This is a genomic window from Streptomyces sp. TAA486, assembly GCF_000426165.1.
The window spans coordinates 1-57294 of the sequence record NZ_AUEV01000003.1 but is presented as its reverse complement, the minus strand read 5'-3'; the positions used below and the strand labels follow the sequence as shown (position 1 = coordinate 57294).

Genomic DNA, 57294 nt, shown 5'->3' with positions numbered 1-57294 from the left:
GTCCGGCTCCGAATACCAGCTCTCCAAGGTCGGCCGCTCCTTCATCGCCGGGCTGCTCACCCATGCGGGCGACATCTCCGCCGTCACCAACCAGTGGGTCAACTCCTACAAGCGGATCTGGGGCGGCGCCAACCGCACGGCCGGCGAGGGCGGCGAGTCCCCCTCGTACATCTGCTGGGGGCACAACAACCGCAGCGCGCTGATCCGCGTGCCCATGTACAAGCCGGGGAAGATGGGCTCCACCCGCATCGAGGTGCGCTCCCTCGACTCCGGTGCCAACCCCTACCTCGCCTACGCCACCCTGCTGGCCGCCGGGCTCAAGGGCATCGAGGAGAGCTACGAGCTGCCGCCCGGCGCCGATGACGACGTGTGGGCGCTCTCCGACGCCGAGCGCCGGGCCATGGGCATCGAGCCGCTGCCGCAGAACCTGGGCGAGGCGATCACGCTGATGGAACGCAGTGAGCTCGTAGCGGAGACGCTGGGCGAGCACGTGTACGACTTCTTCCTGCGCAACAAGAAGCAGGAGTGGGAGGAGTACCGCAGCGAGGTCACCGCCTTCGAACTGCGCAAGAGCCTGCCGGTGCTGTAAGTGCAGGTCAACGAACATATCGCTGCTTGGCTGTAGTTGGGGCCGACGGAGTCCAGCCGTCGGCCCCAGCTAGCGCTCAGTTGTTCTGGGCCGTCTCCGGGCCGTCTGACGCTGAATCGACACCCTTGTACATGCTGTCCACAGCCCGTCGAGTCCGTCCCCCGCTGCTCGGCATCAGGTGCGTGTACACGCGGAGCGTGAATCCCGGATCGCTGTGTCCGACGTAGTGACTCAGGACCTTGATGGTCTCGTCGGCGTCGAGCAGAACTGAGGCGTAGAAGTGCCTCAGCGCGTGCATGCCGTGCCCTCGGGCCGACTGGTCCCGCTCACCCGGCTCGGGCTCCGGAATCACTCCGGGCGTCGGGGACGAGAACGACCTTGCCTGTCGTTGCCCGCGTCTCCAGGGCGGCGTGCGCTGCGGCAGCCTGTGACAGGGGGAAGGGCTGGAAGGCGGGCACCAGGCTCCCGTCAGCGGCCTCGGCGAGCGCTCGGGCCTCGTCGGCGGACGCGTCTTGGCCCTCCAACAGCAGGGTCAGCGCGTCGGTGAAGCGCACGCCGAGCTCATTCAGCTCCGCTTCATCGGGGCGGAACTCCTCCCGGGAGGCCGCACCGATGGTGATGTAACGCCCGCTCTCGGCCAGCAGCCCGAAGGCGGCCCGCCCCTTTTCGCCCTCGACACCGTCCAGAACGACCGTGACGCTGCGCCCTCCCAAGGCGTCGCGGACCGTGCCGGGCCAGTCCGGCTGGTTGTAGTCGACTGCCACATCGGCTCCCAGCTCTCGCACGGCGGCGGTCTTGGACGGCCCGCCCGCCGCGCCGATGACCGTGGCCCCGAGGCGGCGGGCGAACTGGAGCACCAGGCGGCCGATACCACCGGCCGCAGACGTGACCAGGACTACGTCGTCGGGGGTGAGCTCTGCGATGTCGAGCAGGCCGATGGTGGTAGTGCCGGTGACGATCATGGTGACGGCGGCCTCGTACCCCAATCCGTCCGGGATCCGGTGCAGGGATGAGACGCCGGCGACGGCGAGCTCGGCGTAGCCCCCTGGCCTGCCGTGTGCGGTCACCACTTTGGCGCCGATCCAGGCCTCGTCCACGTCTGGCCCGACTGAGTCGACGACGCCGGCCACCTCTCCCCCGAAGATCGCCGGAAGTGCGGGAAGCGGCGGGCCGATCTCCAGCCCTTCCCGCATCGCCGTCTCGATCTGGTGTACTCCCGCGGCCCTCACCAAGACACGGACCTCGCCCCGTCCCGGTACCGGATCGGGCAATGTCTCGTAGCGGAGATTCTCAGCGGGTCCGAACTCGTGCAGCACGACGGCGCGCATGACCGTTCCTTCCAATAGGTCCGCAGAAGAACGCCCACTCTGCAACCTCAACTTAACTTCAAGTCAAGTCTGTCACCGCCGGGCAAGCCCAGCAGACCGGCGGAGCGCAGATCGGCGAGCAGCAGCTCTTACAGGGCGTGGCAGATCCGGCCTCGCCCAACCCCAGCACTCCCACCCAGCGCATCAGGCAGGGCCACAGCACCGGCTGACGATCTGTCATTCAAAGGTTCAGCCGCAGCCCATCTTGCTGGCAGTCTCAAGTGTCCTGTCGCAGCGCATCCGTCAGACGACGGGCTTTCGACCTGCGGAGTCGCCATGTCGTCTGAGAACGAGAACGCTGATGGGTCGGGTTCTCAAACGACATGGCATTCGCGGAAATCGCGCTCTGGTCGGCATAGCGGCCGCTCAGGGGACCGGTGTCGTCTGGGCCAGAGCGATGCGCCAGTCGTCGCCCTGGCGGGTCAAGACGTAGGTCATGACACCGACCGAGGGCAGCTCGGACGAGCCCTCCGCCTCGGACCGTTCGTCGTGGACGGTCTTGGTGAGGCTGACGATAGCGACGTCTGGGGTGGTGAACCGGATGTCGTCGACCTCCAGCGAGGTCCGGATGTTCTTGAGCGGGGACGAGAGCGCTTCGGCCATGGCCGAAGCGAAGGCCTCACGCCCGAAGAGGCGCCGCCCAGCCAAGTTGACGATCACCAAGTTTGCGGTGTGCAGCGCAGGCAGCACGTCCGGGTCGGTCTGCGCCTCCTGGGACCGCGCGACCAACTCGCGAATCCTCTGCTCGTCGGCGTCGTTGGCGGGGCGAGTGGAGTTCGTGGTGTCCATGGGGGAAACCTAGGACTTCAACTTAAGTTGAAGTCAACTCCTCTCGCTGGCCTGACAGCTGCCAGGTGTCCTCACGGGTGTCCTGTCGCCTCGCGTCTGTCAGATGGTGAGCCTCTGCTCTGCTGCAGAACCGCTGGTAGAGAGGGTCCTGGGTTCCGAGGCGCACCGAGGAAGTACAGCACGAGACCGGCGGCGGCGAGCGTGCCCAGTACCGGCACGGCGAGCCCGGACAGCAGTCCCAGCGCGCCCGCCGCCAACAGGGCACCCAACGGGCGCATCCAGGACCGAGGTACGGACAACTTGTCCGCCTGGCTCTTGGGGTAATCGTGGCCGACGAAGTTGGCGGCGGCGGCCAAGCCGTTGACGGCCGCGGCGAGGAGGGTGACCACGAGGTAGGTCGCGAACACGAGAGTCTCCTTCTTCGTCGCGAGAACACCGGCTGGATGTTCAGCATTACGACGATGCGGAGCCCCGAGACGTGACATGCCCGGTCACGCAGGCCCGCAGGAAGAGCCCCGGTCAGAAGACTGCCCGAGTCATGGGCGAGTTCACGAGCCCTTGACCTCCCGCCCCGTGCTTCGCAACCGAGGTCGGCAATCGACGAACACATGGTGGGATCGACGGGACTCGCACGGTGTTCGGGCGGGCCCTTATAGCAAACGGTGCATGGCTTTTCTGGATTTCTCCGGCCCTGAGGTGCTCGGGGCTGAAATCCGCCTCAACGTGGGTAGGTTCTGTACTCCGGGCGGACTCGACCATCCGCCCCAGTTCAGCCAAGGGGGGCAGATCGGTTGTGGATCAGGCGGAAGAGGTACGCACCGAGAGCCGGCAGTTGCGCCGTGCGATGGAAGCGTGGTCCGTCATCGACCTGGCGCGGGGCGTGCTCATGGAGTGGTTCGGCTGCACCGCGGAGGCAGCGTGGGTGGCTCTGCGCGTCGTGTCGCACCGCACCGACACCAAGCTACGGATCGTGGCGGAGCAGATCATCGCCCGCACGCAGGGCGAGCCCGTGACGCCGGTGATTCATGCCTCGCTGTGTGAGCAGTTGGGCGCGTACGGCAAGCACGGTCGTCCAGAGGGCCCCTCTTCGCTCACCAACCGCTGACACCAGCAGTGGGGAACGCCCGCGGTTGGCAGGGAACGTCGACGGTCGACTCATCGAGGTCCGAGGCGAGTTGACCGACGCCCGCGACCCCCACGGGCCCAGGTGTCTTGTGGGCTACAGGTGCCCAGCGAACTCGGTGCACCACCGATGGTGAGTTCCACGACGGGGGCTTGCCGGCGTGAGCGACACCCTCGGCGTCGTCGGAGGTCCGTCGTGGGGCGGGAAGCTCCCGCGGGTGCGGGGTGAAAGTCGCAGCGGGCGGCTACGTGTGCCGGCCGGCACACGTAGCGGGCGGCAGGGCCCGGCGGTTCACCCATCGGGGCCGAGTGGCCCTTTCATCACGCTGCTGCTCCTGCAAGTGTCGAAATCAAGGACGTCCTGGGCAGAGCGGTTGCTGCCACGTTCGAGGCTCTGCCCGGGGGCCGGCGACGGTCGAGAGGTGAGTGAGATGGCTCAGGCACGAACGCCCGTCACACCGATCAACGGGGTGGACACGGAACGGCTCAGGGAGACCATTGACGCGATCGGCACGGATGTCGGCTGTGCCGACTTCCAGTTCCGGGCTTCGAACGAGTGGTTGGGCGGAGCTCACAACCGTTCCTCCTTCGGGTCCTTCCGTAGCTCCGGAGCCGAAGACGACACGAGGCAACGGACGTTCACTTTCGACGCGGACGAACCGCTTCCCCTGCTGGGGCACGATGAAGGCGCCAATCCGACGGAGGCGCTCCTGCACGCCCTGGCGGCATGCCTGACCACGTCTCTCGTCTATCACGCGGCCGCGAAGGGCATCACCGTCCACCGCGTGGAGTCCCGGCTCGAAGGCGATCTCGACCTGCGCGGCTTCCTGGGGATGGACGAGAACGTGCGCAATGGGTACGAGCGGATCCGCGTGAGTATGAAGGTCGACTGCGACGGCGACATGGAGCAGGTTCAGCGGCTGGTCGAGACTGCCCAAGAGCGGTCACCGGTGTTCGACATCGTCACCAACAAGGTCCCGGTGTCCGTGACCAGTGCGGCCTGACCCTGCGAGCGCCCTGCGTCCCTGCGGCCCACATGCGATCGGAGCCGGACAGAGGGCCACAGGGAGCCGCGGCGCCCGACGGTGATCATCAGAAGATTCGGCCCCTGACCATGTTGCTGGTCAGGGGCGGTCTCTTCGCAGGTGGCGACACTAGGACTCGAACTTGGGAAGGCTGAGCAGGCAGATCTGCAGTCCGGTCTGCATGCGCGAGGGCGCCGGGCCGTGTGTGGGCCGTCCGAGAGCGGCCAACTGACAGGCTCCGAGAACTGGGCAACGTGTCATCGCAGGTCAGTCGAAGGTATCGACGCGGAGCCGCACGTGGCAGACTCGGCAGATCACTTCCTGCGCAGCAAGAAGCAGAAGTGGGAGGAGTACCGCAGCGAGGTCACCGCCTTCGGACTGCGCAAGAGCCTGCCCGTGCTGTGAGGCCCGGCCGCATCTGGGGGTACCACCCGGGCCGCAAGGCCCAGGGGGAGGCACGAGGTCCGGGCACCAGGAGACTCGGGGAGCGAGACGACGGAGGACGGTCAGGTGCACGGCGGGCGCCGGGACAGCCGGTACGGACAACTCATCAGGCGCGGATTCACCGAACCCGCCGCCGCCGAAGGGCTGCTCGCCACGCCCGGCCTGGAGGAGGTGCGCGGCGACACCGGTCTGCTGGACGCGTTCGCCGCCACCGCGGACCCGGACCTGGCGCTGCGCGGGCTCGTACGGCTCATCGAGGCGCAGGAGGACCCGCAGCCGCTCGTCGACACGCTGCTGGCGAGCAAGCCTCTGCGTGACCGGCTGCTCGGCGTGCTCGGCGTCTCCGAGGCGCTGGGCGAGCATCTGGTCGCCCACCCCGACGACTGGCAGGCTCTCGTGACGTACGAGGCCGCCGCCGATCTGCACCCAGGCGTCGAGGAGTTCGAGGCCCTCGTCGGCCCGGCGAGCGGACCGGACGATCTGCGTCACCGCTACCGGGGCAGCCTGCTGTCCGTCGCGGCCCGCGACGTGTGCGGCACGAGCGATCTGGCCCGTACGGCCGCCGAGTTGGCGGACCTGGCCACCGCGACGCTGCGCGCCGCCCTCACCATCGCGCAGACGGAGGCGCCCGAGGACGCGGCCATGTGCAGGATCGCGGTGATCGGCATGGGCAAGTGCGGGGGCCACGAGCTGAACTACGTCTCGGACGTGGACGTCATCTTCGTCGCGGAGCCCGTCGAAGGCACCGAGGAATCACAGGCGTTGCAAGCCGCGGGACGCCTCGCCGCCCGCATGATGCGCATCTGCTCCGACACCACCACCGAGGGCACGATCTGGCCCGTCGACGCCAACCTCCGCCCCGAGGGCCGCAACGGCCCGCTGGTGCGCACGCTCTACTCCCACCTCGCCTACCTCAACCGGTGGGCGAAGACATGGGAGTTCCAGGCGCTGCTGAAGGCACGTCCGGTCGCCGGCGACACCGCACTCGGCGAGGCGTACGTGGAGGCCGTGGCCCCGATGGTCTGGCAGGCCGCGGAGCGGGAGAACTTCGTCCCCGACGTGCAGCAGATGCGCCGCCGCGTCGTCGCGGCCATCCCCGCCGCCCAGGTCGAGCGTGAGCTGAAGCTGGGGCCCGGCGGGCTCCGGGACGTCGAATTCGCCGTACAGCTCCTGCAGTTGGTGCACGGACGCTCCGACACGACGCTGCGCAGCCCCACCACCCTCGCCGCGCTGGAGGCGCTGGCCGTGGGCGGCTACGTCGGGCGTCAGGACGCGGCGGCGCTGGATTCGGCGTACCGCTTCCTGCGCACCATGGAGCACCACATCCAGCTGCACAGGATGCGCCGTACGCACCTGATGCCGGAGAGCGAGGCGGACCAGCGGCGCCTGGGCCGTTCGCTCGGCTACCGCAGCGAACCCGTCACCGAGCTGCACCGGGCATGGCGGCGGCACGCCGCGGCCGTGCGGCGGCTGCACGAGAAGCTCTTCTACCGTCCGCTTCTGGACGCCGTCGCCCAGCTGGAGGTCGGAGAGGCACGGCTCTCCCCGCGTGCCGCACGGCAGCGGCTGGAGGCACTCGGCTACGCCGACCCGGCCGGGGCGCTGCGGCACCTGGAGGCCCTGGCCAGCGGCGTGAGCCGCAAGTCCGCCATCCAGCGCACTCTTCTTCCGGTGCTGCTGGGCTGGTTCGCCGATTCCTCGGACCCCGACGCGGGGCTGCTGGGCTTCCGCAAGGTCTCCGACGCACTGGGCAACACGCCGTGGTATCTGCGCCTGCTGCGGGACGAGGGAGCGGCGGCGGAGAACCTCGCGAGGGTCCTCTCGGCCGGCCGCTTCGCTCCCGACCTGCTGCTGCGTGCCCCCGAAGCTGTCGCACTGCTCGGCGACGAGCATGGGCTGCTGCCGCGTTCACGTGAGTCGCTCACCCAGGAGGTTCTGGCCGCCGTCGGCCGCGCCGAGGACGCCGAGTCGGGGGTGGCGGCGGCCCGCGGAGTCCGGCGCCGTGAACTGTTCCGTACGGCTGCGGGGGACATCATCGGCGCCTACGGGACGGAGGAGTTGCCCGCGGAGGACCCGGCAGCGGCCGTCGACCGCGTCGGATCGGCGCTGACCGACATCAACTCCGCCACGGTCGCAGGCGCGCTGCGCGCCGCGGTCCGTGGCCAGTGGGGCGACGAACTGCCCACGCGCTTCGCGGTCATCGGCATGGGACGCTTCGGCGGCGCCGAACTGGGCTACGGCTCCGACGCTGACGTCGTCTTCGTGCACGAGGCACGCGAGGGCGTGAGCGAGGAGGAGGCGAACAAGGCCGCGTTCGCGGTGGCCACCGAGTTGCGCAGGCTGCTTCAGCTGCCCACGACCGACCCGCCGCTCGTCGTCGACGCCGATCTGCGTCCGGAGGGCAAGTCCGGGCCGCTGGTGCGCTCGCTCGACTCCTATGCGTCGTACTACCGCCGCTGGTCCTCGGCGTGGGAGAGCCAGGCGCTGCTGCGCGCGGCGCCCGTCGCCGGCGACGAGGAACTGGGCCGCCGCTTCACCGAACTCGTCGACCCCGTGCGGTATCCGGCCGACGGCCTGACCGAGGAGTCGCTGCGCGAGATCCGGCGGCTCAAGGCCCGCATGGAGGCGGAGAGGATGCCGCGCGGTGCGGACTCCACCACGCACGCCAAGATGGGCCGCGGCGGCCTCGCCGACGTGGAGTGGACGGTGCAGCTCTTCCAGCTGCGGCACGGCGCGTCCGTGCCGGGGCTGCGCACGACACGTACGCGTGAGGCGCTGTCAGCGGCCCGCGAGGCGGAGCTGATCGGCGAGGAGGACGCCCGCATCCTCGACGAGGCGTGGCTGATGGCGACGCGCGTACGCAACGCGGTGATGCTCGTGCGGGGCCGTGCGGGCGACACATTCCCTTCTGAGGCAAGGGAGTTGGGCGCCGTCGGACGCTACCTCGGATACGAGTCCGCCGGGCCGGGACCGCGGGCGACGGAGACCGGCAGCAGCGGCGAGATGCTGGACGACTACCGCCGCGTGACGCGGAGGGCGCGGGCCGTGGCCGAACGGCTCTTCTACGAGGGCTGAGGCGGCGGGCTTTCGGGGGCTGCGGCGTGTCCGGAACATCCCGTCCGGACGGGGCCTGGCACGCACGCTCTCCCTCGCTTCGCGGGAGGTGCCGCCAGCGTTCTCGGGTCGGTGCGGTCCGCTGCGCTCTCTCCCCCTGCCCCTGGTGGCCCGGGAGGTGCCCCCACCCTCCGCCTTCCGATCGCACGCACCAGGTCCCGCGGTCCCCGCCCCGCTGGGTCCCGGGCCGAAGGTCCAGGGGGAGGGCGACGCTACTTTCCCGACACGCCCTGGGCGCGGGCGGGTACCGCGGCCAGCCTCGGCAGCCGGTAGGCCATGCGCCCGTACCAGCCCCAGGAGAGCGCGAAGCCGAACGCCAGGCAGATGACGCCGCCCACCGCGTCCAGCCAGAAGTGGTTGGCCGTGCAGACGATGACCGTGAGAGTGACCAGAGGGTAGAGCGCGCCCAGCACACGCGCCCAAAGCGGCTTCGCGAGCACGGCGATGGTGACGCCGCACCACACCGACCAGCCGATGTGCATCGAGGGCATCGCCGCGTACTGGTTCGACATGTCGGCGAGGTTGCCGGACGCCATCGAGCCCCAAGTCTGGTGCACCTGGACGGTGTCGATGAATTCGTCGCCGCGCATCAGACGGGGCGGTGCGAGCGGGAAGAGGTAGTACCCCAGGAGGGCGGTGCCCGTGGTGGCGAAGACGACGAGCCGCGTGGCGGCGTAGCGGCCCGGGTGCGCGAGGTACAGCCAGACCAGCACGACGACGGTGACGACGAAGTGCAGCGTCGCGTAGTAGTAGTTCATCGTGAGGATGAGCCAGGTGACGCTGTCGGCCGCGTGGTTGATGGAGTCCTCGACGGCGATGCCGAGCAGGTGCTCCGTCTTCCACACCCAGTCGGCGTTGTTGAGGGCCTGGACGCGCTGCTCGGGCACGGCGTTGCGGATGGCGGAGTAGACCGCGTAGAACAGCAGGACGAGGACGATCTCGAACCAGATGCTGGGCCTCCGCGCGGCACGTGCCCGCGTGGCCTCGGCAGCTCTGTCACTCTCCTCGGCGCCCTCGGTTCTTCCGGCCCCGCGATCTTCGGTCTGTGGCCCCGCGGTGGCTGTCCCGTTTGTCCGTTCGGTCCTCGTTGTGGATGCCCCCATGAGGGGACAGTCTGCCAGAAGGGGACACCGCTCCGATCATCCTGCGGTCGGGTATCCGGCCCCTTCCGTCCTCCCTGCGACCGAGGGGACAGAGGCAGTTGAGCCGCGTACGACCAGTTCAGGAAGGAAGACGAATTCGCTGTGGGGAGCGGGCGTGCCGCCGATCTCCTCGAGCAGCGCGCGGACGGCCGCGTGCCCCATGGCCGGCACGGGCTGACGGATCGTCGTCAGCGGGGGATCGGTGAAGGCGATCAGCGGGGAGTCGTCGAAGCCGATCACCGAGACGTCGTCAGGGACTTCCAGCCGACGCTGCCGGGCCGCCCGGATCGCGCCGAGCGCCATCATGTCGCTTGCGCACACCACGGCCGTGCAGTCGCGGTCCAACAGCTCGCTCGCGGCGGCCTGTCCGCCCTCCAGCGTGAAGAGGGAGTGCTGTACGAAGCTCCGTGCCTGACCGGCCGTCAGGTCCAGCTGCTCCTGCACGGCCCGGAGAAAGCCTTCGATCTTCCGTTGCACGGGCACGAAGCGCTCGGGTCCGACGGCCAGACCGATGCGCCGGTGGCCGAGTGCGGCGAGGTGTGTGACGGCCAGTCGCATTGCCGCGCGGTCGTCGGGGGAGACGAACGGGGCGCGGACCTTGTCCGAGTAGCCGTTGATGAGGACGAAGGGCACGCCCTGCCCGCGCAGGCGCTCGTAGCGCTGCATGTCGGCGGTCGTGTCGGCGTGGAGGCCGGAGACGAAGACGATCCCGGCGACGCCGCGGTCGACGAGCATCTCCGTCAGTTCGTCCTCCGTCGATCCGCCGGGGGTCTGCGTGGCCAGCACCGGCGTGTATCCCTGCCGGGTGAGGCCTTGGGCGATCACCTGGGCGAAGGCCGGGAAGATCGGGTTCTCCAGCTCGGGGGTGATCAGCCCGACCAGGCCCGCGCTGCGGTGCCGCAGCTTCAGCGGACGCTCGTACCCGAGCACGTCGAGGGCGGCGAGGACGGATTCACGGGTGGCCGCGGCGACGCCCTGCTTGCCGTTGAGGACACGGCTGACCGTCGCTTCGCTGACCCCCGCCTGTGCTGCGATGTCAGCTAGCCGTGCGGTCACAGGGCTGGACTGTACCGGGCGCGGCAATCACTGCACACCGCGCATGGGTGGCGGAGCCCGAAACGAGCTTGCTGAAACTTGCTGCAAGTACTTGCGCAAACTCATTCGGCCCCGTTACGTTCCTCGGCAGTCCGGCGCCGCCCAGGCGCAGGGGGCGGTCCATGGGAGGGGAATGACATGCGGCGTGGCACAGCAGTCACCGCGGCGATAGCGGTGCTCGCACTGACGGCGACGGCATGCGGCGGGGACGGCGGGAGCAGCGACAGCGCCGGCAAGGGCGAGATCGCCGGCACCGTCACGTACTGGGACACCTCGAACGACGCCGAGAAGGGCACGTACAAGAAGATCGCGGAGGACTTCGAGAAGAAGCACCCCAAGGTCGATGTGAAGTACGTGCACGTCAACTTCGGTGACGCCAACCAGAAGTTCAAGAACGCCGCGGGCGGCAACTCCGGCGCCCCCGACGTGATGCGCACCGAGGTCGCCTGGGTCGCCGACTTCGCCAACCTCGGCTACCTCGCCCCGCTGGACGGCACACCGGCGCTCGACGACACCGGCGACTACATCAAGACGGCCGCGGGCAGCACCCGCTTCAAGGGGAAGACCTACGCCGTGCCGCAGGTCACCGACACCCTCGGCCTCTTCTACAACAAGAAGATGCTCAAGAAGGCGGGCGTCGGCGTTCCCGAGTCCTTCGACGAGCTGAAGAAGTCCGCGAAGAAGATCAAGAGCAAAACCGGCGGGACCGGGCTCTACCTGCGCGGCGACGACCCCTACTGGTTCCTGCCCTACCTCTACGGGGAGGGCGGCGACCTGGTGGACGCCTCGGAGAAGAAGATCACCGTCGACGACGCGCCCGGCGCCAAGGCCTTCGCGAGGATGAAGGACCTCGTCGACTCCAAGGCGGCCGTCACCGACAGCAGCGACGGCCAGGAGAACGGCCTCAAGGCCTTCCAGGACGGCGACGTCGCCATGATCATCGACGGCCCTTGGGACATCGCCGGAGCCCAGCAGGGCAAGCAGTTCAAGGACGACAAGGACAACCTCGGCGTCGCGCCCGTACCCGCGGGGAGCAAGGGCAGCGGTTCGCCGCAGGGCGGATGGAACCTCTCGGTCTACGCGGGCACCAAGAACATGCGGACCGCGCAGGAGTTCGCCAAGTACATGAGCTCCGCCGAGGTGCAGCAGCGCACCACCGAGGAACTGAGCCTGCTGCCCACGCGAAGCTCCGTCTACGACAAGCCCTCGGTCAGCGGGAACGCCATGGTCGAGTTCTTCAGGCCCGCGGTCGAGAAGGCCGTGCAAAGGCCGTGGATCGCCGAGGGCAACTCCCTCTTCGAGCCGATCCGGGGCCAGATGGATGCCGTGCTCGCAGGCGACCGCAGCCCCGAGGAGGCAGCGGACAAGACCGGTGAGGGCTTCCGCAAGCTCCTCAAGGACTACAAGTAGGCCCGCGAGCAAGAGGGGACGGCCCAGGGGACATGGCTGTGGAGACCACCAGCCGGCCGGCCCGCGTGGACGCGGACGCCGAAGGCGGCGCCCGCGTCCACCGGCGCGGGACCGGGAAGAAGAGCGGGGAGACCGGACGGCTGCGCAGGTCGGCAGCCCATCACTGGTACGCGTGGGCGATGGTCGCCCCCGTCGTCGTGGTGATCGGCGTCATCATCGGCTACCCGCTGGTGCGCGGCGTCTATCTGTCGCTCACCGACGCCGACGAGGCGAACGTCGAGCGCACGATCGGCGTCAACCACCTGCCGGCGACGTACCGGTTCACGGGCCTCGACAACTACATGGCGATCCTCGGCGACAGCGTCTTCTGGGACCGCCTCGGATGGACGGTGGTGTGGACCGCCGGCTGTGTCGGCGTCACATTCGCCCTCGGCCTGACGCTGGCCGTGATGCTCAACAGGCAGGTGCGCGGCCGTTCCTTCTACCGCATCGGGATGATCGTGCCGTGGGGCATCCCGGCCTTCGTCTCCGTCTTCGCCTGGAAGATGCTCTTCAACGAGAAGAACGGCCTGCTCAACAAGGTGCTCGACGGGGGCGGCATCGACGCGGTGCCGTGGCTGGGCGATCCGCTGTGGGCCAAGATCGCCGTCATAGCCGTCAATGTCTGGCTCGGCGTCCCCTTCATGATCGTCGCGATGCTCGGCGCGCTGCAGGGCATACCCGGTGAGCTGTACGAGGCTGCCGAGATGGACGGAGCCGGGCCCTGGCAGCGCTTCCGCAACATCACGCTGCCCGGCGTGCGCGGGGTCAGCAGCACCGTCGTGCTGCTCAGCACCATCTGGACGTTCAACATGTTCCCCGTGATCTACCTGCTCACCAGGGGCGGGCCCGAGGACTCCACGGAGATCCTCGTGACGTACGCCTTCCGGCTGTCCTTCATCAACAGCCCGCGGGACTTCGCCACTTCGGCCGCCTGGGGTGTGCTGATACTGGTGCTGCTCTCGCTCTTCACGGTCGTCTACAGGCGAGCGCTGCGCCGCCAGGGAGAGGTGTGGTGACGGTGACCGCCACGAGGACGATCCCCGTTCCGGGAGGGCGGGGCCGGCGAGGCCCGCTCGCCGCGTTCGGACTGCACGCGGGGCTGCTCGCGGCGACGGCCGTCGCGCTCTTCCCGCCGCTGTGGCTGCTGGTGACGTCCTTCAAGCCGAAGAGTGAGTCGTTCTCCAGCGCCCTGGTGAACGACTTCACGCTCGACAACTACACGCACGTCGTCGCCGACACCTACTTCCTGACGTGGCTGGGCAATTCGCTGGTCGTCGTCGTGGGCACGACCCTGATCGGCGTCTTCATCGCCGCGACGACCGGCTACGCCATCAGCCGGTTCCGCTTCCCCGGGATGCGGCCGCTGATGTGGGTGCTGCTGGTCACGCAGATGTTCCCCATGGCGGTGCTCATCGTGCCGCTGTACAACACCATGGCGAGCCTCGGCCTGCTCAACCAGCCCGTCGGCCTGATCATCACCTATCTGACGGTGGCCGTGCCGTTCTGCGCGTGGATGATGAAGGGCTTCTTCGACACCGTCCCCGTCGACATAGACGAGTCGGGGCGCGTCGACGGGCTCACTCCCTTCGGGACCTTCTGGCGGCTCGTGCTGCCGCTGGCGAGACCCGGCCTGGCCGTCACCGGGTTCTACACCTTCGTGACCGCGTGGGCCGAAGTCGCCTACGCCACGGCCTTCATGACGGGGGAGGAGAACCTGACTCTCGCGGGCGGGCTGCAGACCTTCGTCAACCGGTACGGCTCGGACTGGGGCTCGATGACCGCCGCGGCCGTCATCGTCGCCGTCCCCGCGGCGGTCGTCTTCGGGTTCGCGCAGCGCCATCTCGTCGCCGGACTCACCGCCGGTGCCACGAAGTCGTGAGCCACGACGTTCTGAGACACGCCACATCCCCGGCCGGACCGGCCGGGGGACCGCACCACACCTCTACCTCTCAGGGATGACATGACCCAGCATCTCGGACACGCCGGCAGCGCGGCTCCGGTCGGCGAGCAGGGACCCCGACCGGAGCACACGGGATGGTGGCGTGACGCGGTCATCTACCAGGTCTATCCGCGCTCCTTCGCCGACGCCGACGGCGACGGCATGGGCGACCTCGCGGGCGTACGGTCCCGGCTGCCGTACCTCGCGGATCTCGGCGTGGACGCTGTGTGGCTCAGCCCCTTCTACGCCTCGCCGCAGGCCGACGGCGGCTACGACGTGACCGACTACCGCTCCGTCGACCCGCGCTTCGGTGACCTGGCGGACGCCGCCGCGCTGATCAAGGACGCGCACGCGCTGGGGCTGCGCGTCATCGTCGACGTCGTGCCCAACCACTCCTCCGACCGGCACGTGTGGTTCCAGCAGGCCCTCGAGGAGGGCCCGGGCTCACCGGCCCGCGCGCGCTACCACTTCCGGCCCGGCAAGGGAGAGGACGGCCAACTGCCGCCGAACGACTGGGAGTCGGTCTTCGGAGGCCCGGCCTGGACGCGTGTGAAGGAAAGCGACGGCGCCCCGGGTGAATGGTATCTGCACCTCTTCGCGCCCGAGCAGCCCGACTTCGACTGGGAACACCCCGCCGTGCACGACGAGTTCCGCACCGTGCTGCGCTTCTGGCTCGACCTCGGCGTCGACGGATTCCGCATCGACGTCGCCCACGGCCTCGTCAAGGCAGAGGGCCTCCCCGACACCGGGCAGACCGCCCAGCTGCGGCTGCTGGGCAACGCGCGGCTGCCCTTCTTCGACCAGGACGGCGTGCACGAGATCTACCGCGACTGGCGGCGCGTCCTGGAGGAGTACCCCGGCGAGCGCATCGGCGTCGCCGAGGCCTGGACTCCGAACTCGCAGCGCACCGCCCTCTACGTGCGCGAGGACGAGCTGCATCAGGCGTTCAACTTCCACTATCTGCAGACCGGTTGGGACGCGGAAGCGCTGCGCGCCGTCGTCACCGAGTCCCTGGAGGCCATGCGGCCCGTCGCCGCTCCCGCGACGTGGGTGCTCTCCAACCACGACGTCGTACGCCACCGCACCCGCCTCGGCGGAGGCCTGCCCCGCGCACGGGCCGCCGCGCTGCTGATGCTGGCGCTGCCGGGCTCCGCGTACGTCTACCAGGGCGAGGAGCTGGGCCTGCCCGAGGTCACCGAACTCCCCGACGAGGCCCGCCAGGACCCCTCCTTCTTCCGCGACAACGGGCAGGACGGGCTGCGCGACGGCTGCCGCGTGCCCCTGCCGTGGGACCGGGCCGGCAGCTCCTTCGGCTTCGGCCGCGGCGGGAGCTGGCTGCCGCAGCCCGAGGACTGGGGCGAGATGTCGGTGGCGGCACAGGCCGGCGACCCCGGCTCGACGCTGGAGCTGTACCGCAAGGCGTTGCGGCTGCGCCACGAGCACCCCGGCCTCGGCGCGGGGGAGTCGGTCCAGTGGCTGCCCGCACCGGAGGGGGTGCTCGCCTTCCGCCGCGGCGACTTCGTCTGCACCGCCAACACCGGCGACGGGCCCGCCGAACTCCATGGAATCCCGGGCGAGTTGATCCTCGCCAGCGGCCCGTACGAAGGCGGTGGCCGTTTGCCGGCCGACACCACCGCATGGTGGAGTGCCGTGCCGGCGGCCGAAGCCGCCGCTGCGGACGGCGCGGACGCCACCGTCGGGCAGGGGGGCGCATGACGGCTCCGGCCTCGGCGCTCCCCGCCACACGCCTCGCCGACATCGCCGGGCAGGCGCGCGTCAGCGAAGCGACCGTCAGCCGCGTACTCAACGGCAAGGCGGGCGTGGCCGATTCGACGAGGCAGCGCGTGCTGGCCGCGCTCGACGTGCTCGGGTACGAGCGGCCCGTACGTCTGCGGCCGCGCAGCGCGGGACTCGTCGGCCTCGTCATCCCCGAGCTGACCAACCCGATCTTCCCGGCGTTCGCCCAGGTCATCGAGCAGTCCCTCAGTGGCTACGGCTACACGCCCGTGCTCGGCACGCAGATGCCCGGCGGGGCCACCGAGGACGAACTGGTCGCCCAGCTCGTCGACCGTGCCGTCACCGGCGTCATCTTCCTCTCCGGGCTGCACGCCGATCTGACGGCCGATCCCGCTCGCTATGCGCGGCTCGCGGCCCGAGGCGTGCCGTACGTCCTCGTCAACGGCTACAACGAGCGGATCGCCGCGCCCTTCGTCTCACCGGACGACCGGGCGGCTGCCCGCATCGCGGTACGGCACCTGCGGGACCTGGGCCACGAGCGGATCGGACTCGCCGTCGGCCCGGACCGGTTCGTGCCGGTGCGCCGCAAGGCTCAGGGCTTCGCGGAGGAGCTCGCCGAGGACGGGCCGGGGAAGGCGTCCGGCCTCGTGCGGCACACCCTGTTCACGGTGGAGGGCGGCCACGCCGCGGCGGGCGGTCTCCTGGACGAGGGCTGCACCGGCATCGTCTGCGGCGGCGACCTGATGGCCCTCGGCGCCATTCGCGCCGCACGCCAGCGCGGACTCGACGTGCCCCGCGACGTCTCGGTCGTCGGCTACGACGACTCGGAGCTGAACGCCTTCACCGACCCGCCGCTGACGACCGTCCGGCAGCCGGTGCGCGCCATGGCGAACGCCGCGGTGACCACGCTGCTGGAGGAGATCCGCGGAAACCCCGTGCCCCACAGCGAGTTCGTCTTCCAGCCGGAGCTCGTCGTACGAGGCTCCACGGGTCAGGCACCCCCGCACGCGGGGGACACGTCCCGGGCACGGAGCGGATGACCGTCCCGGCGGCACTCTCATCCGGGCGCCGCCCTCGCTCCGCGCCCGGTCCCACTCTCCGGTCCGGCCGGCCGGCGGCCCGCCACCGCGGTCCGCACGCGCCCGGCCGGTCGGGCCGGTCCTCGCCCCACGCCCGACCACCGATGGGCGGGAGGCATCCGGGCACTCGCACGCCCGCCCGCCCCGACGCCTCAGCGCCTGAGGCTCATCTTCTCGCCGTTGGTCAGCCGAGCGCTGATCCTCGCCTTGGCGCCCTTCTTCGCGGGCAGAGCCAGCTTCCGGTCCAGTGAAGTGCCGCTCGGGCCGCCCGACTTGCCCTTGACCCGGATGCTGCTCACCTTCTTGCTGCCCGCGGCGAGCACGTACCAGTTGCCGGCATCGCTCTTCCACAGCCCGCCGCTCACGGCGTGCGGCCTGCGCGGGCCGCACGCAGGGGTGTCCACCACGCGCGAGGTGAACATCGCCTGCTCGCCCTGCTCCAGGCCGGAACGCCGGAAACTGGTGAAGATCCGGGCGCCCTTGCCCCGCCACGTCTCAGCACGGGTGCACAGCCAGGTCGCCGAACTCACCCCGCCCGGCAGCAACTGCGTCGCGAACTTCCAGGTGTTGACCGAGCGCACACCGCCCCCGAGCATCGAGCGGAACCCGCAGGCCGTGTGCTCCAGACGCCCACGGGCCTTCGCACCCGTCGCGTCGCGCATCTTCTTCTTGGGGTTCCCGGACGTGACCCGTGCCGGCGTCAACTCCCCCAGATCGGTGTAGAGATGACGTGTCGATTGGTCGCGCGTGGACAGCAGCAGCCCCGGCCAGTGGTTGCACTGGCGCGGGTCGGGGCCGGGGCCGGTCAGCGACATGAGCACCCCGTCGTCCTCGCGGTTGAGCTGCCGGCCCTCGTCGTCGGAGTGCAGCAGGTCCACCTCGGCCGCCTTGGAGATCCAGGGAGCGGTGAGATAGCGGACGTTGGAGTCGCTGCGGGAGACGACCAGCGCACCGGAACCCGCCGTGTCAGCACCGTCCGTACGCGCGATGTCCAGGACCGCTCCGCCGCTGTCCGCGCCCTCGGGTTCGGCGTAACGCGCCGCTCGCAGCCCGTCGTGCAGCAGGACGACCTTCGCTCCGTCCACCCGCCCCGCGTACAGCAGTTGGGGCGGCCCGGAGGGTGGTCCGGCGGATGTGCCCTGCGTCAGCGAGAGCCGCACCTTTCCACCGGGGCGCGCCCAGACGGCGAGCGCCCGGCGCAGCAGTCCCTCGTCGTTGGTGAGGTCGCCGCGTGCCGGCCAGGCGGAGAAGTCCGTGCGTGACGCCTGCTTCCAGGCTCCGGCCGGTACGCGGATCAACGAGCCCGGTTCCAGGGCCTGTTCGGCCGCCGGGTTGCGGGCGTAGAGCGGCGCCGCCGCGCCGTCCGGGCCCCAGGAGTCGCCGGGAAGCCCCAGAAGACCACCGCACACGACGACCGCCGCCACAGCCGCGAGAGCCGCGCGCAGATGCTGACGGCGGCGCAGCAGATCGGTGGGCCGTGCCTGCAGCGAGCACGGGTCGAACTCCGAAGGACCCAGCACCGGCCGGTCCTTGCCGGCCGCGGGCAGACGGATCCCGGATGCCGCCGCGAGCGCCGCGGCGGGCTCCTCCACCCCGGCCGCTCCGAGCACGCGGCACACCTCTTCGTCAGGCATGTCCTCCCAGCCGCGCAGCGCGCAGGCCGCCCGTGCCGCGCCGGAGACCTCCGACAGCGCCTTCTCCAGGGCGAGTTCGTATGCGCCGCCGGAACGCGGGAAGAGCCGGAGCCCGAGGACGAGCGGGAGGAAACCCGGCCGCACGGGCAGCGGACGCAGCCGCCACGGGCCCAGCCGCCGCCGGCGCTCACCGGCGAGCGCCGACCGCAGCACGCACGTCGTCAGATAGTCGTAGACGTCTGAGCGCGTCGCGCCGGCGGCGACGCCTCCGGGCCGGTGCTCACCGCCGCGCCTCTGCGTCGGCAGCGGCCTGACCTCCGCGCTGCCGCGGCCGCGGGGGAGCGCGCGCTGTACGAGCGAATGCGCCGTCAGCACCCGCCGGTGCCGGGCGAGGGAGGGCGGCAGTACGAGATAGGCCAGCCGTACCAGCCTCGGGTAGTGCTCGACGAGCGCCGCCTGGGCCTGCTCCACGTCGACGGAGCCGGACGGTGTGCGTGAATGCTGCGAAGTCGTTTCCGAAAGGGCCACGCCCACGAGAACGAACGACCGTTGGCTTGGTCACCTGGCCCCCCGGTGCGACGAGGTATCCGGCGCATCCGGGGGGAGCAGGCCCGTCGAGGTCAGCGCACTTCCCAGTCCTGGAATTCCACAGTGCCGCGGGTCCCGGTGCCGCCGTTCGTCGCCGACATGAACATCCCCACGTCCTGCTGCGAGAGCACACCCGGCACGGTGACGGTGCCGACGGAGCGCCAGTTCGCGCCCTCGTCCGTGGACAGCTCACCCTGGAAGGTGCGGCCGTCGCGGGTGAGGCGCAGCGTGACGGGGGTGGCGACGCCGGTGACGCGTTCGTAGCGGTCGAGGGTGCCGTCGCTGTCGGAGTCGTAGGAGAGCACCACACCGTTGCCCGGTGTCACCGACAGGTTCACGAAGCCCTGCGAGCCCGCGCCGGGCAGCTCGTTGCGGGCGACGATTCCGGCACGGGCCCACGGTCCCGTCTCCTCCTGCGAGGTGACGCGCACTGTGACCGAGACCCCGTCACGCAGGGCTCCCTCGCGGTAGATGGCGCCGAAGTGCGAGGTGCCCTTCCACATGTCGTCGCCGCCGCCTTCGATCGCGAAGCGCTTGCCGAGCTGGCCGAAGACGGCGTCGTTGGTGCTGACGGTGGACAGCTCCTGGTCGAGCGGCCCCGCGACGTAGAGCTTGCCGGGCTGCGGCATCCGCACGCGGCGCTCGCCCTCGGGCCCGTACTCCACGACCAGTTCGTAGTCGAGCGGCTTGAGCGGGTCCTTGAGCTCGTCCTTCGGCGCCCGCACGCGCCAGGTCACGCCGGCGCTGCTGCCCTGCTCGACGCGGAGGACGGAGGTGGAGCCCTGCGGCTCGGCGTCCTGCAGGCCGGTCAGGGAGAAGTCGACGGTGCCGGTGGCGCGCAGCCCGCTCTCGTTGCGGAAGACGGCCTCGAACTCGCCGGAGGCACCGGGGGTCAGCGTGACCGGGTCGGACTTGGCGGTCAGGCTGCCCTGGAACGGCGCCTTGGACAGGGCGGCGTGCACGCGCTTCGCGGTGCGGTAGGCGTCACCGGAGGGACGCTGCGGATACGACTTCTTCTCCCGCGTCCAGGCCGCCTCCAGCTCGTACCAGTCGAAGATCTTGGGGGTCCGGTCCTCGGCGAGGGCGTCCTCGAGCTCCTCCAGATAGGCGCGCCACTGGGGCTGGTGGAAGTCGCCGAGGAGGCCCTGCCAGTCACGGTTGGCGTAGTTGGCGAGCATGCCCTTGTCGGCGGCGGGGCGGTCCGCCCACGCGGTGAGAAGCGTGCGCGCGGTGAGTTCGAGTTTGTCCTTTTCCGACGCGTCGCCGGCCAGTTCCCGCGCGTCGGCCAGCCACGGGCCGAGCAGGAAGGACTGGTGGGTGCCGGCGATCTCGTCGCTCAGTTTCATCAGCGAGAGCCACAGATTGCTGAGCTTGCGGAAGGCCGCGGAGTCCTCCTGCTGGTACGCGGACTTCAGCCGGCCGATCAGCATCCATGATCGGTTGGCGAGGGCCTGGCGCGTGATGTCGGTGAGGTCGTAGCGGTAGGCGTCGCTGCCGCGCAGCGATTCGCGGACGCCGAGCAGGGCCGTCAGCGCCGCGTCGAAGTCGGCGAGGTCGAAAGCCGGGGTGTGCGTGGCGTAGTGAGCGCCGGAGCGGGCGTCGAGGCTGGGCCGTGCCGAGAAGATGCTGTCGTGCGGACGGCCGTCGGTGCTGCTGATCTCGTACGCGGTGCCGCGCAGGGCCGCGAGCGCGGCGCGGGCCTTCTCGTCGTCGCCGCCGTAGCGCAGTCGCGCGTAGTTGGCGAACCACTGCTCGCGCTCGACCGCCTCCTCACGCCAGGCGAGTTCGCTGAAGAGTTCGAAGGCGAGGGGGTCGCGGTGTGTGGACTCCGGCATGTAGGCGGTGCCTGCCAGCTTGCTGCCGGATTTGTCACGCCACTTGGTGAAACGCTCCGACCACATCTGGGTCTTGGCGCCGATCGTCGTGCGGCCGCCGAAGTTGGGGATCGTGCCGAACGCGTAGGGGACGTCGCCCCAGTCCGACTCGCGGCTGGTGATTCTCTCCAGGTCGGAGAGTCCGTCGACGACGAGCGCGCGGTTCTTGTGCTTCAGGGCATCCAGCAGCGCGCGGCGCGGGTTCTTCTGCCAGCCGAGAATCATCCAGGTCGCGCCGGGCAGCGCCGTCTGAAGTGCCTTCTCGACGGCCTGCGCCGCGTCCGCGACGGGCACGTCGCCGGCCTTGCCGCCTTCGTGCAGCAGATCCATCTTGACGTGGCGGATCTCTCCGAAGATGTCCTTCTGGTGCTTGTAGAACGAGGCGGCGACCGTGCGGAAGACGGACGTGCGCGGGTCGAGCCACGCGGGCCTGGTCAGGCCGTTCCAGTCACCCTGGGGCACGGTCCTTCCGCCAGGGTTACGGTCTGAGAAATCGTCGGGAACCGTGCCGAAGTAGCCGGGCAGCACGGCGTGCATGCCCAGTTCGCGCAGCCGGGTCACGATGCGTCGGCCCAGGTCCTCACGCTTCTTCAGCAGGCCGGAGGAGATGGGCCCGCCGTACTCGGACAGGTTCTGCAGCAGCCACCACGGCTGGTGCGAGGGTGCGGGAATCCACTCGCGGGCCTCGTCGTCGGAGTAGCCGAAGTCCATCAGCAGACGGTGGTAGACGGCCTCGGAACCGGTCGTCACCAGCACCTCGTTGCAGCCGTGCAGCGCCATCACGTCGATGAAGCGCTCCCAGTGCGCCCAGTCTGCGTACGGGGCGGTGTAGCCGTCGTGCGTGTCGTTGAGCATGAAGCGGTGCGGCACGGTGGCGCTGCGCTCGTACGGGCTGCCCGGCGCGGGGAGCTGCTTGGGCAGATCCGTCTGGCTTCCCGCCCAGGAGATGTGGGACGCGCAGGTGTATTTCAGATACCAGTGCAGTCCGGTGAGGGCCACGGCCGGTGAGGTCCCGGCGATCTCGATGGCGCCCGCGCGTCCCGAGACCTTGAACCGCTCCTTGCCGCCCGTGAGCACGGTGAAGGAGATCTGGTCGTCGTGGTCGGGGAGCAGACGCTGGACGGCGGCCTCTGCGTGCTTCATGTCCGCGGCCGTGTGGATGCCGGGCGCGGCCGGCGTCTGGGCCGCTGCCGGGTTCGTGCTGGGCCCCAGCGCGACACCCGCGCCGAGCGCTCCCGCCGTACCCAGAAGCTTGCGTCTGTTGATGTCCTCCACGGCGTGCTCCACTTCTCGCAACATCCGGTCACCGCTGACACATGTGGTGCGCACGCTAATGGAGTGTTATGTGATTGTACGAGAGGGCGCGGCAAAGATTGCGCTGGTCAGCCCCGGTCGGACCCGTCCAAATAAGCCAGCACGGCGAGCACGCGACGGTTGTCGTCGTCCGAGGGCGGAAGCCCCAACTTCCCGAAAATATTTGACGTGTGCTTCGCGACGGCCCGCTCCGTGACGACGAGCTGAGTGGCGATCGCGGTGTTGGAACGACCCTGCGCCATGAGTTCCATCACTTCCCGCTCCCGGGCTGTGAGTTTCGCCATGGGCGCCTCCCGAGAACGCCGGGAGAGCAGCTGCTGGATCACCTGGGGATCCATCGCCGTACCGCCCGCGGCGACGCGTCGCACCGCGTCCACGAACTGCTCAGCGTCGAAGACCCGGTCCTTGAGCAGATAGCCGGTGCCTCCCGTGCCGTCCGCGAGCAGTTCGCGTGCGTACAGCTGCTCGACGTGCTGGGAGAGGACCAGGACCGGCAGCCCGGGGCGTCTGCGCCGCGCCTCCAGCGCGCACTGCAGACCCTCGTCGCTGAACGAAGGCGGCAGGCGCACATCGACGACGGCGACATCGGGTTCCAGCTCCTTCAGCGCCTTGCTCAGCTCCGGCCCGTTGTCGACGGCCGCCGCGATCTCGAAACCGAACGCCTCCAGCAGGCGCACGAGGCCGTCACGCAGCAGGAACAGGTCTTCGGCGATGACGACTCGCACAACGTCTCCACGGTGGCCGGGAAGCTGGGTCGCTCACCGAATCTACCGGCTTGGGAGCACCGCCCAGGCGAAGTCCGGGAAAGGGCAGTTGCAGGCAAACGTCCGGGAATTGTCCGAGATGACCGTGATGTGCATCGGGAGTGCGTCCGTGACAGCGGCAGGGCGCGAGCGGGATCACCCCATCCGCGCCCGTCCCGTGCCGCTGCCGCGCTTCCCGCGTCCTGCCGCGTCTTTCCCGGTGTGCGTCGGCGTTCTCCGTTCGCCGCTACGGCTGGAGAGCGGCCTCCGCGCTCGAGAGGATCTCCGTGACCCGCTGCGCGAAACGGACATCACAGGCGTGGGTCTGCCCCGTACGTGCTGCCTCGGCGAGCGCGTCGACGGCCCGTGCGAAGGCGTCCACCGGCGCCTCCTCCCGCTGCGGCAGGGTGACCGCACCGGCGGAACCCCTGACCTCGGCGGTGACCCCGGCTGCAGCGGGCGGGACGGAATGGCTGAGCGTGCAGGTGCTGGAGGCCCCGTCCGCGTGCCGGAGGATCATGTGTACGGTGTCGCCGACGCCGCGCCCCGCCCGTACGGAACCGAGGTCGGTCACATCGCCGAGCACCGGCAGCAGTACGGACAGCGCGTGCGGCCCGACATCCCACAGGGCGCCCCTCTCCCTGCGCCACGGCGAGGCCGTGTACGGGGAGTCGGCGCCGCCGAAAACGGGGGAGAGCCAGTCCGCACGGCCCGTCAGCCATCCCTCCGTGGCGGCCTGTTCGCCGATCCATGTGGCGGTCGGCTCGCTGAAGCGCAGCGTGAAGAAGACGACGGACGCGACGCCCGCCGCGGCCACCGCTTCGGTGACCTGCCGAGCCGAATCGGGCGTCGTGGCGACGGGCTTGTCCAGCAGCAGATGGCAGCCGGCCTCGGCGGCCCGCACGGCCAGCGGCGCCTGCACGTCGGGGGGAAGCGCGACGGCGACGGCGTCGCAGTCGGTCAGCAGTGCGTCGACGTCGTCGTAGGCGCGCGTGTCCAGTTGGCCGGCGAGTTCTCTGGCCGCCTCGGAGCGGCGGCCCCACACGCCCGTCAGCTCCACGTCCTTGTGCGCCGCGAGAGCGGGCCCGTGCGTGTTGAGCGCCCAAGGCCCGGTGCCGAGCAGTCCGAATTTCATATGTGGTCCTCTTCCGTGTGACTTGCGAAGCTGCCGCGGGAGAGGTCGCAGACGTCCACGGAGGTGTGCAGGGTGACGCCCGGAGTCGGCTTGACGTGGTCCCGGGCGAGTCCGAGGACGGCACGGGAGAGCTCGGCCTTCGCCTCGGGAGTGCGGCCGGACAGCAGTGCCACCTCGACGTGGAGCATCGCGACCTCGTCCACGCCGTCCGCGATCACGCACTCGTCGATCTGCCGGAACCTGGTCTTGCAGCCCGTCACGGAACCCACCACGGTGCGGGCGAGCAGCGGATGCAGGGCCAGCCCGAAGCCACGGCGGTCGAACGTCTCGGCGAGGGCATCGGAGTAGTCGACAGTGATGTGCGGCATGGGGGCAGCGTACGGGCTGTGGCGGCGGCCCACGAGAGAAGCTCGCCGATCAGGCCAGGTGCGGTGGCGCCCCCGCAGGTATACCGCCATGCCCGCTCTGACCTGCGGGAACGATGCTGTCTGCGGGGGCGTGCCCCGTCGTCGGCGGTCGTCGGCGGTCGTCGGCGGTCGTCGGGCAGGAACTCGCCCCTGCCCCGCGGGCGTGCGCCGCGGGGCAGGGGCGAGTTCGACGACTCGGGCCCGGCCCTGTCAGCGGGAGCGCGCGGCCGGCGCAGGATCGGCGGACCCGGCAGCGACGGGCGCTGCGTACGCGGGACCAGCGGTGCCGGGCGCGGTCGCGGCCTCCTCGGGGTCCCCGTGCGGCGGCAGCCCGCGCAGCATGCGCGGCAGGTACCAGTTGCGCTCGCCGAGCAGCATCATCACCGCGGGCAGCAGCACCATCCGTACGAGCGTCGCGTCCAGCAGCACTGCCACCGCGAGTCCGATGCCCATCTGCTGCATGTCCTGCATCGACAATGTGCCGAAGACCGCGAAGACCGCCACCATGATCACTGCGGCGCCGGTCACCGCACCTGCCGTGGCGCGCACGCCCTCCCGGATCGCTTCCCGGGTGTCCGCGCCGCGCTCGTGGGCCTCGCGGATACGGGAGACCACGAAGACGTGGTAGTCCATCGAGAGGCCGAAGAGCACCACCAGCACGAACAGCGGCATCCACGACTCGATCGCCCCGACCGCCTCCGTGCCGAGCATTTCCGCTCCCCAGCCGTGCTGGAAGACGGCCGTCATGACGCCGTACGCGGCCCCGACGGACAGCAGATTGAGGACCACGGACGCGAGCGCGACGGGCAGCGAGCGGAAGCTGACCAGCATCAGCAGGAACGTGACGCCCGTGATGAAGACGAGGACCGGCACGATGCCCCGGCTCAGCTGGTCGTTGAAGTCCATCGAACTCGCCAGCTCGCCGCTCACGTAGGCCTGGCCGCCTCGCGCCACGGGTGTCAGCGTCTGCGGGACGAGCGTGTCGCGCAGCCGTTCGACCGCGGCCTTCGAGGTGTCGTCGGTGCCGTTGCCCGCCAGGGGGACGTCGATCTCGGCCACGTCCGCGGCGCGGTGCACCGTCGTCTCGGCTCCCTTGCCGAAGTGCTTGTCGGCGCGGGCCCGTTGGGCGAAGTCGGCGAGGGCGGCCCGCACCCGGGGCGAGTCGACGTCCTCCGCCTTGATGACGACGTGGGCCGGTGCGGGTCCGCCGGGGAAGGTCTCGTTGATCGCTTCCGAGCTGACCCTCAGCGGCGAGCCGGAGGGCATCTGCTTGTCCAGCGTGAGCTGTTCCGTCTTCATCCCGAGCATCGGTGCGGACAGCGCGAGCATCGCGACGGTCGCCAGCACGGCGAAAACGCCCGGCGCCGCCAGTACGGGACGCAGCACACCGGCGGAGATGCGGCCGCTCCCGCGGTGCCCGCCCTTCCGGTGCGCCTGGCCGCGTGCTTCGCCCCGCCGGCGCCACCGGGGAAGCCTGCCCCGCTCGACGCGGTCGCCCAGCCACGAGAGCAGCGCGGGCAGGATCGTCACGGAGCCCAGCATCGCGATGAGGACGACCAGGATCGTGGCCACGGCGAAGCCCTTGAACATCAGCAGGCCCGACAGGAAGAGGCCCGCCATCGCCACCATGACGGTCAGCCCCGACACCAGCACGGCACGGCCGCTGGTGGCGGCGGCCACCCGCAGCGCGGTCTGCGCGTCGCGGCCGGCGGCGCGCTCGTCGCGTTCCCGCCGCAGATAGAAGAGGCAGTAGTCGATGCCGACCGCGAGGCCCATCAGCAGCATCACCGAACTGGTGGTGTCGAAGATGTGCAACTGGTGGCTCGCGACGGCGAGCAGCCCGTTCGCCGCGACGAACGCGGTGACGGCCAGCGCCACCGGCAGCAGCGCGGCGACCAGCGCTCCGAAGGCCACCAGCAGGATGCCCAGCGCCAGCGGAACGGCTGTCCACTCGGCCTTCGCGAAGTCGTCGCTGAGCATCTCGCCCAGCCACTTGTCGGCGCTGGCCTCCCCGTACTGGTGGACGGTGACGCCCTCACCCTTGTGGGCCGCGCGCACCTTCTCCACGGCGTCGATGACCGGCTGCACCCGGTCGCCGGAGGTCTCCGCGTCGCCGTGCATGCGGAACTGCAGCAGACCCGCCCTGCCGTCCTCCGACGGGACCGGGCCGCGCAGGTGCCTGGCCTCGCCCGTGCCTTCCACGGCGCCGGTGACCTCTCGGGCGACCTGCCGCCAGCCGTCCGGGCTCGAAGCACTCACCATGATCATCTCGCTCGCCGGCGCCTCGATCCCGGCGTCCTCCAGGATGTGCTCGGCGCGGGCGGAGTCGCCCGACATGCCCTCCGACTCGCTGACCTCGGCCACACCGGTGACGCCGCCGAGGCAGGCCGCGAGCACGACGAAGAGGAGCCAGCCGAAGACCGCCGTCCTGCGGTGCCGTGTGCTCCAGCCGCCGAGCCGGGCGGCGAGGCCGGGACCGCGCCGTCTCCGGCCACCGTTCCGACCCGGGTCGGCATAAGGATCCCCGTACGGATCGTCGAACGCATCCCTGTGAGGCACTGGCTGCCCCGGTGCATCGCGCATGGGTGAACTCCCCCTCGTCATGGACCCCCTGAGGAGCTCAGGGGAGGTGTGATCCGGTCGACTCGAACGCTAGAAAGCGGCGCCCGGCCTCCCCAGCCGCCGAAGCCCCCTGTTCATGGAGGGGGAGGTGCCAGTGCGGGGGTGGTGCCAGCTACACCGTCGTGAGGGAGCCGGTCCCCCTGCCCGTGAGGCCGGGCGCGGCGCAGACTGGAGCGGTATCCGGCGCACGGAGCGCCGCGGCACCCCGGTGGGGGAGCGGCTGTGGGGACCAGGCAGAAGGGGCGGCAGCGGTGAATCAAAGAGCAGCGGCGGAGGGGATCGTCCCGGGGGCCCCTCCGGCGACGCCGCGGGAACCGGCACTGCGCGGCAGGGTCCGGGACTCGCTGACGGCGGCGGCACGGGGACTGGCGCTGTGCATGCTCTCGCTCGGCGTCTCGCTGGCGCTGTTCATCGCGAGCGTCCTGTCCATCGCCTTCATCGTGCTCGGCGTCGGCCTCTTCACGACGCCCGCCGTGATGCACCTGGTGCGCATGCACGCCAACCAGCGGCGCCAACTCGCCCGCGACTGGGCGGACATCACCGTCCTGCCGCCCTACCGTCCGCTCCCGCCGGCCAACGGCGTCGGCGGCACCGTCGCACGCTGCATGCGGCTGCTTCGTGACCCCGCCACCTGGCGGGACCTGGGCTGGCTGCTCACGGACGCCGTGTTCGGCTTCGTCACCGCGCTCTTTCCCGCCGCGTTCATCGCGTACGGCATCGAGGGCTTCGTCATCTTCGCGGGGGTCTGGCGGGCAGTGCAGCACAACTACTGGTACGCCTTCATCCCCGTCGAGGGCTTCGGTACGGCCACCCTGTGCGCGGGTCTCGGCGCCCTGCTGATCGTGCTCGCGACGAGTGTGAACCCGTACTTCATCAAGGGCCACTTCCTCATCGTCAAGGGCATGATCTCGCCCAGCCGGGGCGCGCAGCTCGAGCAGCGCGTCGAGCGGCTCTACGAGTCGCGGCACGACGCCGTCGACTCCTCGGCCGCCGAACTGCGCCGCATCGAACGCGACTTGCACGACGGTGCGCAGGCACGCCTCGTCTCCATGGGCATGAGCCTCGGCGCGATCGAAGCACTCATCGAGACGGACCCGGCACAGGCGAAGAAGCTCCTCGCACAGGCACGTGAGAACTCCGCGGAGGCGTTGACCGAACTGCGCGACCTGGTACGCGGAATCCACCCGCCTGTCCTCGCCGAACGGGGCCTCGGCGACGCCGCACGGGCACTGGCGCTGCGCATGCAGGTCCCCGTCGAAGCGGAAGTCGAACTGGAGGGACGCTTCGCCGAACCGGTCGAGTCCGCCGCGTACTTCGCGATCAGCGAGGTCCTCACCAACGCCGCCAAGCACGCACAGGCCGAACGCGTGTGGCTGGACATCCACTACAGCCGGGCGGCCGCCACGGGTGAGGGCATGCTGTGCATCGCCGTCACCGACGACGGGCGCGGCGGCGCCGACCCGCGAAAGGGCTCCGGAATGGCGGGAATCGAGCGTCGGCTGGGCCAGTTCGACGGGATCCTCGCGGTCAGCAGCCCGTCCGGCGGCCCGACGATGGTCACGATGGAGATCCCCTGCGAGATGACCGACCGGTGACGGACCGCCCTGCCGTGCCGCCGGTGCGACTCCGGGTGCGGGCGCCGCTGTGCGACGCCGAACTCAACACGCTGTTCGCCGCGTCCTGGCCGGCGCACGAACACACCGACTTCGGCGCCCTCCTGGAGCGCAGCCTGCTGTGGGTCGCGGCCTTCCGGGACGACGAACTCGTCGGCTACGTCAACGTCGTGGGGGACGGCGGCGTGCATGCCTTCGTGCTGGACACAACCGTGCACCCGTGCGTGCGGAGACAGGGCGTGGGAGCGCGGCTCGTACGGCGAGCCGCGGACGAGGCGCGGCTGGCCGGAGCGCGGTGGCTGCACGTCGACTACGAGCAGCACCTGACGGGGTTCTACACCCGGTGCGGATTCGGTCCGACGGCGGCCGGACTGCGGTGGCTGGGCTGAGCCGGCTGGGGGTGGCCCGGCCGGCCAGAGGCAATCGGTGCAGGGGCGGGCGGGCAGCGGGGCTGTGCGAGCGGGGCCCCGTTGTCAGTGGTGCGCCATAGATTGAGCGCATGACCTGGACCACTCCCGAAGTGCAGCGTCCCGAGCGCGTGTACGCAGGCGATGAGAGAACGGTGCTGGAGTCCGCTCTGGAACACGCGCGCGCGACGTTCCTGTACAAGTGCGGCGGCCTGACCGGCGAGCAGCTCACGCTGCGGCCCGTCGGCCGCTCCACGCTGTCCCTGCTGGGCCTTGCCCGGCATCTCGCCGGCTGCGAACGCTGGTGGTTCCGCAACCACCTCGCCGGCGAGACCGGTCTGCCATGGGTCTTCTTCACGGAGGACAACATGGAGGGGGACTTCGAGGACGGCACGCCCGAGAGCGCCCCCGGCGACTTCGAGATCTACCACCAGGAGGTCGCGGCGGCCCGCGCGGCCGCCGCCGAACGCTCGCTCGACGACTCCTTCCGCCGACCGAAGGGCCATCTCATGGATCTGCGCGGCCTGTTGATCTACATGACGGAGGAGTACGCCCGGCACAACGGCCACGCCGACCTCCTCCGCGAGCACATCGACGGCCGCACCGGAGACTGAGCCGGCTGGCGGGCAGGCGACCGCGTCCGGCAGTCGCCCCTGCCCCTATCAGCGTGGCGCGGCTCCCGTGAGGGAACGACCGTGCGGAGCAGCTCAGTTCAGCGCCGCCACCCGCTCGCGGTACCCCCGCACGGGCGCCGCGTCCCGGTAGGGCTCCAGCCGCCGCTCGAAGTCGCGCACGTACTCGTGAGCGCGCACCGACCGCATCTCCGCCGCCTGCTGCGCCGCCTCGGCGGCCAGCACACACGCCTGCTCGACCTCACCGAGCCCCAGCCGCGCCGTCGCCAGCACCACCCGGCAGAAGAGACGGCTGCGTGCGAAGCCCGTGCCGCGCAGCTGAAGCGAGCGCTCCGCGTGCTGCGCCGCCGCCCGGTACTGCTGAAGGTCGCGGTGGCAGTGCCCGCTCTCGTCGGCCAGTTGCGCCTCGTCGAAGAAGCGCGCCCACGGCGGCACCTCCTCGCCCGACTTCGCCGCCTCCAGGGCCCGTTCGGCCCGCGCCAGCGAGGACGTGCAGGCACGCACCTCGCCCAGCACGCCGTGCCCTCGGGCCTCCGCCGCGTGCAGCAGCGCCTGCACCAGCGGCGGGGCGGCGCTGCCCACGCCCTGCTGCGCCACCCTGGCCAGCTGCACCGCCTCGCGGCCGTGCCCCAGATACACCGCCTGCCTGCTCATCGTCACCAGCACATAGCTGCCGTAGGCGCGGTCGCCCGCCGCCTGCGCCAGGCGCAGCGCCTGCACGAAGTAGCGCTGTGCCAGCCCGTGCGCTGCGATGTCGTACGACGTCCAGCCCGCGAGCCGCGTCAGGTCGGCGGCGGCACCGAAGAGCCGCCGCCCGAGTTGCTCCCCGTACACGCCGCGGAGCATCGGCTCCGCCTCGTGCTCCAGGTACCGCACCAGCGCCTGCCGGGCGTGGCCGCCGCCGTAAGCGTGGTCGAGCGCGCGGAAGAGTTCGCCCACGGAGCGCAGGGCGTTGACGTCGCCCGCGGAGACGCGCTGGCCCGGGCCGCGCTCCGTGCGGTCGGGCCGCTCGGCCCGGATCGCACCGGGGACGCCGGCCGCTCCACGGGCCAGCGTGCCCGCGGCCGCGGCAGCACCGGCGGCAGTGCGGGCCCCGGCCGGGACGGGCGTCGTCCCGCGTGCCTGCGTGGGCACTCGTGCACCGCCGAGGCCCTGCCGAGCGCCCACTCCCGCGGCATGGGGGCGGCCGAGCAGACCCCCGGATCCGTCCGCTCCCGGACCGGCGTCCGGGTCGACGCCCCGGGCCACCCGCTCGTCGGGACGCCCGATCAGCCAGTCACGGCTGGGGACGACGAGCCCCGCCGGGGTGAAGGCGATCTTGCGCAGCTCCGCGTGGCTTCCCGAGTCCTTGCGCCACAGCCCGCTGACGATGTCCACGGCTTCGGACGGCGTCGCGGCGAACTCCAGCCCCGCGTAGACGGGCGCGCAGGCGTCCAGACCCAGATCCTGTGCGCTCAGCCGCCTGCCGAGCCGGCGTGTGAAGACCTCCGCGATCAGCGCGGGCGTCGTACCGCGTGGCTGCTGGCCGCGCAGCCACCGCGTCACCGACGTCTTGTCGTAGCGCAGATCGAGACCGTGCTCCAGGCCCAACTGGTCCACGCGCCGGGCCAGTCCGGCGTTGGAGAAGCCCGCCTCCGCGATGAGCGCGGCGAGCTGACGGTTGGGGACGCGCTGCGCCGAGGACTGCCCGGGCGACGACGCCGAAGGAGACGGTGACGAAGGGGAGGATGCGGCGGAGGGAGAGGAGGAGGACTCGGCCGAGGAATCCCCGGAACGTTCGATGGTCATCAGCTTTACGGGCTCCTGAGCTACGGCTTGCTGCAGGCGCCGTGGCACCCTGCGGAACGGCGCGAACTTAGCCGCCCCACCGGGGCTGCTTGCCCCCTTCGCTGTCCTTTTCATCCATACGTGTGAGGAGGTGCCCGGCTGCCGGAGAGGGCCGCCGCGGCCGTACAGTTTTCTTCGGGGCCGGGCTTCACGGCCCGCCCCGGCCGGAGCCGGCCGACCCGGCACGGGCCGGTTCGACATTGGAGGAGCCGTGAGCGAGCTGCGCTTTGTCCGTCTGGGGTTCGGCGCCGAAGCCGTGGACTACGAAGAGGCATGGCAGGAGCAGCGCCGAGTGCACGCGGCGCGGCTGGCGGACGAGATCCCCGACACCTGCCTGCTGCTCGAGCACACCCCGGTCTTCACGGCGGGACGCCGCACGGATCCCAGCGAGCGCCCCGTCGACGGCACTCCCGTCGTCGACGTCGACCGCGGCGGGAAGATCACCTGGCACGGCCCGGGGCAGCTCGTCGGCTACCCCATCCTGAAGCTGCCCCGCCCGGTCGACGTGATCGCGCACGTGCGCAGGCTGGAAGAGGCCATGATCCGCACCTGCGCCGACTTCGGTCTGGAGACCACACGGATCGAGGGGCGCAGCGGCGCGTGGGTGCTCGGGGACTCCGCGGACCCGGCCGGCCGCCCGGGGAAGGATCTCGGCGGTCTCTCCCTCGACTTCGAGCCGCACGCTGATGACGACGACGAGTACGACCCGCGGCTGCGCGGCCCCGAGTACGCGCCCTCCAACGCGGGTCAGCGAGGCGAGGACCGCAAGATCGGCGCGATCGGCGTCCGCGTCGCGAAGGGCGTGACCATGCACGGCTTCGCGCTCAACTGCGACCCGGACAACACCTGGTTCGACCGCATCGTCCCCTGCGGTATCCGCGACGCGGGCGTGACGTCGCTCTCGAACGAACTGGGTCACGACGTTCCGGTGACCGACGTGCTGCCCGTCATGGAGAAGCACCTGAGCGAGGTCCTGGAGTCGTCGGAGCCGCTGCCCCGCGCCGTGTGAGGCCTGCCGCACCGGCTCTGCCCGCTGCCGCGACGCTGCTGTGACCGCGGCCTGCGTCTGTGAGGCCACCGGCGGTGGGAGACACCGGAGCGATGGGCGTACCCTGAAGTTCGCCGAGGAATCGAAAGTACGTAGGGAGCCGGACGTGTCCGCTGTCGCACCCGACGGTCGCAAAATGCTCCGCCTTGAAGTCCGCAACAGCCAGACCCCCATCGAGCGCAAGCCCGAGTGGATCAAGACCCGGGCGAAGATGGGGCCCGAGTACAACGCTCTGCAGGACCTGGTCAAGCGCGAGGGTCTGCACACGGTGTGCCAGGAGGCCGGCTGCCCCAACATCTTCGAATGCTGGGAGGACCGGGAGGCCACCTTCCTCATCGGCGGCGAACAGTGCACCCGCCGCTGCGACTTCTGCCAGATCGACACGGGCAGGCCGGCCGAGCTCGACCGGGACGAGCCGCGCCGCGTCGCGGAGTCCGTCCAGCAGATGGAGCTGCGCTACGCGACGATCACCGGCGTCGCCCGTGACGACCTTGACGACGGCGGTGCCTGGCTCTACGCCGAAACGGTGCGCCAGATCCACGAGTTGATGCCCGACACCGGGGTCGAACTGCTCATCCCCGACTTCAACGCCGTACCGGAGCAGCTCGCGGAGGTCTTCTCCTCGCGTCCCGAGGTCCTCGCCCACAACGTCGAGACGGTGCCCCGCATCTTCAAGCGCATCCGTCCCGCGTTCCGCTACGAGCGCTCCCTCGAGGTGATCACCCGGGCCCGCGAGGACGGACTGGTCACCAAGTCCAACCTCATCCTCGGCATGGGCGAGACGCGCGAGGAGGTCAGCGAGGCGCTGCGCGACCTGCATGGAGCCGGCTGCGAACTCATAACGATCACCCAGTACTTGAGGCCTTCCGCACGCCATCACCCCGTCGAGCGCTGGGTGAAGCCGCAGGAGTTCGTCGAACTCCAGCAGGAGGCCGAGGAGATCGGCTTCGCGGGCGTCATGTCCGGCCCGCTGGTGCGCTCTTCGTACCGCGCGGGACGTCTGTACAAGCAGGCGGTCGAGGCACGCGACGCCCGGGCGGCATGACGGGGGACACTCCCCGCATGCACGACGGCGTGACGTTGGCCGCATCGGCGTTCGCAGCCTTTGACCCGCTGGTCATCCGCTGGTAACACCTAACGGTGACGATGGATGTACATACCGTTCATGGCAGCTATGTGAGATCACGGAGGGGAACCGCCTTGCGGACCACACTGCGCGCGCTCGAGAGCTTCGAGAACCTGCTGATGCGCAGGGGCCACGAAACAGCACGCCGAAACGCCTGGACAGCGGTGCTGGAGGACCGCCGCCGGGCGGTCGCGCGTACCGAGGCCCAGCGGGTACTGGAGGCCGCGGCCGACCGGAGGCCGGCCGCCACGTAAACTTCCCCGCATGGCGAGGAAGGAAGACTCCGAGAGCAACCCGGGGCGGCTCAAGCAGATCGCTCTGACGTACAAGATGACCCGGCGTGCCGACCGGAAGATCGGCCTGATCCTGGCCGGCGTGGGGCTTGTCACCTTCGGTGTACTCCTCGCCATCGGCTTCCTGATCGGACACCCGATCTACGCGGGCATTCTGGGCGTGATGCTGGCCCTGCTCGCGATGGCGATCATCTTCGGCCGCCGGGCCGAGCGGGCAGCCTTCGGCCAGATGGAAGGACAGCCCGGCGCCGCGGCGGCCGTACTGGAGAACATCGGCAAGGGCTGGACGATCACTCCTGCCGTGGCGATGAACCGCAGCCAGGACGTCGTCCACCGTGCCGTGGGCCGTGCGGGCATCGTCCTGGTGGCCGAGGGCAATCCGAACCGGCTGCGTTCGCTGCTGGCGTCCGAGAAGAAGCGCATGGCCCGGGTCGTCTCGGACGTTCCCGTGCACGACTTCGTCGTCGGCGAGGACGAGGGCCAGGTGGAGCTGAAGAAGCTGCGCACCAGGCTGCTGAAGCTGCCGAGAGTCCTCACGGGCCCCCAGACCACGCAGGTCAACGACCGGCTGCGCGCGATGGGAGACCTGATGAGCAACATGCCCATCCCGAAGGGGCCGATGCCGAAGGGCATGCGGATGCCGCGGGGTCAGAGCGGTCGCTGAGCGGCCGCGCCGCACAGCCGTCTGCGGCTGTGCAACGCATACGTACAGGTCCGGCCCGGGATTCGAAGTCCCGGGCCGGACCTCTTGATGTCTGCCTGCCGAACATTGTCGTCCGCGTGCCGACCGGGTGCCGAAGCGGGCCTCTGGGCGACGAAGCAGGTGCCCGGGCGTCGGGGGTGGCCGCGTACCGGCCGCCGGCTCAGATCCGTACCTGGACCGCGCCGGAGAGCCTGTCGTGCAGTCCGCGCCCGTCGCGGTCCCAGACCAGCGCCGGGATGGCCAGGCCCAGCAGGACGGTACGCACCGCCACTCGCCACAGCGCCAGCCGTCCCAGCCCCTCCACGGCCACCACGCGCATCCCGAGAAGCCGCTTGCCGGGGGTGCTGCCGACGGTGCCGACCGTCAGCAGGCTCAGTACGAGGAAGACGCCCAGCGCCCAATTGTTCGCACTGCGCAGGTCACCGCCCGCGAACAGCCCGTACGCGATCAGCGCGGAGATCGCCCAGTCGATGAACAGGGCGCCCAGCCGGCGTCCGACCGGCGCGATCGAACGCGGCCCGTCGGCGGGCAGGCCCAGCCGCTCACCGCGGTGCCCGAAGTCCGCGCCCATGCCCTCGGCCGCGGCACGTGGGCCCGACAGCCATGACCCGATCGCATCCCTGTTGTTCACACGGCAACCGTATCGCGGGTGAAAATGACCTTGTCCGCAGGTCATCGGGTATGGGCGGGACAGTGGTTAACATCAGCGAAACAGGTGGGTCACGCTTGAGAAATCGCGCCTGCCTATGGTCGCCACAGCGCGCGCCACCGCACTGGCCTGCGTACCAGCAATTCCCGTCCCTCCGCGGCGGGACTAGGAGGATGGATGTTCCAGAACGCCGCCGAGGCCAAGAAATACATCGCGGACAACGACGTGAAGTTCATCGACGTCCGGTTCTGCGACCTGCCGGGCATCATGCAGCACTTCACGGTCCCGGCCGAATCCTTCGACCCGGACGAGAACCTGATGTTCGACGGTTCCTCGATCCGCGGCTTCCAGGCCATCCACGAGTCGGACATGGCCCTCGTCCCCGACCTGAGCACGGCCCGGGTGGACCCCTTCCGTGAGCAGAAGCACGTCAACATCAACTTCTTCATCCACGACCCGATCACCGGCGAGCAGTACAGCCGTGACCCGCGGAACGTGGCGAAGAAGGCCGAGGCATACCTGGCATCCTCCGGTATCGCCGACACCGCCTTCTTCGGCCCCGAGGCGGAGTTCTACGTCTTCGACGAGGTCCGCTTCGAGACCAAGGCCAACGCCGGCTACTACCACATCGACTCCGAAGCGGGCGCCTGGAACACCGGCACCATCGAGGACGGTGGCAACCGCGGCTACAAGGTCCGCTACAAGGGCGGCTACTTCCCGGCCCCGCCCGTCGACCACTTCGCCGACCTGCGTGCCGAGATCACCTCGGAGCTGAACAGCGCCGGCCTTCAGGTCGAGCGCCAGCACCACGAGGTGGGCACCGCCGGACAGGCCGAGATCAACTACAAGTTCAACACGCTGCTCGCCGCCGCCGACGACCTGATGCTCTTCAAGTACATCGTGAAGAACACCGCCTGGCGAAACGGCAAGACCGCCACGTTCATGCCCAAGCCGATCTTCGGTGACAACGGTTCCGGCATGCACGTGCACCAGTCGCTGTGGAACGACGGTTCGCCGCTCTTCTACGACGAGCAGGGCTACGCGGGCCTGTCCGACACCGCCCGCTACTACATCGGCGGCATCCTCAAGCACGCCCCGTCCCTGCTGGCGTTCACCAACCCGACGGTGAACTCCTACCACCGCCTGGTCCCGGGCTTCGAGGCGCCGGTCAACCTGGTCTACTCGCAGCGCAACCGCTCCGCCGCGATGCGCATCCCGATTACGGGCTCCAACCCGAAGGCCAAGCGCGTCGAGTTCCGCGCGCCGGACCCGTCCTCCAACCCGTACCTGGCCTTCTCGGCACTGCTGATGGCGGGCCTCGACGGCGTGAAGAACAAGATCGAGCCGGCCGAGCCGATCGACAAGGACCTCTACGAGCTCGCCCCCGAGGAGCACGCGGGCGTCCCGCAGGTCCCCACCTCCCTCCCCGCGGTCCTCGACGCCCTGGAGGCGGACAACGAGTACCTGCAGGCGGGCGGCGTCTTCACGGCCGACCTGATCGACACGTGGATCGAGTACAAGCGCGAGAACGAGATCGCCCCGATGCAACTGCGTCCGCACCCGCACGAGTTCGAGCTGTACTTCGACATCTAAATCCCGGGTCGGTTGACCTGGCCTTCGACAGTGCTTGACCACGGTGACCTGCGGAAACGCCTTCCGGCGTGTTCCGCGGGTCACCGTCTGTTTCCACCCTCATGTGCACCGGATGTGCACCGGACGCCAGATTGGTTGACGGGTAGTCAGGTGTGGCCTTGCGTGGTGCTGAGCTCCCCTACAGGAAGACGAGATCGGAACTGGCCTCGGCTGCAAGCCGCATGTCGGGACTCGAACCGACGTGCCCCTCAGGCACTAGCTTTCCCTGCGAGCCCCCGCCCGATCTGGCACGCGAGTGGCACGCGGTCTTGCCCTGGAGTGCTGGCCGGTTGTGAGTGTGGGGTTGGCGGCTTCCGCGTGGGGAATCGTGATGCGAGCGTGTGTTGCGATGAACGCCTATGTCGATGTTCTGCGGAGCGCGACAGCACGCAGACTTGTCGCTGCCACCGGCACGGGCAAGTTCGGCTTCGCCGCCTTTCCTCTGGCCACCGTGTTGTTGGCTCACGGTGAGTCAGGCTCATTCGTGGACGCCGGGTTGGCCGCTGGGGCTTGGGGTATCGGTGGCATGCTGACGGCGCCGATCCGGGGGTTTTTCGTCGACCGTTACGGGCCGGGTATCCCCTTGACTGTGCTCACGTCGGTCACCTTCCTCGCTGTCGCGGGGCTGGCCACGGCGTCGGATACGACGGCACTGATGGTCTTCGGGGCGCTTGCCGGTGCGACTGCGCCTCCGATCGTTGCGAGCATTCGACCGCTCTGGAAGCACGCTGTGCGCGGAGGTCTTGTGAGGACCGCGTATGCCGTTGATGCGATCCTCACGGAAGCTGCCAAGATCTGCGGGCCGCTCATTGCCGCAGGTGCAGCTGCTTGGTCGCCGCAGATCGGTGTGGTCGCTGCCGGCACTCTGTTGATCACGGCCTCTGCGCTGCTCGTCGTGGGGCCCCTCGCCGTGCCTGATCCCGGGCTCCCAGGCGTCGCCAACACGCGGACCGCTGCGCGACTCCGCCCTGCACTTCGGCTGCTTCTTCTGGCCAATGTCGCACTCGGGTTGTGCCTCGGTGCGTTGACCGTTGGGCTGCCCGCCCGTGCTGCTGAGCACGGGTCCGCAACAGACTCCGGCTGGCTCCTCACCGGCCTCGGCCTCGGCAGCGTTCTGTCAGGCATCTGGTTCGGTAGCCAGCGTCAGGGTACGACTTTTCGGGGATACATCGCCGGCTTTGCGTGGCTGGGTCTTGCGCTCGCTGTAGCAGCGGCCTTGCCTGTGGGACTTCCGCTGGCGGGTGTCCTCTTCATCGCCGGTGGAGCCTTCGCTCCGATCACTATCTGCTTGTTCGAGCTCTTGGACCAACATGCTCCAAGGGGCACGGAGGTCTCGTCGTTGATGTGGATGGTCTCGAGCGAAGAACTCGGCATCGCTCTCGGGGCGATGCTGGCCGGAGTACAGGCGCAAGGTGTTGGCGCAGGCCTCGTGTTGATCACTGCTGCTGTCAGCGCTGGAGCGGGAGCTGCAGTCCTCGCTGGCGGCAGGCGCGTCCTCACCTGGCGCTGAAGTACATCACTATCAGGTCGAACACGCGGGGTTGTGAACCTCGGTCAACTTGCTTCGGACCTTGATGAGTCGTCCGTCGGCATCGGCATCCCTGCTGACCGTCGGTCTATGGAGCGTGTGAGGCTGCCCCTATTGCTGTCTGCGTCGAGGGAGTGCAGATGTCTCAGTACCCCACCGAAGCTGTCGACGTCGCTCAGTACGCGGAGAGGATCCGCAAGGCCAACCAGGATGGGCGGTGCTTCATTTGCGAGATCGTAGACGGTCGCCATAAGCCGGGAGAGCGCATCGTCTATCGCGACGATGTATGTGTGGTCTTCCTGCCCCGTACCCCAACGTCTTTACGGCTACATGCTGCTGGCTCCCGTCGAACACCACACGCGTGTCATCGACGACTTCCCAGAAGAGCACTACCTCGAGCTTCAACGGCGCGTCCACCGGTTTGGCCGGGCCCTTGGCCGGCTGGTGCCTACTGAACGCCTCTACGTCTTCAGCTTCGGCAGTAACCAAGGTGTCGCCCACGTCCACTGGCATCTGGCACCACTGCCACCGGGTGTGCCCTTTGAACAGCAGCAGTTCGCTGCCGTGACCCGGGCGGAACACCTCATCATCCCTGCAGAGGAACATGCCGTGCTCGCAGAGTCGATCAATCAGGCGATGCGCCCGTAGGTCAGAGCGGTGAGTGGAGGCTGCAAATCTGCTGGCTCAGCCTTCGACCCTTTGATCCGTAGCTTCGGGCAGGCAATCTCGGTGCGCACCTTGAGGTCACAGGACTACGAGCGACAGTGAGTTGACGGCTGTGCTCGTGTGGTGCCGTTGCTGCCAGTGGGCTCAAGAATCGAGCACGGCGGCGACGGCCTCGATCTCGACGAGTTGGTTCTGGTAGCCGAGCACGGTGACGCCCATCAAGGTGCTGGGGACGTCATGGTCAGCGAACGAGTCCCGGACTACCTCCCAGGCAGCCACCAGGTCCTCCTGCCGGGCCGATGCGACGAGGACCCTGGTACTGATGACGTCCTGGAGCGACGCACCCGAGGCAGCGAGAGCAGCCTGCATGTTCTCGATGGCCTTCATCGCCTGACCCGCGTAGTCCCCGACGGCCGCAGTGGAGCCGTCATCGTTCAACGGACACGCCCCGGCAAGGAAGATCAGGCGTGACTCGGCTGGCGCCGTGGACGCGTAGGCATACTCGGCGACGTCGGACAGGGAGGCGGAGCGGATCAATGTGATGGCACGAGGCATCGTCGTCGGGTCCTCTCCCGTCGGGTGTTGAGCAGGACGAACATCCTGCCAACGCCTCGTTCGGCCCTGCCTTCCATTTTCCCCGCTCCCACGGCAGCGCCATACACATCACGAGTCGAGTGATCACCGGCCGACTCCGGAACCGGTCGACAAACGCCGGCACCCGCGGTGCCTGCGTGGACGATTCGTGAAGCGGCTGCGCAGCCGCGGCCTCCTGGCGTGAAGCACGGAAACCAGAAAACGTGACCAGCATCACTATGTAAATTGACGGAGCGTTAAGTCGGCGGGATTGCGACCAGTTGAGTTCCTGATGGCCTCACAACTCTGCCTGTGCGGTGCTTGATCGGGCTGCTCAGGACCTGAGCGGCCCGCAGCCCTCAGTAGACTCCCACGCAAGCAGAAAGAGCCCCGCCCGGCACGGTTTCTCAGGCCACATGCCGGGAGGGCTCTCTGCGGTGATGCCCTGAACGAGTTTCGGACGAACGGAGCACCCCAACGTGCATGCTAATCCAGTGTCACCCGGCCGGGGACACCATCCTGCCTCTAAGCCCTCAGCCTCGCCTCGCCGTCGGCCACAGCTACGGGAGCGACTGACCCGCCTTAGCATGCCCCTGGCCAGGCGCTTCATTCTCGGAGTCGCCTACGGCGCAGGAACTGGCGCCGGGGGCCTCGCGATTTGGTGGATTCGGTCCCGGTAACGCGCCGAGAGCCTGGAGGACACGGGGCCAGCCCATCCCGGGCCCCGTGTCACGCCCGGCACGGACGGGGCAACCCGCTGGATACCCCCCGGACGTCCGAGCTAGGAGTCTGGGGCCGATCCAGTGTGATCGTTTGCCAACCAATCCTAGTCGACGCAGGTCAGCGCACGGCGAACGACTAAATTCCCCGTCAAAGGACAGCGGAGTCGACCCAACGGTGGGCCTATTGGGGCTGATAGGTCCGGGTGGCACAACCTTTGGTTCTCGGGGCTGGAGAACAGCGGCGAAACGCGCGAGAGTACCTTCCTTCCCGTGTTGACACATCAGGACGAGACCAGGGCGGCCTACGACGGGGTCGTCGACCTGTATGCCTCGATGTTCACCAGTCAGTTGGAGACGCGGCCCTTCGCGCGGAACATGATCGGCATCTTCGCCGAGCTCGTGCGTGCCACGGTGAACCTGCGGGTAGCCGACGTCGGGTGCGGCCCCGGTCACCTGACGGCCATGCTGCACGACTTGGGGCTGGACGCCTTCGGGCTCGACCTCTCCCCGGCCATGGTCGACCACGCTCGGCGGGCTCATCCGGCTCTGCGGTTCGACGAAGCGCGAATGGAGGCCCTGCCGATCGAGGACCGTGCACTCGGCGGAGTGCTGGCCCACTACTCGATCATCCATACCCCACCCGAGGAATTGCCCGCGCTACTCGCCGAGCAGATGCGTGTCCTGGCACCAGGGGGCCTGCTCCTGGTGTCCTTCTTCGGGACCGAGGGACCGGAGCCGGTCCGCTTCGACCACAAGGTGACGCCCGCCTACAGCTGGCCGGCGGACCGGTTCGCTGAACTGCTGGCCGCGGCCGGGCTCGTCACGTTCGCCCGGCTGCTCCACGACCCAGCGTCCGAGCGAGGCTTCCTCGACACCCACTTGCTGGCCCGCCGCCCGTAAGACGTGGCCTGCGGCCTGGGCGGGGTGGTGTAGATCATCCGCGTGTATGAAGCCGTTCTGTAGCCCCGCGTTCCGGCCGATCGGTTTCGATCGGTGCCGGCACCGAAGTAGTGCGAGGAACGATCTCCCGGAAGCCTCGGCGACTGGCGTCCGGTTCGGCGGGGATTGTTGCATCTTCTACTGACACTGGGAGGGACGCCTGTTGCGGGGTGCAGCGGTCCAAGTCGCAGTGCCAGAGCCGTTGTTGTGAGGCTCAGTCGCCTCACGCGTGGAGCGAACCCCGCCGGCTGGACTTCTCAACCGACGAGGTCTGGCCTGCCGCCTCCCGGTCACGAAGGCTTCGACCTCGCCTGCCCGATGTCACTATTTACACATTGCGCGCTTAGCTATAGTTGCTCGCAGCATCCTTCTGGGCTGAGATGACCTCGCACTTGATCTTTGTTTCGGTGAGCTGGTCCTTGCTGCCGATCGCATCCTCTTCGCCGTCACCGTTGGTGCCAGTGTCGATGATCTGCCCCGGTCGGACATCCTCGGCGCCACCGCTCAGTGTTTCGATCCGGTCGCCCTTGCCGTCCAACACCTCGATCTCGTACTCGAAGTGCATGGGCTCCTTAGCACCCTTGGGGTTCTTGATCGACACGTCCGCCACCGCCGTGTGGTCGCCCAGGTCGAACGGGTCTCGGACCGTGCAGCTCTTCAGCTTCACGTCGTCCTTGGCGTCGTACATGCCGAACTCGTCGGGTCCGCTGGCGGCTCCCGGGTTCTCGGTCACGTCCCATATGGACCCGCCCCCGTCGATCACATCGTTGACAGAGTCCATGGCGGCGTTTGCAGCTTCTTCATCCTCGGAGATGGCCAGAAGCTCATCCTCAATGAAGGCCGCAACCTCTCGGTCCGTGAAGCCCTTGCAGGCACTCTTGGCCGTGGCATCGTCGGAGCCTTCGGCGGTGCCGTCGACCATGATCGGGACCAGAGCTTTGATCTCTGCCTTGCATTCTTTGTCGTGGCCTTGCGGCTGCGCCTCGGCGGCCGGGCGGCCCGAGGAAGTCTCGGCGCTCGCGCTACAGGCGGCGAGAGGGGAGCACAGTGCCGCGACTATGGTAGCGGTGGCGAGAGTTCTGCGTATCTTCACCATTTGTCCTCCATGGGCGTATTGATGAAGTAGTAGACCTACAGGGGGAGTTGTCGGTTGTACACCCCGACTGGCTAATTTGGTCAAGAGGCCTAAGAGTCCCGCAATCGCCGTGGCAGGAACGGTCCACGGGTGGGCTGGGCACCTCGTCGCCCGCGCCGAGGCCCGCTTCGAACGCGGCCATCTCGTTGAACGGCCGCGACGACCGTGGCGTGAACAGGATGGCGGTCCTGCCTCGAAGTTCGAGAACATCCGGTCATGTCGAGTGGCGCATCAGGACAGGACCTTCCGATCGGCTTCAGTTTCCGGCCGTATCACGGCGACGAGGACCACGGCCCCCTGGCCGACCGTGCTCGCGCACTACTGGGCCTCCCGCTGGAAGCAGTGTGGGAGAAGGGATGAGTCCTTGCCGGCGCGGCGCCACCGTTTGCGATCTGGCGTGGTCTGTGTGGCTCGGTCAGGACGTCGCGGCGATGCGTGTGAGAAGGGCTGGCACCCAGTGCTTGCCGTAGCGGGCACACAGCTCGGGCAGCTGCCAATCGCTGCCGGTAATGGTCTCCCGACACGTCAGGGAGCCGCAGACACAGTTCATTGCGTACGCGGGATCCCAGGTGCTGGTGGCGTAGTCGCTGGTCAGCTCCTCGTTCGTGCTGATGTCGCGGCGAGCCACGAGCGTGTAGGGGCCGTCCCACCACAGATTCGGATCGCAGCTGTGGTTGCTGTAGCCGATGGACTGCTCGCTGCGGGGCGGGAGGAGCAGGTTCGTGGTTTCGGTGACGGCGATAGTGTCGATGTAGGGGCCGTCGGGTCGGAGTGCTGCTCCGGTGAGCAGATCCTGCAACTCGTGGTGTGAAAGAAGGCGCCCACCGACTCGGGCCACGACCGTTCCGGCTGCTAGCGGGGCTCGGGCGAACAGTCCCGTACCCGCGATGGAGGACGAGCGGATCTCGGCGTGCAAGTGCAGCCAGCACCGCGGGGCAGGTGTGGGCGCCATCGGCCTATCGTGCCGCGTCATGGATGCTGCACGTCAGTGATCGCGCTTACCCCTCAAAGGCATGACCAGTACGTCCCAAAGCAATCCGAGCACCTGCTGCGAGCTAGACGAAGGCCCCGGTCACCAGGCTCTCCAGTCGGTGAGCATCCGCGGCAATTCGCCGAAGTACGCAACTACCGTACTTCTCCGCACCGCGTCGGGCACGGAGAAAGCCTGTCGTCAGACAGGACGGTGAGTCGTAGGGTGCCTCGCGGTGCAGGGACGGTCACCGGGGAATGCGCGCGATCCTCGCTGTCGCTCCATTCTGGTCGGCCCCGCGAGGGAGAGGGACGATTAACGATGAAGGCATCAGACCGTCCGCGTGCCGTGGCCGCGGGTGTCTCCACGGCCACCGGGCTTGACCTGAAGGTTGATGACGCGGTTGTTCTTCACGACTCGAACGAGCTCACTCTGCGTCTGCTGCCTTGTGACGTCCTGGCCCGGGTGGCACCTGCAGCGCATCAGATCGCGCAGTTCGAAATCGAGCTGGCACAACGGCTCGCCGAAGCAGATAGCCCGGTGGCTGCTCTCGAGCCTCGAGTGCAGCCACGCGTCTACGAGCGTGACGGATTCGATGTCACGCTGTGGACCTACTACGAACCCGCGACACCTGCAGAGGTCTCACCAGTCGAATACGCCGAAGCGCTCGCGCGGTTGCATGCTGGAATGCGTCAACTCGGCGTCTCAACGCCTCACTTCACGGATCGAGTCGAGCAGGCTCAACAACTCTTGGAAAGCCGTGGCCGCACTCCGGCACTCGCCGACGCGGACCGGGAGCTGCTCGACAACACGTTGCGAAGGCTGAGACGAGTGATCGGAGAGCGCGCCGGTGCCGGCCAGCTACTGCACGGCGAACCGCATCCAGGCAACGTGCTCACCACGAAGAACGGGCTGCTGTTCGTAGACCTGGAGACGTGCTGCCGTGGGCCTGTCGAATTCGACCTCGCCCATGCGCCCGAAGAAGTCAGCGAGCACTATCCGGGTGTCGATCAAGACTTGCTGGGCGACTGTCGGGTGCTCGTGCTTGCGATGATCACAACGTGGCGCTGGGATCGAGGCGACCAACTCCCGAACGGGCGCCAACTGGGCACCGAGTGGCTCAGCCAGATCCGGGCAGCACTCGATCGATAAGGAAGAGGCCCACGATGGGCTGTTTCTCACCTCACGTTGACGCGAAGTGAAGGGCGAGGACGGCCTTGACGACGTCAATGATCCGGTTGGCGCTGCAGGCGCCATCCCTTGAGCGTGGTCACTGCCTGTTCACCGGCGGAGCGGCTCTTTGCGTGGGCGATTTTGACCGTGCGCTTGCCGGTGGACAGGTTCCGATGCCTGCCGCTGAACGGGACGATCGCCGTGCCTCCCGCGCCCTGATAGCCCTTGTCGGCACAGCACTTGACGACGATCTCGGCAAGCGCGTCGATGACCTGGTGGGTGCGGGCGGCGGTGATCCTGTCGATCGCAAGCAGCGTGACATCGAGGATGACGAACGCCGTCGCCGAGGCAGTGGCCGCAGCCTGCTCCAAGGGGGTTGAGGCCGGCCAGGACCACGACGGCCTCGCGGATGTAGCGGTAGACGGTGCCGATGCCGATGTCGAAGCCGGCAGCCAGTCGGACATGGGTGTCCCCGGGGCGCTGGTCCACTACGCCCGTATCGCGCTCAAGTTGAAAGAGGCTTAGTGTCGTGCGAATTTCGAATCGAGCAACGATTCATATAGGGGGCGAAATTCAGTCAATGCGGTACTGGCTGGCGCATTGTCGTGTTTGTCGTCTGGTGCTTCCGGCGGTGCGTCGTTGAGGATGCCCGCCTACTCGTGTTCGGGGGTTGCATGGGGATCGGGCGGGGCTTGCGTGCTCGGGAGTGGGAACGAGGGATGGTTGACGGGCCGGCAGTGCCGGTCCAGAGCAGCCCGTCGAGCATTGGTACTGGTGGCTCGGACGAGGTGAATCCCACCTCGTCCGAGGTGACAAAGCTGCTATGTCAGGCGGTCTATGCGCGTCCCGACCGTGTGCGCGCTGTCAAGGCGTGGTGGCGCGGGTTCCGCGGCCGGGAGGGGGAGCCCAGCAGGCCGCGGCGCAGTACACGCAGGCGTGTCCTCTTGGAGGGCAGCGACGACTGCCCGCCCCTGGGTGAGCGTGCGGCGCAGTGGGTCGTGGACCACGTGCTGCGCGGACCCCGGCTACCCGTTCCGTCGTACGGATTCGATCTCGTACCCGTCCTGGCTCACAGTCTGCGTGCGCGACGACGCAAGTGGGCACGGCGCGCGTGGATACTGCTGCTCTCGGCGTTCGCGGCGTACCTGGCGAACTGGGCAGCTGTCGTGTGGGGTGGCGCTATTCTACTGGCCTTGACGATGCGTTGGCTTGGCTTTCGGGCCCTGCGCAAGGGCAAGAGGCGACGGCTGGCGCCATCGCCCCGTCTGGCCTATCTCTTGCTGTGTTTCCCGTGGTTGCTTGCACTCCTGCCTTTCGAGCCGTTCGGCGGTGCGGGTGCTGAATTTCGGCCCGCATTAGTCTTGCTGCCGGGCATGGTTGTGCTGGCCGCAGCGTTGGTGTGCGCGGGGGACCGACTCGCGGCGCGCGCGGCGCTGGCCCGGCTCGTAGGGGATGGCGTGGCGGCCGACCGGCTGCCCTGGGTGAGCCCGAAGGCCGGACGCCGTATAGATCTCATCGGCAAAGGACAGACGCATCTGGCGCTGCCATACGACTCTTCGGAATGCTTCGTTGGAGCTGGGCGGGACGTGTGGGGCGCCGCCGACATCGACATCCCGTTGAAGCCGAAGGACCCGGAGGAGTCGGTCAGGCAGTTCGGGGAGGTGGAGCTGCTGCGTCGTGTGGGCGTGGCCCTGAGAGAACTGGGCCGCGGGGCCAGGGAGATGACCGATCCATTGCCTGGCTTCTCTGTCACTGAGGTCCAAGGGCTGCCGTCGCCGCTGTGGCTGCAGCGAATTCGCGAGTCGAAGCTGGATGTTCCGGACCTGAGTGGCCGGGGTCGTCGCTCGCCGTCCAGCGTGCCGGACCGGCTCTATCTGCGGGCACAGTGTGTCAGTTGGAGCGGTGAGGTCGTAGTTGGTGTGTTCGCGCACGCGGCACTGGAGGCAGGCGAACTGCGGTTGACCGTGCGGCCACATGTGACCACCCCCTTGTACAACGAACTCCGCGGAACCGCCGCACCTGTCTCTAAGACCGGAATCCGCCTTCTCGGCTGGCTCGGTGCGCAATCGCTCCTGGATGCTGCTGCTGGTCCCTTCGCCCTTTGGCGGTTCGTCGCTCGACTCGGACTAGGTGAGAAAGGCAAGGACGGCCGCGTGGAAGAAAAGGACCCTGTGAGCCTGCGCGATCGGTACTCCGCTGAGGAGGTAACCGACATGCACCAGAGCGACGACGCCAAGCGGCACGTTGTGCTGATGCAGTCCTGCGTGTTCCGGACTGTCGCAAGGTATCTCGACGAACGGGGAGTCGACACCGCTGCGTACGAACGGCAAGTGGCCGCAGTCATCACCAACATCCAGGTCTACGGAGACAACAACGCCCCCATCCAGAACGTCGCCGGCAGCGACATCCGCGGTGTGGGCCAGAACAACGGCAGCCAAGGAGGCAAGTGATGGCAGTGGGACGACGCCGCCCCGAACCGGAGCCAGGGCACGGCTCGGGCGTCAGCATCGGCGGAAATAACAATGCCCCTGTCCAGAACACCGTGGGGCAGAACATCTCCCACGTGTACCAGTCCGCATCGGTTGCGGGCGCTGTCGATGTCGAGTCGGTCCGGGACCTGCTCACTTCCTTCCGCGCCGACTTGGAGCGGAACGAGGCGAGCCTGCAGCATGCGGCGGCGCTGCGTGCCATGGCGGACACCGTCGACACTTCGCTCACAGCTCCCGACGCAGAGGCCGGCACGCTGCGTGGCGTTGCCCAGGCGCTGCCAGCCCTGGTCACGGGAACCGTCGTCCAGCAGGGAGGCGAAGCTCTCGCCAACGCCCTTACCTCACTGCTGAGTTAATTGGCCGGGTGGTGCACACGATTCCGCAAGGTCGACCGGACACTGGCGGCGGAGGGGCAGAAGCCGGATGCCCACGCTGTGCACCCGATGTGCACCGACCCAACGAACGCCCTGCGTCTGTGCAGGTCAGAGCTCCTTCGTAGCTGTACTTCGACATCTGAGCCGGGGGCCGGGTGGTCCGGCCTTCGACGGTGCGTCACTTCGGTGGCCTGCGGAAACGCCTTTCGGTATCTTCCGCAGGTCACCGTCTGTTTCCACCCTCGTGCGCACCGGATGTGCACCGGGCGTCGGAAGGGCTGAGAGATGGTCAGGTGGGGCCCGTCCGAGGTTTCTGGCCTGAGGGCTGCACCCCTTGGTAAATCAGGTCGGAATCAGCCGATCCACCTGCATTCACGGCACTCAGGTCGCGTCGCGCGTTCCGCGCCCGGTCATATGTCGCGCAGCCCCCGGAGGAACGCCCCACAGCGCTCGTAGTCCGGCAGCAGACCACTTCGCCTGGCGGACGCGAGAGTCGGTGCCTTTTCGTCCTTCGGCGACATCAGAAAGGGAATGTCGTCGGGCCATTCGATAGCGAGATCCGGATCCAAAGGGTGGATACCGTGTTCGTGGTCAGGGTTGTAGCTCTCGGAGCACAGATAGACCACGGTGGTGTTGTCGGTCAGGGCGAGAAAGGCGTGTCCAAGGCCCTCGGACAGATAGACGGCGTGGTGGGCCTGATCGTCAAGGCGTACGCCCTCCCACTGGCCGAAGGTCGGTGAACCGACGCGGATGTCGACGATGACGTCCAGCACCGCGCCCCGGACGCAGGCTACGTATTTTGCCTGGCCCGGTGGCACGTCCGCGAAGTGGATGCCGCGCAGGGTGCCGCGCCGGGAGATGGAGCAGTTGGCCTGGGCAAGCTTGAGATTTTGGCCCAGGGCTCCACGCAGTGTGCGGCCCTGGAACAGCTCATGGACGCTCCCCCGCTCATCGGGGAAGACTTTGGGCTCGTGAATCCACGAGCCCTCGATGGAGAGTGGTCGCATGGGTATGGGGCACCTCGGTAGGGCGGTGGCGGCAAGGGCGACAAGTGCGCGGCAAGCTCCAGTCAGGACGAGCGGGGTGAGGAACCGGCAGGTCCCGACCGCACCGAGCGCCGTGGGCCGGTCGCTTCGGCGCGGCACATGCTCGGCCATGCCCTGGCCACTGCGTCCCGCCAGTGGCTCATCGGGTCGATACCGGCCTGTCGCCAGCGGTCGTGCCCCAGCACGCTGTACGTCGGCCGCGCCGCGGGTCGCACGAACGTGTCACTGGAGACGGGGCGTACCCGTGAGGTATCAGCGCCGAGCAGGGTGAAGACCTCTGCGGCGAGCGCGAACCACGTGGCGTCCCCGGCGCAGGTGCCGTGATAGATCCCGGGCGGGGCGTTCCTCGTGAGCGCGGCACGCCCCAGGAGGACCAGACGGTCGGCGAGATCTCCCGTCCAGGTGGGCTGACCCCGTTGATCGTCGACGACTTCGACAGGGCCAGTTCCGCACGCCAGCCCCATCATCGTTCGCACGAAACTGTGCCCGTGCTCCCCGAACAGCCACGCTGTGCGGACCACATAGCCGGTGTGGGGGAGTGCCCTCAGGACGGCCCGCTCCCCTGCCAGCTTGCTTCGGCCGTAGGCAGTCCGCGGAGCGGTCGGCGCGTCCTCGGAGTACGGTCGTGTGGCGCTGCCGTCGAAGACGTAGTCCGTCGAGACCTGCAGCAGTACGGCTCGCAGAGCACCGCATTCCTCCGCGAGGAGGCGGGGGCCTGTCCCGTTGACGGCGTGGGCCTCGGCCTCCCGCTCCTCCGCCTCGTCCACTGCGGTCCACGCCGCGCAGTTGACCACCAGGGCCGGACGGTGGGCCCGCAGGATCCTCCGCACCGCGTTGGGATCGGTGATGTCGAGGCCGGAGCGGCCGACCCCCACCGCGGAGATTCCGGCCTGCTCCAGCCGGGCCAGGAGATCGCGGGCCAGCATCCCGTCGGCTCCGGTCACGAGCCAGACCGGCTCATCGGCGGTTGTCACAGTGCGGCCCGCTCCAGCAGCGGCTCCCACCACACACGCTGATCGCGGTACCACTGCACGGTCTCGCGCAGGCCCTGCTCGAGCTTCACCAGGGGTTCGTAACCGAGCTCTTCGCGGATCTTGGTCCAGTCGACGGAGTACCGCCGGTCGTGGCCCTTGCGGTCCTCCACATACATCACGCTGGTATCCCATCGAGCCCCGCACGCGTCGAGGATCAGGGCGGTGAGATCCTTGTTGGCGAGCTCGGTTCCACCCCCGATGTTGTAGACCTCGCCCGCGCGACCACGCGTGCGTACGAGTTCGACGGCTCGGACGTGGTCGTCAACATTGAGCCAGTCCCGGACGTTGCCGCCGTCGCCGTACAAGGGCACCTTCTTGCCGTCCAGCAGATTGGTGATGAACAGCGGGATCAGCTTTTCGGGGAAGTGATGGTGACCGTAATTATTGGAACAGCGGGTCACGCGTACATCCAGTCCGTGTGTGCGATGGTAGGACAGCGCGATCAGGTCACTGGATGCCTTCGAGGACGAGTAAGGGGAATTGGGCCGCAGCGGTTCGTTCTCGGTCCATGAACCTTCTATCGAGCCGTACACCTCGTCGGTCGAAATGTGCACGAAGGTCTCGATGCCGGCCGCATGGGCGGCATCGACCAGCGTGTGCGTGCCCAGCACATTGGTCCGGACGAACTCCGCGCCGCCGTCGATGGAGCGGTCCACATGGGACTCGGCCGCGAAATGCACGACCTGGTCGTGGTCGCTCATCAACCGCGCGACGAGGTCCGAGTCGCAGATGTCGCCCCTCACGAAGCCGAATGCCTCATGCTCGCGCACCGCCTCCAGACTGGCCGTGTTCCCGGCGTAGGTGAGCTTGTCCAGCACGGTCACCGAAACGTCCCGGGGCCCCTGCGGACCCAGCAGGGTACGGACGTAGTGGGACCCGATGAAACCGGCACCGCCGGTCACCAGAATGCGCGTTGTCATGACGGGACCTGCACCTCGCTGTGGTCACCGAGCACCAGCCGATGGGCGGAAGAATTGCGTGGGGCGGTCAGGACGCGCACGCCCCGGCCGATGAGCGAGGCATCGACGCGACGAACGCCCATGAGCGCGGAGTCGCGGAGCACGATGGAGTACTCGATCTCGCTGTCCTCGATATGGCAGCTCTCCGCAATGGAGGTGAACGGGCCGATGTAGGAGTCGCGGACCATGGTGGAGGCTCCGATGATCGCGGGACCCACGATGCGGCTGCTACTGATCCGAGCACCCTTCTCGATCCGGACCCGGCCGATGATCTCGGTGCTGTCGTCGACCATTCCCTCTACGCCGGGCTCGATGCCCTCCAGCACCGAACGGTTGACCTCCAGCATGTCGGTGACGTTGCCGGTGTCCTTCCAATACCCCGAGATGGTGGTGGACCGGACGTCCCGCCGCTGGTCGATCAGCCACTGGACGGCATGCGTGATCTCGAGCTCGCCACGCTGTGACGGCGTGATGGCTCGTACCGCGTCGTGGATGGCCGGGGTGAACAGATAGACGCCGACCAGCGCGAGGTCGCTCTTGGGAAACTCCGGTTTCTCCGTCAACGAGACGACCCGGCCGCCGGAGTCGAGCTCCGCCACCCCGAACGACCGCGGGTCGGGCACCCGCGTCAACAGGATGCTCGCGTCGGGACGGCCGGACTGGAAGGCGGCCACAAGGCCGGTGATCCCGCCGACGATGAAGTTGTCGCCGAGATACATCACGAAGTCGTCGTCACCGAGGAAGTCCCGGGCGATGAGCACGGCGTGCGCGAGTCCGAGCGGCGCACCCTGCGGAATGTACGTCACGTCGATGCCGAACCGGGAACCGTCGCCGACGGCGCTGCGGATCTCCTCCGCGGTGTCCCCGACGATGACGCCGACCTCGGTGATGCCGGACTCCGCGATCGCCTCGAGGCCGTAGAAGAGAACGGGTTTGTTGGCCACCGGCACCAGTTGTTTGGCGGAGGTGTGGGTGATGGGTCGCAGACGGGTGCCAGTCCCGCCTGCCAAGACGAGCGCCTTCATACGGCTCCTTCGCAGATGCGTCGCAAGCGGCCGGTGGGGATGGCTCGGTGGCCCGGCCACCCATGGGCGAGGGCCTTCAGCGTGGCCACCACCTCGGCGGGAACGGGCTGTGCCGCGATCTCCGTGGGGATCGCGCGGGCCTTGGCCAGGCAGGACGAGTGCGGGATCTCCTCGGTGGCAGCGCGTAGCCCGGCCGGGGTTTGTCGGTCTTCCGGCAGGGTGATGGCCGCGCCGACCGCGCTGCCTACGCTCACCCCGGGCCGGCCCGGATCCACGGCGCCGAGACCCAGCCCGCTGTTGGCCAGGGCCTCGCGCGTACACATAACGGCGAACCTGGGCGCCCCGTCCATCCGGTGGCTCTCGCTGTGGCTCAGCCCGTGCGCCCCCAGATCGAGGTCGATCTCCGCCGCTGCTCGCGAAGGGAAGGCGTCCGAGTCGAAGACGATCCTCCCGCGGAGATCATCGATCGTCATGGGATTCCCCTCCAGTTCATGCGGGTCGGCCCCGACTCTGCTCGGTGGGGCTAAAGATCTGCTTGAGTCCCGGCGGAAGGAGCGGCAATTGATGGCCGTTGCCCTCGCGAGACGACGAGCCGACGTGCTCTTCGCGAAGCTCCGCGACGGCACCTTCTACGACCCCAAGCCCGCCCCCACGGGTTGACGAAACCCATAGGGCCCCCCGCACGCTCACCCTCGCTGGTCGGTTCCGGACCCTTCGCCGGCGGGCGGCGTGCCCTCCCCGGGAACAGTGCGGCCCGTCGCTTCCCTCGATGCCGCTACAGCGGCAGGGAGAGCGCCACCGCGTTGTACGGGAGGTCCGGCTCCGGAGGCTGCGGGAAGCGGGAGTTGGGCAGGTAGATGCGGTTGCCGTGAATGGCGGCCGCACAGGGGGTCTCGAAGCGCGGGTCGGTGACCGTGCGGACCAGGCGGGCGTTGTGGCCGGTCGGGTCGAGGCGCAGGACCGCGAGGTCGTTGATGCGGGGCGCGTACAGGGTGCGGCCGTGCACCAGTATCCCGTTGGTGGTGGGCAGTGTGACCCCGCCCAGGTCGATTCGGCGGGCGTCGCCGGTTGCCGGGGCGACCCGGAACAGGCTGCCGCCGTGGGCGTGAATGTTGACAACGACGAGCGCGGAACCGTCCGGGGTGGCCGCGACGCCCGTCGCAGTGAGCCCGTCCGACGGGCCCTGGGTCCATTCGCCGCCCAGCTTCAGGGCCACCACCTGGTCGCGTGTCGGGAGCGCTCCGCGCGGCCCGAGCGGCAGGCCGAACAGCTTCCCGTTGAAGGAGTCGGTGAACCAGGCGGCGCGCGGCGTAAGGACCACGTGGTCGACGAAGGTGTCGGCGTTGCCGACCTCGTACGTCTGGATGACCTTCCCAGTGATTCCGTCCATCACGGTGATCAGCCGTCCCCAGCCGCCGGCGACGAACACCCGTTGCCGCTCGTCCACCTGCAGTCCGACGGCGTAGTAGCCCTCGCCCAGGCCCGGATTGATCACCTTGCCCTTGCCGGTGAGCAGTGAGGCCCGGTAGACCGCTCCGCCGAGCAGCGAGCCGAAGTAGGCGTACGGTGCCGGGCCGATGCCGATGCCGGCCGGGTGGAAGCCGTTGGGCAGGTTCAGGACATCCGGGTATCCGGTCCGGCGGCGGTCCCGTTCGGCGGCGACCGCCGTGCCGCCTCCGCTTGCGGTGCCGAACAGTACGGCGCTGCCCGCTGCCGCGCCGAAACCGAGGAACCGTCGTCGTGTCGTGTGCGTGGCGTGCATCGCGCCCCCTGTCGTAACGTCGTCGGCCGCAGTGTGGGAAGGGGCACTCGGGCATCGCTTGAATCCGGCCAGGGGGCTGATTGGGCCGCGTTGACGAGATCCCTGACCGCTCGCTCTAATGAGAGACGTGGCGCGTGGCACCGGCCAAAGAGAACTGGGCCGGCCGGTGACCGGGCGACCACCCGCACATCAGGGACCATCCCATGCGTTCTCTCCTCACAGGCTCTGCCTGACAGGCACCTCGGCGTGCCCGCACCGCTGACCTAGTCGGCCGTGCCGTTTACTCCGTGTCCGCACTGCCGTTTCCGGAAGGCCGCCTCCAGCAGCTCTGCCGCTGGTACGGCCCTGTGCGCGCGCACGCACGCACCCCCTCCCCTCCTTCTTCTGTCGCCTCACCAAGGAGTCCGACCTCGTATGTCCTTCAATCAGTCCGTCATCGACGAGTTCCGCGCGAACCAGGGAAAGGTCGGCGGCTATTTCGAGGGCAGTGACCTGCTGCTGCTCACCACAACCGGCGCCAAGTCAGGCGAGGAGCGGACCGTCCCGCTGGGCTATGTGACCCATGGCGACGAGCTCTTGGTCGTCGGCTCCAACCTGGGCGGACCCAGACACCCCGACTGGTACCGCAACGTGCTCGCGAACCCGCTGGTGCAGGTGGAGATCGGCGCCGACTCCTTCGAGGCGGTCGCGGTGCCGGCCGAGGGCGCGCACCGCGACAAGCTGTTCGCGCACGTGGTGTCCTCGGAGCCGGGCTACGGCGAGTACCAGGAGAACACCAGCCGTGTCCTGCCCGTGGTGGCGCTGCAGAAGAGCGACCTGCCTCCGGGCGAGGGCCCGGCGGAGGTGCGGAGCCTGGCCGACAAGCTGGTCGAGGTGCACGTGTGGCTGCGCTGGCAGCTGCGGCACGTGAGTGCCGAGGTGGACGAGTACTTCGCGAAGGCTGCCGCGCACGAGGGCGAGGGGGCGGTGCCGACGGTGGGGCTCGGGCTCCAGATCCGCCAGCGATGCCTGGCCTTGTGCCAGGCGCTGGAGGTCCACCACACCGGTGAGGACGCCCACATGTTCCCCGCGCTCGCGGCGCAGAACCCGCATCTGGCGGACGTCTTCGAGCGGCTGCGGACCGAACACGTCGCGGTGGCGCGGCTGCAGCAGGAGCTGAGCGCGCTGCTTTCCGACATCACGAGCACCGACCCGGAGCGATTCCGCAAGGAGCTGGCCTCGATGTCCTCGGAACTGAACGCCCACCTTGATTACGAGGAGGAGTCGCTGTTGCCGCTGCTCTCCGAGATCCCCTTTCCGCCAGGGCCGCTGCCGGCCGTCTGAACGCGATGTGCCCCGGCCAGCCCCCGATGGAGGGGCCGGCCGGGGCGTGGGGTGTCCTCTACCGCTCGGCCGGGCCGGTGGACAGTGCTTGGGCTGCGTAGGCACTCGCGTTGGGTCCGAACTGGAGCACGATGTGCCCGGCGGACGAGTGGACGTCCCGCCACAGCCGCTGATGCGGTGAGTCCTCGCTGTGCCCGGCCGTCCCGGATGCCCGGAACAGCCGGTCCACGGCCCCGACCAGCAGGTCGGCCACCAGCGCGCAGTCGCGCTGGGCGCGCGCCGTCTCAAGCGCGGTGATCTCCCGGCCGGAGTCGGCCACCGCAGCGACCCTCTCCAGCAGCAGGCGGGCGGAGTCGACCGAGCGTGCATTGCGCCCTCGGCTGTCCGGCTCTCTCCTGATCAGGTGCCTACAGGCGGCTTCTCTGCTCCAAGTACTGTTTGGCCAATCGCACTTCCTCTTCCACCTCGGCAGCCATCCGACGCCGCAGCAGCGGCTCGGCGAGCCACCTCAGCACGGGCCGGAACCGGAAGTTCAGCGTTCGTACCAGTCGTGTCCCGCCCTCGACGGGGGTGCAGACGAAGCTGGCGTCGAAATCGGAGGCCAGCCGGGTCAGCCGGTTGGCCGGCAGCGGTGCCAGCACGATGTCCACGCGCTCGCCGGGGGTGAGCCGCATCTGCGCCACCGCTGGTGGCGCCGGGAGGCCCGCCAACCTGGGGCGGAAACAGAACTCGGTGAGGTTGCCCTCCTGTCGGGACCACAGAACAGGGCGGATCTTGTGGTCGACCTGTTCGTACCGCTCGGCATCCATCACGAACTCGAGCAACTCCTCCGAAGTGCAGGAAATCGTCTCGGTGACCTGGATTGTGAGCATCCCGCCAGGCTAGCCAGCCCAGTACGTGCAGCAAACCTCCTGCGCCACCACAGCGATCAACCCGCCGCCGGAGGTGGAGAGGCCGCCACGGCCATGAGGCGATCAAGTGGTGTACCGACCCCATGAGATGAGACAGGCAGCGGGTCGGCTCACTCGGATCTCCGTGGCGTCGGGGGCTTGACTCTGTCCGCTCGTACCCGAGGTGGCGATGACCTGGACAAGGGGGCGCCTGACCTGCGGTGGGGGAGTTCATGAGGCGGGAGAGGCGGCTTCCCGGGAGGGGGCGTGGTCCGGGTCCTGGGGATGGGTGCAGCGGTCGGGGTGGGGCCAGGGGGCGAAGGTGCCGTCCGGGCGCTCCAGCAGGAGTTGCCTGCCGTGTGCCAGTACGGTGCGTGGACGCAGGCCGGTGAGGGTTGCGGTGGTGTACGCGGCGCTGAGGGTGTTGAGGTCGTGGACCGGGCCGATCCTGAAGAGGGAGCGGGTTTCCGCGATCGCATCGTGGTCGCCCGCGCGCATGACCAGGCGCAGTTCGGGGGCGACGGCGAGGGATGCGATGGAGACGGCGATGTTGTCGCGGTCGTCGGAGGCGACCGCGGCCATGGCCTGCGCCTGGTGGAGGCCGAGTCGGCGCAGTACGAATCGGTCGGTTGCGTCGGCGACGACCACAGGTACGCCGAGTGCCTTTGCCAGACGGAGATTCGGGGCAGCAGGATCGCGCTCGACCGCGATGACCCCGATGCCCAGACCCTGCAGTTCGGTGCACAGCCGCAGTCCCACCTGTCCGAGCCCGACCACGACCACGTGGCCGCCCCGGGGGAGGGCCCGGGGGCCCAGGATGCCGACTGAGCGCGGGGCCAGCAGGCGGTCGACCATGCCGGCGGTGAAGACCGCGGTGAAGACGACGGTTACGAGCATCGCCAGAGCGGAGAACACCAGATATGAGTCCGAGCCGTGGGTGTCTGCCGGGCCGACGGTGGAGACTGTTCGCGCGGCCTCGAACAGCGCCTCCACGGGGGGACGGTGGCGAAACGTCACGGACCAGATCCAGTCGGCCAGCAGCACTGTGAGAATCCCGGTCAGGCCGGTCAGCATGATCCGTGAGCTGCCGTCGTGCGGTCGCAGTTGTCCGCGGATCTTGCCGAACCACGCACGGGCTCGAAGCGATCGTGGTGCCCGGTACGGTTCGAGCCGCACGGTGTCGCCCTCGGCGCGGGCGCCGAGGTGGTACGGGGCGGGATCCGAATCCGGTCCGGAATCCGGTCCCGGGCGCGAGTAGGCCGGGATGAGTGCCAGTAGGTCGGGTTGGAGGCAGGCGGCCAGCAGAACCGGAGCGGCGACTTCGGCTGGGGAGGTGACCCGGCAGTTCGGGACCACGCGGCTGAGTTGTTCGGCGACGGTTCTGTCGAAGACCGTTACCACCAATGGGACGTTGGGCCGAATGTGCTCGGTCGTCAGTGCGTAGCGCAGGGACTCGACGTCGTCGTCGAGCAGGACCGCGACTCCCGCGACTTCTCCGTCCAGCGCACCGCGCAGTTCCTCGTCCGTGGGCCGGCCGAGATGGCA

The 57294-nt window shown here is 68.9% G+C and carries 51 protein-coding genes and 1 pseudogene (1 of these 52 only partly in view); 25 read left to right on the top strand and 27 right to left on the bottom strand.

The window, feature by feature from the left end:
• Positions 1 to 589 carry the end of a glutamine synthetase family protein gene (locus tag I004_RS0106975; protein ID WP_028434887.1) on the top strand. It extends 773 nt beyond the left edge of the window, so 589 of the gene's 1362 nt are visible here — the last part of the coding sequence; its start codon lies beyond the left edge, outside the window; it ends in the stop codon at positions 587 to 589.
• 76 nt (positions 590 to 665) lie between these two features.
• Here I004_RS0106975 and I004_RS0106970 read toward each other — a convergent pair whose 3' ends face one another.
• The 4 genes from I004_RS0106970 to I004_RS32670 all read right to left on the bottom strand — a co-directional run bounded on the left by I004_RS0106970 (position 666) and on the right by I004_RS32670 (position 3152).
• The gene (locus tag I004_RS0106970) at positions 666 to 887 is read right to left on the bottom strand and encodes a site-specific integrase (RefSeq protein ID WP_106965294.1); all 222 of its coding nucleotides are present in this window, start codon (positions 885 to 887) and stop codon (positions 666 to 668) included.
• 28 nt (positions 888 to 915) lie between these two features.
• The gene (locus tag I004_RS0106965) at positions 916 to 1917 is read right to left on the bottom strand and encodes a zinc-binding dehydrogenase (RefSeq protein ID WP_028434885.1); all 1002 of its coding nucleotides are present in this window, start codon (positions 1915 to 1917) and stop codon (positions 916 to 918) included.
• A 405-nt stretch (positions 1918 to 2322) separates the two neighbouring features.
• A complete protein-coding gene (locus I004_RS0106960) occupies positions 2323 to 2745 on the bottom strand; it encodes an SgcJ/EcaC family oxidoreductase (protein WP_051344803.1) in 423 nt (140 codons plus the stop codon).
• A gap of 71 nt (positions 2746 to 2816) precedes the next feature.
• A complete protein-coding gene (locus I004_RS32670; protein ID WP_078510905.1) occupies positions 2817 to 3152 on the bottom strand; it encodes a DoxX family protein in 336 nt (111 codons plus the stop codon).
• Positions 3153 to 3538: 386 nt separating this feature from the next.
• On the opposite strand from I004_RS32670, the gene I004_RS32665 reads away from it, so the two are divergent.
• From I004_RS32665 to I004_RS0106935, 4 genes and pseudogenes are all read left to right on the top strand, one after another.
• Positions 3539 to 3850, top strand: a complete 312-nt coding sequence (locus tag I004_RS32665; RefSeq protein WP_051344802.1) for an ANTAR domain-containing protein — start codon at positions 3539 to 3541, stop codon at positions 3848 to 3850.
• A 448-nt stretch (positions 3851 to 4298) separates the two neighbouring features.
• Positions 4299 to 4871 (top strand): OsmC family protein, encoded by a 573-nt coding sequence (locus tag I004_RS0106945; protein WP_028434883.1) that lies wholly within the window; start codon positions 4299 to 4301, stop codon positions 4869 to 4871.
• A gap of 333 nt (positions 4872 to 5204) precedes the next feature.
• Positions 5205 to 5297: pseudogene (locus tag I004_RS38920) on the top strand (glutamine synthetase); the annotation flags it as partial.
• A gap of 105 nt (positions 5298 to 5402) precedes the next feature.
• Positions 5403 to 8411 carry a bifunctional [glutamine synthetase] adenylyltransferase/[glutamine synthetase]-adenylyl-L-tyrosine phosphorylase gene (locus I004_RS0106935; RefSeq protein ID WP_028434881.1) on the top strand — a complete coding sequence of 1003 codons (3009 nt, stop codon included), beginning with the start codon at positions 5403 to 5405 and terminating at the stop codon, positions 8409 to 8411.
• A gap of 251 nt (positions 8412 to 8662) precedes the next feature.
• Here the strand turns inward: I004_RS0106935 and I004_RS0106930 are convergent, their stop codons facing one another.
• Both I004_RS0106930 and I004_RS0106925 read right to left on the bottom strand, forming a co-directional pair.
• Positions 8663 to 9553, bottom strand: a complete 891-nt coding sequence (locus I004_RS0106930) for a phosphatase PAP2 family protein (RefSeq protein ID WP_028434880.1) — start codon at positions 9551 to 9553, stop codon at positions 8663 to 8665.
• Between the two features lie 36 nt (positions 9554 to 9589).
• Positions 9590 to 10648, bottom strand: a complete 1059-nt coding sequence (locus I004_RS0106925; protein ID WP_028434879.1) for a LacI family DNA-binding transcriptional regulator — start codon at positions 10646 to 10648, stop codon at positions 9590 to 9592.
• Positions 10649 to 10825: 177 nt separating this feature from the next.
• On the opposite strand from I004_RS0106925, the gene I004_RS0106920 reads away from it, so the two are divergent.
• The 5 genes from I004_RS0106920 to I004_RS0106900 all read left to right on the top strand — a co-directional run bounded on the left by I004_RS0106920 (position 10826) and on the right by I004_RS0106900 (position 16855).
• On the top strand, positions 10826 to 12097 hold the full coding sequence (locus I004_RS0106920; RefSeq protein WP_028434878.1) for an extracellular solute-binding protein: 1272 nt from the start codon (positions 10826 to 10828) through the stop codon (positions 12095 to 12097).
• 32 nt (positions 12098 to 12129) lie between these two features.
• Positions 12130 to 13155 carry a carbohydrate ABC transporter permease gene (locus I004_RS0106915; RefSeq protein ID WP_028434877.1) on the top strand — a complete coding sequence of 342 codons (1026 nt, stop codon included), beginning with the start codon at positions 12130 to 12132 and terminating at the stop codon, positions 13153 to 13155.
• 2 nt (positions 13156 to 13157) lie between these two features.
• A complete protein-coding gene (locus I004_RS0106910; protein WP_486579821.1) occupies positions 13158 to 14018 on the top strand; it encodes a sugar ABC transporter permease in 861 nt (286 codons plus the stop codon).
• 81 nt (positions 14019 to 14099) lie between these two features.
• Positions 14100 to 15794, top strand: a complete 1695-nt coding sequence (locus I004_RS32660; protein ID WP_078510903.1) for a glycoside hydrolase family 13 protein — start codon at positions 14100 to 14102, stop codon at positions 15792 to 15794.
• Positions 15791 to 16855 carry a LacI family DNA-binding transcriptional regulator gene (locus I004_RS0106900; protein WP_028434875.1) on the top strand — a complete coding sequence of 355 codons (1065 nt, stop codon included), beginning with the start codon at positions 15791 to 15793 and terminating at the stop codon, positions 16853 to 16855. Before I004_RS32660 ends, I004_RS0106900 begins: the two co-directional genes overlap by 4 nt.
• A 191-nt stretch (positions 16856 to 17046) precedes the next feature.
• Here the strand turns inward: I004_RS0106900 and I004_RS0106895 are convergent, their stop codons facing one another.
• The 6 genes from I004_RS0106895 to I004_RS32655 all read right to left on the bottom strand — a co-directional run bounded on the left by I004_RS0106895 (position 17047) and on the right by I004_RS32655 (position 27172).
• Positions 17047 to 19056 (bottom strand): hypothetical protein, encoded by a 2010-nt coding sequence (locus I004_RS0106895; RefSeq protein ID WP_028434874.1) that lies wholly within the window; start codon positions 19054 to 19056, stop codon positions 17047 to 17049.
• A 92-nt stretch (positions 19057 to 19148) separates the two neighbouring features.
• Positions 19149 to 22289: an alpha-N-acetylglucosaminidase gene (locus I004_RS0106890; protein WP_037975346.1), complete on the bottom strand. Its 3141-nt coding sequence runs from the start codon at positions 22287 to 22289 to the stop codon at positions 19149 to 19151.
• Positions 22290 to 22372: 83 nt separating this feature from the next.
• Positions 22373 to 23029, bottom strand: a complete 657-nt coding sequence (locus tag I004_RS0106885; RefSeq protein ID WP_028434872.1) for a response regulator transcription factor — start codon at positions 23027 to 23029, stop codon at positions 22373 to 22375.
• 265 nt (positions 23030 to 23294) lie between these two features.
• Positions 23295 to 24182, bottom strand: a complete 888-nt coding sequence (locus I004_RS0106880) for a Gfo/Idh/MocA family protein (protein ID WP_028434871.1) — start codon at positions 24180 to 24182, stop codon at positions 23295 to 23297.
• The gene (locus tag I004_RS0106875) at positions 24179 to 24550 is read right to left on the bottom strand and encodes an isomerase (RefSeq protein WP_028434870.1); all 372 of its coding nucleotides are present in this window, start codon (positions 24548 to 24550) and stop codon (positions 24179 to 24181) included. Before I004_RS0106875 ends, I004_RS0106880 begins: the two co-directional genes overlap by 4 nt.
• Before the next feature lie 249 nt (positions 24551 to 24799).
• The gene (locus I004_RS32655; RefSeq protein WP_078510902.1) at positions 24800 to 27172 is read right to left on the bottom strand and encodes an MMPL family transporter; all 2373 of its coding nucleotides are present in this window, start codon (positions 27170 to 27172) and stop codon (positions 24800 to 24802) included.
• Positions 27173 to 27588: 416 nt separating this feature from the next.
• On the opposite strand from I004_RS32655, the gene I004_RS0106865 reads away from it, so the two are divergent.
• From I004_RS0106865 to I004_RS0106855, 3 genes are all read left to right on the top strand, one after another.
• Positions 27589 to 28806: a histidine kinase gene (locus tag I004_RS0106865; RefSeq protein WP_078510901.1), complete on the top strand. Its 1218-nt coding sequence runs from the start codon at positions 27589 to 27591 to the stop codon at positions 28804 to 28806.
• Complete coding sequence (locus I004_RS0106860) at positions 28803 to 29213, top strand: GNAT family N-acetyltransferase (protein ID WP_486579819.1); 411 nt, start codon at positions 28803 to 28805, stop codon at positions 29211 to 29213. Before I004_RS0106865 ends, I004_RS0106860 begins: the two co-directional genes overlap by 4 nt.
• A 110-nt stretch (positions 29214 to 29323) precedes the next feature.
• Positions 29324 to 29845 carry a DinB family protein gene (locus tag I004_RS0106855; RefSeq protein ID WP_028434867.1) on the top strand — a complete coding sequence of 174 codons (522 nt, stop codon included), beginning with the start codon at positions 29324 to 29326 and terminating at the stop codon, positions 29843 to 29845.
• A gap of 93 nt (positions 29846 to 29938) precedes the next feature.
• On the opposite strand, the gene I004_RS32650 is transcribed toward I004_RS0106855, so the two are convergent.
• Positions 29939 to 31651: an NsdA family TPR-like regulatory protein gene (locus I004_RS32650; RefSeq protein WP_486579817.1), complete on the bottom strand. Its 1713-nt coding sequence runs from the start codon at positions 31649 to 31651 to the stop codon at positions 29939 to 29941.
• Between the two features lie 250 nt (positions 31652 to 31901).
• On the opposite strand from I004_RS32650, the gene lipB reads away from it, so the two are divergent.
• From lipB to I004_RS0106830, 4 genes are all read left to right on the top strand, one after another.
• Positions 31902 to 32699, top strand: a complete 798-nt coding sequence (lipB, locus tag I004_RS0106845) for a lipoyl(octanoyl) transferase LipB (RefSeq protein ID WP_028434866.1) — start codon at positions 31902 to 31904, stop codon at positions 32697 to 32699.
• 145 nt (positions 32700 to 32844) lie between these two features.
• Positions 32845 to 33783, top strand: coding sequence for a lipoyl synthase (gene lipA, locus I004_RS0106840; RefSeq protein WP_028434865.1), 939 nt, complete (start codon positions 32845 to 32847; stop codon positions 33781 to 33783).
• Positions 33784 to 33938: 155 nt separating this feature from the next.
• Entirely contained in the window at positions 33939 to 34118 is a 180-nt protein-coding gene (locus I004_RS0106835; RefSeq protein WP_028434864.1) for a hypothetical protein, read from the top strand.
• A gap of 10 nt (positions 34119 to 34128) precedes the next feature.
• Positions 34129 to 34821, top strand: a complete 693-nt coding sequence (locus tag I004_RS0106830; RefSeq protein ID WP_028434863.1) for a DUF4191 domain-containing protein — start codon at positions 34129 to 34131, stop codon at positions 34819 to 34821.
• A gap of 199 nt (positions 34822 to 35020) precedes the next feature.
• On the opposite strand, the gene I004_RS0106825 is transcribed toward I004_RS0106830, so the two are convergent.
• Positions 35021 to 35491 (bottom strand): RDD family protein, encoded by a 471-nt coding sequence (locus I004_RS0106825; protein ID WP_028434862.1) that lies wholly within the window; start codon positions 35489 to 35491, stop codon positions 35021 to 35023.
• Between the two features lie 195 nt (positions 35492 to 35686).
• Between I004_RS0106825 and glnA the strand changes: the two genes are divergently transcribed.
• The 3 genes from glnA (at position 35687) to I004_RS37440 (ending at position 39317) form a co-directional block, all read left to right on the top strand.
• Entirely contained in the window at positions 35687 to 37102 is a 1416-nt protein-coding gene (gene glnA, locus I004_RS0106820) for a type I glutamate--ammonia ligase (RefSeq protein WP_028434861.1), read from the top strand.
• A 388-nt stretch (positions 37103 to 37490) separates the two neighbouring features.
• Entirely contained in the window at positions 37491 to 38651 is a 1161-nt protein-coding gene (locus I004_RS0106815) for an MFS transporter (protein WP_028434860.1), read from the top strand.
• Positions 38652 to 38999: 348 nt separating this feature from the next.
• Positions 39000 to 39317 carry a hypothetical protein gene (locus tag I004_RS37440; protein WP_051344801.1) on the top strand — a complete coding sequence of 106 codons (318 nt, stop codon included), beginning with the start codon at positions 39000 to 39002 and terminating at the stop codon, positions 39315 to 39317.
• Positions 39318 to 39479: 162 nt separating this feature from the next.
• On the opposite strand, the gene I004_RS0106805 is transcribed toward I004_RS37440, so the two are convergent.
• Positions 39480 to 39890: a RidA family protein gene (locus I004_RS0106805; protein WP_028434859.1), complete on the bottom strand. Its 411-nt coding sequence runs from the start codon at positions 39888 to 39890 to the stop codon at positions 39480 to 39482.
• A gap of 1010 nt (positions 39891 to 40900) precedes the next feature.
• Between I004_RS0106805 and I004_RS0106800 the strand changes: the two genes are divergently transcribed.
• The gene (locus I004_RS0106800; protein WP_028434858.1) at positions 40901 to 41530 is read left to right on the top strand and encodes a class I SAM-dependent methyltransferase; all 630 of its coding nucleotides are present in this window, start codon (positions 40901 to 40903) and stop codon (positions 41528 to 41530) included.
• Positions 41531 to 41912: 382 nt separating this feature from the next.
• Here the strand turns inward: I004_RS0106800 and I004_RS0106795 are convergent, their stop codons facing one another.
• Both I004_RS0106795 and I004_RS37435 read right to left on the bottom strand, forming a co-directional pair.
• The gene (locus I004_RS0106795; RefSeq protein WP_028434857.1) at positions 41913 to 42665 is read right to left on the bottom strand and encodes a hypothetical protein; all 753 of its coding nucleotides are present in this window, start codon (positions 42663 to 42665) and stop codon (positions 41913 to 41915) included.
• A 454-nt stretch (positions 42666 to 43119) separates the two neighbouring features.
• Positions 43120 to 43656, bottom strand: coding sequence for an SET domain-containing protein (locus I004_RS37435; protein WP_158677010.1), 537 nt, complete (start codon positions 43654 to 43656; stop codon positions 43120 to 43122).
• 339 nt (positions 43657 to 43995) lie between these two features.
• Between I004_RS37435 and I004_RS0106785 the strand changes: the two genes are divergently transcribed.
• Complete coding sequence (locus I004_RS0106785) at positions 43996 to 44826, top strand: aminoglycoside phosphotransferase family protein (RefSeq protein ID WP_028434856.1); 831 nt, start codon at positions 43996 to 43998, stop codon at positions 44824 to 44826.
• Between the two features lie 74 nt (positions 44827 to 44900).
• Here I004_RS0106785 and I004_RS32635 read toward each other — a convergent pair whose 3' ends face one another.
• Complete coding sequence (locus I004_RS32635; RefSeq protein WP_051344799.1) at positions 44901 to 45218, bottom strand: hypothetical protein; 318 nt, start codon at positions 45216 to 45218, stop codon at positions 44901 to 44903.
• 828 nt (positions 45219 to 46046) lie between these two features.
• On the opposite strand from I004_RS32635, the gene I004_RS32630 reads away from it, so the two are divergent.
• Positions 46047 to 47297, top strand: coding sequence for a hypothetical protein (locus tag I004_RS32630; RefSeq protein WP_486579868.1), 1251 nt, complete (start codon positions 46047 to 46049; stop codon positions 47295 to 47297).
• The gene (locus I004_RS0106770) at positions 47297 to 47692 is read left to right on the top strand and encodes a hypothetical protein (protein WP_028434854.1); all 396 of its coding nucleotides are present in this window, start codon (positions 47297 to 47299) and stop codon (positions 47690 to 47692) included. The genes I004_RS32630 and I004_RS0106770 overlap by 1 nt, the downstream gene beginning before the upstream one ends.
• Positions 47693 to 48120: 428 nt before the next feature.
• On the opposite strand, the gene rfbC is transcribed toward I004_RS0106770, so the two are convergent.
• The 6 genes from rfbC to I004_RS0106735 all read right to left on the bottom strand — a co-directional run bounded on the left by rfbC (position 48121) and on the right by I004_RS0106735 (position 53536).
• Positions 48121 to 48717: a dTDP-4-dehydrorhamnose 3,5-epimerase gene (gene rfbC, locus I004_RS0106765; protein WP_028434853.1), complete on the bottom strand. Its 597-nt coding sequence runs from the start codon at positions 48715 to 48717 to the stop codon at positions 48121 to 48123.
• A 62-nt stretch (positions 48718 to 48779) separates the two neighbouring features.
• The gene (rfbD, locus tag I004_RS0106760; protein WP_028434852.1) at positions 48780 to 49730 is read right to left on the bottom strand and encodes a dTDP-4-dehydrorhamnose reductase; all 951 of its coding nucleotides are present in this window, start codon (positions 49728 to 49730) and stop codon (positions 48780 to 48782) included.
• Positions 49727 to 50710: a dTDP-glucose 4,6-dehydratase gene (gene rfbB, locus I004_RS0106755; RefSeq protein WP_028434851.1), complete on the bottom strand. Its 984-nt coding sequence runs from the start codon at positions 50708 to 50710 to the stop codon at positions 49727 to 49729. Before rfbB ends, rfbD begins: the two co-directional genes overlap by 4 nt.
• Entirely contained in the window at positions 50707 to 51774 is a 1068-nt protein-coding gene (locus I004_RS0106750; protein WP_028434850.1) for a glucose-1-phosphate thymidylyltransferase, read from the bottom strand. The genes rfbB and I004_RS0106750 overlap by 4 nt, the downstream gene beginning before the upstream one ends.
• On the bottom strand, positions 51771 to 52247 hold the full coding sequence (locus I004_RS0106745) for a beta-ketoacyl synthase N-terminal-like domain-containing protein (protein WP_028434849.1): 477 nt from the start codon (positions 52245 to 52247) through the stop codon (positions 51771 to 51773). The genes I004_RS0106750 and I004_RS0106745 overlap by 4 nt, the downstream gene beginning before the upstream one ends.
• A gap of 302 nt (positions 52248 to 52549) precedes the next feature.
• The gene (locus I004_RS0106735; protein ID WP_028434848.1) at positions 52550 to 53536 is read right to left on the bottom strand and encodes a hypothetical protein; all 987 of its coding nucleotides are present in this window, start codon (positions 53534 to 53536) and stop codon (positions 52550 to 52552) included.
• A 414-nt stretch (positions 53537 to 53950) separates the two neighbouring features.
• On the opposite strand from I004_RS0106735, the gene I004_RS0106730 reads away from it, so the two are divergent.
• A complete protein-coding gene (locus I004_RS0106730; RefSeq protein ID WP_028434847.1) occupies positions 53951 to 54859 on the top strand; it encodes a nitroreductase/quinone reductase family protein in 909 nt (302 codons plus the stop codon).
• Positions 54860 to 54917: 58 nt separating this feature from the next.
• Here I004_RS0106730 and I004_RS38030 read toward each other — a convergent pair whose 3' ends face one another.
• The 3 genes from I004_RS38030 to I004_RS32625 form a co-directional block, all read right to left on the bottom strand.
• Positions 54918 to 55259 (bottom strand): hypothetical protein, encoded by a 342-nt coding sequence (locus I004_RS38030; protein ID WP_486579867.1) that lies wholly within the window; start codon positions 55257 to 55259, stop codon positions 54918 to 54920.
• Between the two features lie 7 nt (positions 55260 to 55266).
• The gene (locus I004_RS0106720; protein ID WP_028434845.1) at positions 55267 to 55731 is read right to left on the bottom strand and encodes an SRPBCC family protein; all 465 of its coding nucleotides are present in this window, start codon (positions 55729 to 55731) and stop codon (positions 55267 to 55269) included.
• Between the two features lie 249 nt (positions 55732 to 55980).
• The coding region (locus I004_RS32625) for an NAD(P)-binding protein (protein ID WP_037975342.1) at positions 55981 to 57294 on the bottom strand (1314 nt) is incomplete at its 5' end.

Coding starts and splice junctions, on each gene's coding strand:
- I004_RS0106900 (WP_028434875.1), top strand. CDS start 15,791: ATGACGGCTCCGGCCTCGGCGCTCCCCGCCACACGCCTCGCCGACATC.
- rfbB (WP_028434851.1), bottom strand. CDS start 50,710: ATGACAACGCGCATTCTGGTGACCGGCGGTGCCGGTTTCATCGGGTCC.
- I004_RS0106805 (WP_028434859.1), bottom strand. CDS start 39,890: ATGCCTCGTGCCATCACATTGATCCGCTCCGCCTCCCTGTCCGACGTC.
- I004_RS32630 (WP_486579868.1), top strand. CDS start 46,047: ATGCGTTGGCTTGGCTTTCGGGCCCTGCGCAAGGGCAAGAGGCGACGG.
- I004_RS0106720 (WP_028434845.1), bottom strand. CDS start 55,731: ATGCTCACAATCCAGGTCACCGAGACGATTTCCTGCACTTCGGAGGAG.
- I004_RS0106830 (WP_028434863.1), top strand. CDS start 34,129: ATGGCGAGGAAGGAAGACTCCGAGAGCAACCCGGGGCGGCTCAAGCAG.
- I004_RS0106920 (WP_028434878.1), top strand. CDS start 10,826: ATGCGGCGTGGCACAGCAGTCACCGCGGCGATAGCGGTGCTCGCACTG.
- I004_RS0106815 (WP_028434860.1), top strand. CDS start 37,491: ATGAACGCCTATGTCGATGTTCTGCGGAGCGCGACAGCACGCAGACTT.
- I004_RS0106770 (WP_028434854.1), top strand. CDS start 47,297: ATGGCAGTGGGACGACGCCGCCCCGAACCGGAGCCAGGGCACGGCTCG.
- I004_RS0106785 (WP_028434856.1), top strand. CDS start 43,996: ATGAAGGCATCAGACCGTCCGCGTGCCGTGGCCGCGGGTGTCTCCACG.
- I004_RS0106960 (WP_051344803.1), bottom strand. CDS start 2,745: ATGGACACCACGAACTCCACTCGCCCCGCCAACGACGCCGACGAGCAG.
- I004_RS0106865 (WP_078510901.1), top strand. CDS start 27,589: ATGCTCTCGCTCGGCGTCTCGCTGGCGCTGTTCATCGCGAGCGTCCTG.
- I004_RS37440 (WP_051344801.1), top strand. CDS start 39,000: ATGCTGCTGGCTCCCGTCGAACACCACACGCGTGTCATCGACGACTTC.
- I004_RS0106970 (WP_106965294.1), bottom strand. CDS start 887: ATGCACGCGCTGAGGCACTTCTACGCCTCAGTTCTGCTCGACGCCGAC.
- I004_RS0106745 (WP_028434849.1), bottom strand. CDS start 52,247: ATGACGATCGATGATCTCCGCGGGAGGATCGTCTTCGACTCGGACGCC.
- I004_RS32655 (WP_078510902.1), bottom strand. CDS start 27,172: ATGCGCGATGCACCGGGGCAGCCAGTGCCTCACAGGGATGCGTTCGAC.
- I004_RS32650 (WP_486579817.1), bottom strand. CDS start 31,651: ATGACCATCGAACGTTCCGGGGATTCCTCGGCCGAGTCCTCCTCCTCT.
- I004_RS37435 (WP_158677010.1), bottom strand. CDS start 43,656: ATGGCGCCCACACCTGCCCCGCGGTGCTGGCTGCACTTGCACGCCGAG.
- I004_RS0106945 (WP_028434883.1), top strand. CDS start 4,299: ATGGCTCAGGCACGAACGCCCGTCACACCGATCAACGGGGTGGACACG.
- I004_RS0106875 (WP_028434870.1), bottom strand. CDS start 24,550: ATGCCGCACATCACTGTCGACTACTCCGATGCCCTCGCCGAGACGTTC.
- glnA (WP_028434861.1), top strand. CDS start 35,687: ATGTTCCAGAACGCCGCCGAGGCCAAGAAATACATCGCGGACAACGAC.
- I004_RS0106915 (WP_028434877.1), top strand. CDS start 12,130: ATGGCTGTGGAGACCACCAGCCGGCCGGCCCGCGTGGACGCGGACGCC.
- I004_RS0106880 (WP_028434871.1), bottom strand. CDS start 24,182: ATGAAATTCGGACTGCTCGGCACCGGGCCTTGGGCGCTCAACACGCAC.
- I004_RS0106795 (WP_028434857.1), bottom strand. CDS start 42,665: ATGGTGAAGATACGCAGAACTCTCGCCACCGCTACCATAGTCGCGGCA.
- I004_RS0106890 (WP_037975346.1), bottom strand. CDS start 22,289: ATGTTGCGAGAAGTGGAGCACGCCGTGGAGGACATCAACAGACGCAAG.
- rfbC (WP_028434853.1), bottom strand. CDS start 48,717: ATGCGACCACTCTCCATCGAGGGCTCGTGGATTCACGAGCCCAAAGTC.
- I004_RS0106930 (WP_028434880.1), bottom strand. CDS start 9,553: ATGGGGGCATCCACAACGAGGACCGAACGGACAAACGGGACAGCCACC.
- I004_RS0106750 (WP_028434850.1), bottom strand. CDS start 51,774: ATGAAGGCGCTCGTCTTGGCAGGCGGGACTGGCACCCGTCTGCGACCC.
- I004_RS32660 (WP_078510903.1), top strand. CDS start 14,100: ATGACCCAGCATCTCGGACACGCCGGCAGCGCGGCTCCGGTCGGCGAG.
- I004_RS0106730 (WP_028434847.1), top strand. CDS start 53,951: ATGTCCTTCAATCAGTCCGTCATCGACGAGTTCCGCGCGAACCAGGGA.
- I004_RS0106855 (WP_028434867.1), top strand. CDS start 29,324: ATGACCTGGACCACTCCCGAAGTGCAGCGTCCCGAGCGCGTGTACGCA.
- I004_RS0106735 (WP_028434848.1), bottom strand. CDS start 53,536: ATGCACGCCACGCACACGACACGACGACGGTTCCTCGGTTTCGGCGCG.
- I004_RS0106965 (WP_028434885.1), bottom strand. CDS start 1,917: ATGCGCGCCGTCGTGCTGCACGAGTTCGGACCCGCTGAGAATCTCCGC.